This is a genomic window from Pseudarthrobacter sp. RHLT3-21, assembly GCF_059383495.1.
Genome location: NZ_JBWZCI010000023.1, coordinates 1 through 54,948, shown reverse-complemented (window position 1 = coordinate 54,948; position 54,948 = coordinate 1). Strand labels below are relative to the sequence as shown.

At 64.9% G+C, this 54,948-nt stretch carries 57 protein-coding genes, 1 tRNA gene, 1 pseudogene and 2 riboswitches (1 of these 61 only partly in view); of the genes and pseudogenes, 20 read left to right on the top strand and 39 right to left on the bottom strand.

What is annotated here, in order from left to right:
* The 15 genes and pseudogenes from AC50YA_RS18975 to AC50YA_RS18905 form a co-directional block, all read right to left on the bottom strand.
* Window positions 1-1,634, bottom strand: the 5' portion of a protein-coding gene (locus AC50YA_RS18975) for an NUDIX domain-containing protein (protein ID WP_494983765.1). Its footprint begins 472 nt before the window's first position; only the first 1,634 of its 2,106 coding nucleotides appear in the window; the start codon lies at window positions 1,632-1,634; the stop codon falls past the left edge of the window.
* A gap of 133 nt (window positions 1,635-1,767) precedes the next feature.
* Window positions 1,768-3,432, bottom strand: coding sequence for an ABC1 kinase family protein (locus AC50YA_RS18970; protein WP_494983764.1), 1,665 nt, complete (start codon window positions 3,430-3,432; stop codon window positions 1,768-1,770).
* A 98-nt stretch (window positions 3,433-3,530) separates the two neighbouring features.
* Window positions 3,531-4,391, bottom strand: a complete 861-nt coding sequence (locus tag AC50YA_RS18965) for a DMT family transporter (protein ID WP_494983763.1) — start codon at window positions 4,389-4,391, stop codon at window positions 3,531-3,533.
* Window positions 4,392-5,250: 859 nt separating this feature from the next.
* Complete coding sequence (locus tag AC50YA_RS18960; protein WP_494983762.1) at window positions 5,251-6,360, bottom strand: cytochrome b N-terminal domain-containing protein; 1,110 nt, start codon at window positions 6,358-6,360, stop codon at window positions 5,251-5,253.
* Window positions 6,361-6,367: 7 nt separating this feature from the next.
* A complete protein-coding gene (locus AC50YA_RS18955) occupies window positions 6,368-6,826 on the bottom strand; it encodes a hypothetical protein (protein WP_494983761.1) in 459 nt (152 codons plus the stop codon).
* A gap of 256 nt (window positions 6,827-7,082) precedes the next feature.
* Complete coding sequence (locus AC50YA_RS18950) at window positions 7,083-7,760, bottom strand: methyltransferase family protein (protein WP_494983760.1); 678 nt, start codon at window positions 7,758-7,760, stop codon at window positions 7,083-7,085.
* Window positions 7,757-8,041: a DUF2933 domain-containing protein gene (locus tag AC50YA_RS18945; protein ID WP_494983759.1), complete on the bottom strand. Its 285-nt coding sequence runs from the start codon at window positions 8,039-8,041 to the stop codon at window positions 7,757-7,759. The genes AC50YA_RS18950 and AC50YA_RS18945 overlap by 4 nt, the downstream gene beginning before the upstream one ends.
* The gene (locus AC50YA_RS18940) at window positions 8,038-9,102 is read right to left on the bottom strand and encodes a type II glyceraldehyde-3-phosphate dehydrogenase (RefSeq protein WP_494983758.1); all 1,065 of its coding nucleotides are present in this window, start codon (window positions 9,100-9,102) and stop codon (window positions 8,038-8,040) included. Before AC50YA_RS18940 ends, AC50YA_RS18945 begins: the two co-directional genes overlap by 4 nt.
* On the bottom strand, window positions 9,099-12,299 hold the full coding sequence (locus AC50YA_RS18935; protein WP_494983757.1) for a beta-phosphoglucomutase family hydrolase: 3,201 nt from the start codon (window positions 12,297-12,299) through the stop codon (window positions 9,099-9,101). Before AC50YA_RS18935 ends, AC50YA_RS18940 begins: the two co-directional genes overlap by 4 nt.
* Window positions 12,300-12,360: 61 nt before the next feature.
* The gene (locus AC50YA_RS18930) at window positions 12,361-14,790 is read right to left on the bottom strand and encodes a phosphoketolase family protein (RefSeq protein ID WP_494983756.1); all 2,430 of its coding nucleotides are present in this window, start codon (window positions 14,788-14,790) and stop codon (window positions 12,361-12,363) included.
* A 50-nt stretch (window positions 14,791-14,840) separates the two neighbouring features.
* The gene (locus AC50YA_RS18925) at window positions 14,841-17,315 is read right to left on the bottom strand and encodes a heavy metal translocating P-type ATPase (RefSeq protein ID WP_494983755.1); all 2,475 of its coding nucleotides are present in this window, start codon (window positions 17,313-17,315) and stop codon (window positions 14,841-14,843) included.
* Window positions 17,316-17,536: 221 nt separating this feature from the next.
* The gene (locus AC50YA_RS18920) at window positions 17,537-17,992 is read right to left on the bottom strand and encodes a hypothetical protein (RefSeq protein WP_494983754.1); all 456 of its coding nucleotides are present in this window, start codon (window positions 17,990-17,992) and stop codon (window positions 17,537-17,539) included.
* A 110-nt stretch (window positions 17,993-18,102) separates the two neighbouring features.
* Window positions 18,103-18,228: pseudogene (locus AC50YA_RS18915) on the bottom strand (prolipoprotein diacylglyceryl transferase); the annotation flags it as partial.
* Between the two features lie 4 nt (window positions 18,229-18,232).
* The gene (locus AC50YA_RS18910) at window positions 18,233-19,789 is read right to left on the bottom strand and encodes a multicopper oxidase family protein (protein ID WP_494983753.1); all 1,557 of its coding nucleotides are present in this window, start codon (window positions 19,787-19,789) and stop codon (window positions 18,233-18,235) included.
* A gap of 40 nt (window positions 19,790-19,829) precedes the next feature.
* On the bottom strand, window positions 19,830-20,564 hold the full coding sequence (locus AC50YA_RS18905) for a cytochrome c biogenesis CcdA family protein (protein WP_494983752.1): 735 nt from the start codon (window positions 20,562-20,564) through the stop codon (window positions 19,830-19,832).
* Window positions 20,565-20,618: 54 nt separating this feature from the next.
* On the opposite strand from AC50YA_RS18905, the gene AC50YA_RS18900 reads away from it, so the two are divergent.
* The gene (locus tag AC50YA_RS18900) at window positions 20,619-21,065 is read left to right on the top strand and encodes a universal stress protein (RefSeq protein ID WP_494983751.1); all 447 of its coding nucleotides are present in this window, start codon (window positions 20,619-20,621) and stop codon (window positions 21,063-21,065) included.
* Window positions 21,066-21,113: 48 nt separating this feature from the next.
* Window positions 21,114-21,554, top strand: coding sequence for a hypothetical protein (locus tag AC50YA_RS18895; protein ID WP_494983750.1), 441 nt, complete (start codon window positions 21,114-21,116; stop codon window positions 21,552-21,554).
* Window positions 21,555-21,627: 73 nt separating this feature from the next.
* On the opposite strand, the gene AC50YA_RS18890 is transcribed toward AC50YA_RS18895, so the two are convergent.
* Window positions 21,628-21,864, bottom strand: coding sequence for a heavy-metal-associated domain-containing protein (locus tag AC50YA_RS18890; protein ID WP_494983749.1), 237 nt, complete (start codon window positions 21,862-21,864; stop codon window positions 21,628-21,630).
* 334 nt (window positions 21,865-22,198) lie between these two features.
* Between AC50YA_RS18890 and AC50YA_RS18885 the strand changes: the two genes are divergently transcribed.
* From AC50YA_RS18885 to AC50YA_RS18860, 6 genes are read left to right on the top strand one after another with little or no spacing between them, the layout of a single operon-like run.
* Window positions 22,199-22,510, top strand: coding sequence for a DUF2933 domain-containing protein (locus AC50YA_RS18885; protein WP_494983748.1), 312 nt, complete (start codon window positions 22,199-22,201; stop codon window positions 22,508-22,510).
* Window positions 22,416-23,171: a methyltransferase family protein gene (locus tag AC50YA_RS18880; RefSeq protein ID WP_494983747.1), complete on the top strand. Its 756-nt coding sequence runs from the start codon at window positions 22,416-22,418 to the stop codon at window positions 23,169-23,171. Before AC50YA_RS18885 ends, AC50YA_RS18880 begins: the two co-directional genes overlap by 95 nt.
* A gap of 43 nt (window positions 23,172-23,214) precedes the next feature.
* A complete protein-coding gene (locus tag AC50YA_RS18875; protein WP_494983746.1) occupies window positions 23,215-24,321 on the top strand; it encodes an ABC transporter permease in 1,107 nt (368 codons plus the stop codon).
* A complete protein-coding gene (locus AC50YA_RS18870; protein WP_494983745.1) occupies window positions 24,318-25,046 on the top strand; it encodes an ABC transporter ATP-binding protein in 729 nt (242 codons plus the stop codon). Before AC50YA_RS18875 ends, AC50YA_RS18870 begins: the two co-directional genes overlap by 4 nt.
* A gap of 2 nt (window positions 25,047-25,048) precedes the next feature.
* Window positions 25,049-25,333, top strand: a complete 285-nt coding sequence (locus tag AC50YA_RS18865) for an SLOG cluster 4 domain-containing protein (RefSeq protein WP_494983744.1) — start codon at window positions 25,049-25,051, stop codon at window positions 25,331-25,333.
* Window positions 25,300-25,674 (top strand): LOG family protein, encoded by a 375-nt coding sequence (locus AC50YA_RS18860; protein WP_494983781.1) that lies wholly within the window; start codon window positions 25,300-25,302, stop codon window positions 25,672-25,674. Before AC50YA_RS18865 ends, AC50YA_RS18860 begins: the two co-directional genes overlap by 34 nt.
* Here AC50YA_RS18860 and AC50YA_RS18855 read toward each other — a convergent pair.
* Window positions 25,659-26,126 (bottom strand): hypothetical protein, encoded by a 468-nt coding sequence (locus tag AC50YA_RS18855; protein ID WP_494983743.1) that lies wholly within the window; start codon window positions 26,124-26,126, stop codon window positions 25,659-25,661. The two genes, AC50YA_RS18860 and AC50YA_RS18855, sit on opposite strands and share 16 nt — an antisense overlap.
* A 156-nt stretch (window positions 26,127-26,282) precedes the next feature.
* Here AC50YA_RS18855 and AC50YA_RS18850 point away from each other — a divergent pair, with 156 nt between their 5' ends.
* The 3 genes from AC50YA_RS18850 to AC50YA_RS18840 all read left to right on the top strand — a co-directional run bounded on the left by AC50YA_RS18850 (window position 26,283) and on the right by AC50YA_RS18840 (window position 28,576).
* A complete protein-coding gene (locus AC50YA_RS18850) occupies window positions 26,283-26,543 on the top strand; it encodes an SHOCT domain-containing protein (RefSeq protein WP_494983742.1) in 261 nt (86 codons plus the stop codon).
* 318 nt (window positions 26,544-26,861) lie between these two features.
* Window positions 26,862-28,223 carry a phenylacetate--CoA ligase family protein gene (locus AC50YA_RS18845; RefSeq protein WP_494983741.1) on the top strand — a complete coding sequence of 454 codons (1,362 nt, stop codon included), beginning with the start codon at window positions 26,862-26,864 and terminating at the stop codon, window positions 28,221-28,223.
* The gene (locus AC50YA_RS18840; protein ID WP_494983740.1) at window positions 28,220-28,576 is read left to right on the top strand and encodes an HAD family hydrolase; all 357 of its coding nucleotides are present in this window, start codon (window positions 28,220-28,222) and stop codon (window positions 28,574-28,576) included. The genes AC50YA_RS18845 and AC50YA_RS18840 overlap by 4 nt, the downstream gene beginning before the upstream one ends.
* Before the next feature lie 405 nt (window positions 28,577-28,981).
* Here AC50YA_RS18840 and AC50YA_RS18835 read toward each other — a convergent pair whose 3' ends face one another.
* Window positions 28,982-29,530, bottom strand: coding sequence for a DUF2269 domain-containing protein (locus tag AC50YA_RS18835; protein ID WP_494983739.1), 549 nt, complete (start codon window positions 29,528-29,530; stop codon window positions 28,982-28,984).
* Window positions 29,527-29,703, bottom strand: a complete 177-nt coding sequence (locus AC50YA_RS18830; RefSeq protein WP_494983738.1) for a hypothetical protein — start codon at window positions 29,701-29,703, stop codon at window positions 29,527-29,529. The genes AC50YA_RS18835 and AC50YA_RS18830 overlap by 4 nt, the downstream gene beginning before the upstream one ends.
* A gap of 98 nt (window positions 29,704-29,801) precedes the next feature.
* On the opposite strand from AC50YA_RS18830, the gene AC50YA_RS18825 reads away from it, so the two are divergent.
* Complete coding sequence (locus AC50YA_RS18825; protein WP_494983737.1) at window positions 29,802-30,371, top strand: TetR/AcrR family transcriptional regulator; 570 nt, start codon at window positions 29,802-29,804, stop codon at window positions 30,369-30,371.
* A gap of 596 nt (window positions 30,372-30,967) precedes the next feature.
* On the opposite strand, the gene AC50YA_RS18820 is transcribed toward AC50YA_RS18825, so the two are convergent.
* Window positions 30,968-31,381: a four-helix bundle copper-binding protein gene (locus AC50YA_RS18820; RefSeq protein WP_494983736.1), complete on the bottom strand. Its 414-nt coding sequence runs from the start codon at window positions 31,379-31,381 to the stop codon at window positions 30,968-30,970.
* Window positions 31,382-32,302: 921 nt separating this feature from the next.
* Window positions 32,303-32,478, top strand: a riboswitch (cyclic di-AMP (ydaO/yuaA leader).
* A 5-nt stretch (window positions 32,479-32,483) separates the two neighbouring features.
* Here AC50YA_RS18820 and AC50YA_RS18815 point away from each other — a divergent pair.
* Both AC50YA_RS18815 and AC50YA_RS18810 read left to right on the top strand, forming a co-directional pair.
* Window positions 32,484-33,260, top strand: coding sequence for a M23 family metallopeptidase (locus AC50YA_RS18815; protein ID WP_494983735.1), 777 nt, complete (start codon window positions 32,484-32,486; stop codon window positions 33,258-33,260).
* Between the two features lie 222 nt (window positions 33,261-33,482).
* Window positions 33,483-33,818 (top strand): hypothetical protein, encoded by a 336-nt coding sequence (locus tag AC50YA_RS18810; RefSeq protein ID WP_494983734.1) that lies wholly within the window; start codon window positions 33,483-33,485, stop codon window positions 33,816-33,818.
* Here AC50YA_RS18810 and AC50YA_RS18805 read toward each other — a convergent pair.
* From AC50YA_RS18805 to AC50YA_RS18755, 11 genes are all read right to left on the bottom strand, one after another.
* Window positions 33,757-34,035: an anti-sigma factor family protein gene (locus tag AC50YA_RS18805; protein WP_494983733.1), complete on the bottom strand. Its 279-nt coding sequence runs from the start codon at window positions 34,033-34,035 to the stop codon at window positions 33,757-33,759. The two genes, AC50YA_RS18810 and AC50YA_RS18805, sit on opposite strands and share 62 nt — an antisense overlap.
* Before the next feature lie 141 nt (window positions 34,036-34,176).
* Window positions 34,177-34,836 carry a TlpA family protein disulfide reductase gene (locus AC50YA_RS18800; RefSeq protein WP_494983732.1) on the bottom strand — a complete coding sequence of 220 codons (660 nt, stop codon included), beginning with the start codon at window positions 34,834-34,836 and terminating at the stop codon, window positions 34,177-34,179.
* A 208-nt stretch (window positions 34,837-35,044) separates the two neighbouring features.
* Window positions 35,045-35,302 carry a hypothetical protein gene (locus AC50YA_RS18795; RefSeq protein WP_494983731.1) on the bottom strand — a complete coding sequence of 86 codons (258 nt, stop codon included), beginning with the start codon at window positions 35,300-35,302 and terminating at the stop codon, window positions 35,045-35,047.
* A 21-nt stretch (window positions 35,303-35,323) separates the two neighbouring features.
* Window positions 35,324-35,947 (bottom strand): thioredoxin-like domain-containing protein, encoded by a 624-nt coding sequence (locus AC50YA_RS18790; protein WP_494983730.1) that lies wholly within the window; start codon window positions 35,945-35,947, stop codon window positions 35,324-35,326.
* A complete protein-coding gene (lgt, locus tag AC50YA_RS18785) occupies window positions 35,944-36,852 on the bottom strand; it encodes a prolipoprotein diacylglyceryl transferase (protein ID WP_494983729.1) in 909 nt (302 codons plus the stop codon). The genes AC50YA_RS18790 and lgt overlap by 4 nt, the downstream gene beginning before the upstream one ends.
* Window positions 36,853-36,860: 8 nt before the next feature.
* On the bottom strand, window positions 36,861-38,408 hold the full coding sequence (locus AC50YA_RS18780; RefSeq protein WP_494983728.1) for a multicopper oxidase family protein: 1,548 nt from the start codon (window positions 38,406-38,408) through the stop codon (window positions 36,861-36,863).
* A gap of 50 nt (window positions 38,409-38,458) precedes the next feature.
* Window positions 38,459-39,208: a cytochrome c biogenesis CcdA family protein gene (locus AC50YA_RS18775; RefSeq protein WP_494983727.1), complete on the bottom strand. Its 750-nt coding sequence runs from the start codon at window positions 39,206-39,208 to the stop codon at window positions 38,459-38,461.
* Between the two features lie 4 nt (window positions 39,209-39,212).
* Entirely contained in the window at window positions 39,213-40,097 is an 885-nt protein-coding gene (locus AC50YA_RS18770) for a F510_1955 family glycosylhydrolase (RefSeq protein WP_494983726.1), read from the bottom strand.
* Between the two features lie 85 nt (window positions 40,098-40,182).
* Entirely contained in the window at window positions 40,183-40,794 is a 612-nt protein-coding gene (locus AC50YA_RS18765; protein ID WP_494983725.1) for a DUF305 domain-containing protein, read from the bottom strand.
* 153 nt (window positions 40,795-40,947) lie between these two features.
* Window positions 40,948-41,415, bottom strand: coding sequence for a hypothetical protein (locus AC50YA_RS18760; RefSeq protein WP_494983724.1), 468 nt, complete (start codon window positions 41,413-41,415; stop codon window positions 40,948-40,950).
* A 223-nt stretch (window positions 41,416-41,638) separates the two neighbouring features.
* Window positions 41,639-41,884 (bottom strand): heavy-metal-associated domain-containing protein, encoded by a 246-nt coding sequence (locus tag AC50YA_RS18755; protein WP_494983723.1) that lies wholly within the window; start codon window positions 41,882-41,884, stop codon window positions 41,639-41,641.
* 412 nt (window positions 41,885-42,296) lie between these two features.
* Window positions 42,297-42,489, top strand: a riboswitch (cyclic di-AMP (ydaO/yuaA leader).
* 3 nt (window positions 42,490-42,492) lie between these two features.
* Between AC50YA_RS18755 and AC50YA_RS18750 the strand changes: the two genes are divergently transcribed.
* Window positions 42,493-43,230, top strand: coding sequence for an NlpC/P60 family protein (locus tag AC50YA_RS18750; RefSeq protein WP_494983722.1), 738 nt, complete (start codon window positions 42,493-42,495; stop codon window positions 43,228-43,230).
* Between the two features lie 107 nt (window positions 43,231-43,337).
* Here AC50YA_RS18750 and AC50YA_RS18745 read toward each other — a convergent pair whose 3' ends face one another.
* The 3 genes from AC50YA_RS18745 to AC50YA_RS18735 are packed head-to-tail and all read right to left on the bottom strand — an operon-like array spanning window position 43,338 to window position 46,243.
* The gene (locus AC50YA_RS18745) at window positions 43,338-45,653 is read right to left on the bottom strand and encodes a heavy metal translocating P-type ATPase (protein ID WP_494983721.1); all 2,316 of its coding nucleotides are present in this window, start codon (window positions 45,651-45,653) and stop codon (window positions 43,338-43,340) included.
* 2 nt (window positions 45,654-45,655) lie between these two features.
* On the bottom strand, window positions 45,656-45,883 hold the full coding sequence (locus AC50YA_RS18740) for a heavy-metal-associated domain-containing protein (protein WP_494983720.1): 228 nt from the start codon (window positions 45,881-45,883) through the stop codon (window positions 45,656-45,658).
* Between the two features lie 18 nt (window positions 45,884-45,901).
* Window positions 45,902-46,243 carry a metal-sensitive transcriptional regulator gene (locus tag AC50YA_RS18735; protein WP_494983719.1) on the bottom strand — a complete coding sequence of 114 codons (342 nt, stop codon included), beginning with the start codon at window positions 46,241-46,243 and terminating at the stop codon, window positions 45,902-45,904.
* A 236-nt stretch (window positions 46,244-46,479) separates the two neighbouring features.
* Here AC50YA_RS18735 and AC50YA_RS18730 point away from each other — a divergent pair, with 236 nt between their 5' ends.
* The 3 genes from AC50YA_RS18730 to AC50YA_RS18720 all read left to right on the top strand — a co-directional run bounded on the left by AC50YA_RS18730 (window position 46,480) and on the right by AC50YA_RS18720 (window position 48,993).
* Window positions 46,480-47,001: a hypothetical protein gene (locus AC50YA_RS18730; protein WP_494983718.1), complete on the top strand. Its 522-nt coding sequence runs from the start codon at window positions 46,480-46,482 to the stop codon at window positions 46,999-47,001.
* A gap of 179 nt (window positions 47,002-47,180) precedes the next feature.
* Complete coding sequence (locus tag AC50YA_RS18725) at window positions 47,181-48,497, top strand: YibE/F family protein (protein WP_494983717.1); 1,317 nt, start codon at window positions 47,181-47,183, stop codon at window positions 48,495-48,497.
* A gap of 91 nt (window positions 48,498-48,588) precedes the next feature.
* Entirely contained in the window at window positions 48,589-48,993 is a 405-nt protein-coding gene (locus AC50YA_RS18720; RefSeq protein ID WP_494983716.1) for a hypothetical protein, read from the top strand.
* A gap of 151 nt (window positions 48,994-49,144) precedes the next feature.
* Here the strand turns inward: AC50YA_RS18720 and AC50YA_RS18715 are convergent, their stop codons facing one another.
* The 5 genes from AC50YA_RS18715 to tmk all read right to left on the bottom strand — a co-directional run bounded on the left by AC50YA_RS18715 (window position 49,145) and on the right by tmk (window position 53,232).
* A complete protein-coding gene (locus AC50YA_RS18715; protein WP_494983715.1) occupies window positions 49,145-49,339 on the bottom strand; it encodes a hypothetical protein in 195 nt (64 codons plus the stop codon).
* 341 nt (window positions 49,340-49,680) lie between these two features.
* Window positions 49,681-49,753, bottom strand: a tRNA-Thr gene (locus AC50YA_RS18710).
* A 96-nt stretch (window positions 49,754-49,849) separates the two neighbouring features.
* Window positions 49,850-51,415: an alpha/beta hydrolase gene (locus AC50YA_RS18705; protein ID WP_494983714.1), complete on the bottom strand. Its 1,566-nt coding sequence runs from the start codon at window positions 51,413-51,415 to the stop codon at window positions 49,850-49,852.
* Window positions 51,416-51,436: 21 nt separating this feature from the next.
* A complete protein-coding gene (locus tag AC50YA_RS18700) occupies window positions 51,437-52,579 on the bottom strand; it encodes a DNA polymerase III subunit delta' (protein ID WP_494983713.1) in 1,143 nt (380 codons plus the stop codon).
* Window positions 52,576-53,232, bottom strand: a complete 657-nt coding sequence (gene tmk, locus AC50YA_RS18695) for a dTMP kinase (RefSeq protein WP_494983712.1) — start codon at window positions 53,230-53,232, stop codon at window positions 52,576-52,578. The genes AC50YA_RS18700 and tmk overlap by 4 nt, the downstream gene beginning before the upstream one ends.
* Window positions 53,233-53,285: 53 nt before the next feature.
* Between tmk and AC50YA_RS18690 the strand changes: the two genes are divergently transcribed.
* Window positions 53,286-54,476, top strand: a complete 1,191-nt coding sequence (locus AC50YA_RS18690) for a trans-sulfuration enzyme family protein (protein ID WP_494983711.1) — start codon at window positions 53,286-53,288, stop codon at window positions 54,474-54,476.
* Window positions 54,477-54,485: 9 nt separating this feature from the next.
* The gene (locus tag AC50YA_RS18685; RefSeq protein WP_494983710.1) at window positions 54,486-54,836 is read left to right on the top strand and encodes a DUF2516 family protein; all 351 of its coding nucleotides are present in this window, start codon (window positions 54,486-54,488) and stop codon (window positions 54,834-54,836) included.
* Window positions 54,837-54,948 lie beyond the last annotated feature (112 nt).

The following is a 54,948-nucleotide window of genomic DNA, read 5'->3' as shown; positions in this document are numbered from 1 at the left end:
GCCGCCTGGTTAAGTGTGACCGGGGTCGGCTGGCGGTTCGGTTCTGGACGGTCAGGTCCGGTCAGCCGGGCCAACGTGTCGGCCCATGGCGGCCGTACGGACGTTCCGCGGGTCAGCCTAGTCCGGTCAGCCTCGGAGTCCAGCCATTGAAGTTGGCCGGTTTGTACACGCAGCAGCCCCACTCCGGGAGCGGAGTTGGCCGGTTGCACCAGCCGGGTCAACTGCCCAAAACCCGGATGACCGAACAACGCCCGGGCAGGACGGTGGACCGTCAGGTCAGTCGTCTCTGAGAAATCTGCGGGGTTGTTTGCTACCGCCACGAAGGCCTGGCCGGATCCCACGAGGTTCGCCACCGGGCCGCCAAAGGCAACGAGGGTCTCGCTCATCGCCGGTACCAGCAGGAGGTTGGCGCCCGACTCGGCCAGAGCATGCACCGCGTGGGGATTGAGCAGGTCACGGCAGATTGCCAGTACCAGATGCCATCCGTCGTCACTGACATGGACCCGCAGCTGGGGCCAACCCTGAGGCTGGATACCTTCTTTGACCGGCCGATCGGCTGGCGAGTGCTTGTCCTGGGTCAACGGGGCAGGGGTGCCGCGCAAATACGCGACTGCCGTGTTACGCCGCCGCGGCGACCCAAGATGCTCGTCGTCGTGGTGGTAGCTTCCGGCAACGAGCATCTTGGGCCCGTCGCTCCGGCAGGTCCAGCTCTGCAGGCGGGCGGCGAGTGACTCGGTGACGCAGAGCTCGGGAAGTACGACAACGCTCGCGCCGTTTGCGACCGCCGCATTGATCAGCCGGTCGATCTCCTCGTGCTGTTTCTCTTCATCTTTCGGGCGGACCGGGAATGTCCGCCCGCTGGCGTCGGCCGGAAAGTGGAAATCAGCCAGGGTGCGGTTGGGATGGCAGGTTGCCACGACGGTGTTGCGATCTATGATCCCGGTGAGCTCGCGGGCAAGGCTGTAGTCGAAGATGACCTGGAACTGTGTGGCCCATTCTCCGGCGAGCCGGACGTGACGGGTCTCATCCAGGCGATTGGCCAGCCGCCACGGCGGGGAGGTCGCGGTCAGCGCGGTCACATGCCGGAGGTCTGGACTGTCCAGGGGGATAGGATCACCAACGCCTGGCTGGTAAGGGCTCCGTCGGCGAAAGGACTCGCGGAAGCTGTGGCAGTACTGTTCATCCAAAAGTTCAGCCAGTAGCCGTGCGACAGCGACGGCGGGAAGGCCGTCGTCTGCGGTCAGTGCCGCCGCCACTGCAGCGGCAACCTGAGGGCTCAGTTCGGGTCCGGTCGATGTGGTGGGCAGTAGGGCCCTGACGCCGGCTGTGACCTGCTCCGCCTTAGCGCGGCAGCCGGCATCCTGGATCCGCTCCTGCAGTATGGGGTGCTCGTCCCGGCACAGCTGCAGCAGATGCGTGAGGGCGACCAGTGGTTCTCTCTCGGCGGCGATGGCCGTTTGGATGGACGCGACCCGTTGTGGCAGCGGTGATGGCCGGGCAACGCAGGCGGCACAGTCCGTCATGGATGCCGGCGTGATACCCCCTTGGACGTTGGCCGCCCCGGGATCGCCGTCCGGGGCAAGGGCTGCCCTTTCGGTGTCTTTCGAGTCCGCATCGCAGCCTGGATCCTTCACAATGCATCCTTCGCTGTTGCAATTTCATCGCGCTGAGCCTGACCGTGCCGGATTGGCGGCGGAAACAGTCGGGCCGAGCCCGCCGGGGGTAAGGGGGCGCAGGATCCGGTCCGGCGGGCGGAATCTTGACTCCTCATCGAAGTGATCCCCCCGCGCGCCGTGAAGTCCAGACCAGATAAGCGCCAAGCGCACCGCCCGCGCCCAGCCCGGCGCGCATTAATGGTTTCTCCCAACTGCCCCAGCGTTCCTTGTCCCCCGACGTCAGAGCCCCGACACCTCCGATCAGCGCCGCAGCAATCATGCCAGCTACCAGACGGTTGCCGATGCGTTCCACCCGCCCGACCAGGGGTTCCAGCTCCGCGGCCCGTAAATGGACTTCCAACCCCGTGTCGAGGGTATCCACGACTCGACGGAGTAATTCCGGCAGGTCCTCGGCTAGTTCCGCTGCGTCAGTACCGGCTGCGGCCATGCGGCTGGCAAGTGCCTGCGGCGCAAAGCGGCCCAACATCAGCTTCCTGGCATAGGGGGCAAGCATCACGCCCAAATTAAAGCCGGGGTCCAGTTCAACTCCGATGCCTTCGGCCATGATCATCATTTTCAAGAGCTTCGCCAGTTCCTGCGGCATCTGCAGGTGGTAAGTGCGCATCAGCGCGACCGCTTGGGTGATCAGCGGCCCGATTTCGATCTGATTTAGTGGGCGGCCTTCGTAGAGGGCAATAAACCGGGTGACGTCCGCGCGCAGCCGGCTGCGGTCCACAGGCTGGCGGGTTACGGAAAGTTCCAGCAAAGCGGAGCCGACACGGCCCGGGTCGCTGCGGGCCAATTCAGTCAGCAGGACGCCGAGTTGGCTGCGGAGCTTCTCGTTCACCTCGCCGACCATGCCGAAGTCGATGAGACCTATGCGACCGTCGGATTCGATGAACAGGTTGCCCGGATGAGGATCGGCATGGAAGAACCCGTCCTCAAAGACCATTTTGAGGGCTGTGCCGGCGGACCGGACAGCCAGCGCAGCACGGTCGATCCCTGCACGGTCCAGGGCCGCAAGATCATTGACCTTCATCCCCACGATCCGCTCCAGCGTCAGCACACGGGACGTGGTCGTCTCCCAAAAGACGCGGGGAATGTGGACGCCGGGGTTCGAGGCAAAGTTCTCGGCGAATCGCTCCGCGTTCCGCCCTTCCTGAAGATAGTCGAGTTCTGCCCTCAGGGTCTGTGCAAACTCCGCGGCTATGCCGGGGAGGTTGTAGTCGCCCGCTGCCTCCCACCGGTTGCTGATCTGGACCGCGAGGTTCTGCAGAATATCCAGGTCTGCCTCGATCGTGGGAATGACGTCGGGCCGGCGGACTTTGACTACGACGGGTGTTCCGTCGTGGAGAGTTGCTGCATGGGCCTGGCCGATAGAGGCACTCGCGAGGGGTTCGAGGGTGAAGTCCGCAAACGCCTCGTCCGGTCCGGACCCGAGTTCTTCGCGGATTACCTGTCGGATCGTTGCGCCTGGCACCGGCGGGGCAGCGTCCTGGAGTTTAGCCAACTCCGTCTGGTATTGGAGCGGCAAGAGGTCAGGCCGGGTGGAGAGGAGTTGGCCGAGCTTGATGAACGTCGGTCCCAGTTCTTCGAGGGCCAACCGCAAGTGGTCCGGATTCGTGTAGGGCTCGGCCCTTCGTTCGTGGCCCATGAGCCCCTGATGGAACGGGACCCACCGCTCAAGTCCGGTGATGCCCACGAGGAAGCCCAGCCCGTGCCGGGCCAGAACCTCGCTGATTTCCTGATAGCGGTGTACACGTATGTTGGTTGTCATTGTCCGTTCTGATTTCCGTGTGATGTGGGGGTCTTCGAAGTGGAAGGGCGTGCCTCACGTTCCTGCATGTCTTGCCTTTCCATGCGGCGGGGCGCGGTCTATTGTCCAGGGGAGTTTTCAGGTCTTTGCAGGGTGGGCTGTCTTCGCGGCAGCACAAGGACAACCATGGACACCAGAACCAGGCCCATGCCGGCCAAGCTCCAACTGCTCTGGCGTTCGCCCAAGACAACCATGGACAACAGGATGCCGAACACCGGAACCAGGAAGGTCCATGCCGTGACCGCGTCCAGGCGGCACTGTTGGACTTCTGTGAACCAGCCGAGAAAGGCCGCAGCGGTGCCCACGAGGGAAACATACAGGAGAATGCCGATGAAGCGCACACCCCAGTTGATGGCCGGTGCCCCTTCGGTGAGCCCGGCGATGACGGCAAGAATTGCGCCCCCGATCAGGAAATGCCATGCAATCACCTGCAGGACATCGGCTTTTATCTGCCTTGAAATCAAAGTCCCGGCAGTGACCGCGAGAGCCGCGGTGATTGACAGCCACGCACCGGTGCCAGTGCCGCTGGGCAGGGCGACTGCCAATAGCCCTGCGAAGCCTGTCCCCATCGCTGCCAGCGTTCGCGCGGACACGCGCTCCTTGTATATCCACCAGGCCGGAAGCACTATGAGCAGGGGCTGCGCGTTGGCCAGGACGGAGGCGGCCCCTGTTGAGAGGCCAGCCAGACCGCCGAACATGGCACTGAATGCCAGTGTGACGTTGACAATTCCCATCACTGCTATCAGAGTCCAGGTCCGTGCCCCGCGCGGCGTCGGTTCCCGCCGGAATCCCGCAACTGCGAGAAGCACTCCGCCGGCTATGAGCGCGCGCAACGCGGCAAACCACAGCAGCGGGGCATCCGCCAGACCGATGCTGATCGCCAGAAAGCACGAGCCCCAGGCGAACGTGATCAATAACATACGCACCGGTTTGGGCCGACGCAGGTCTCCTTCCTGTCCGGCATTGATTACTGCCTGGGGTAGGCGCACACTAACCCCTTCGAGGGCAGGATACCGGAGCGGCGTTCGGCCGGCACGGCGGACGGCCTAGTGATTCTCTTGTTCATAGGGGAAGGGGTACCCAGCGGTGTATTCGGTCCTTCACTTGCCGGCTCTGCCCCGCACCGTGAGCGGGCGCGCCCCACGCTCACGGGCATTTTCGCCTGCCGGTCATCGCGGGAGGCCATGCGTTCCCGGTCCGGGGCCGCGATGACGGAGCCGGCTGCCTCCACTGCCGTTTTCCCGTCGCCGGGCGGCCTACAAGCCAGATATGCCAGGCGCTGTTGAACCATCAGAATTCCTCTCCTTTAGGGGCCTGCCCCGACTTAGGGGGAGGCCGGTGGCGCCGAAATTTTCAGCCCCAGCCACGATCGGTGCTTGTTGCGCACGGACTTGGATACCGGGCACCTCTGACCAGGTGACCGGGGCTGTTGGATCGGCCGGGCAATCGCGGGGCACGCCGTCGTTCACGGTCTGAGCGGGCGGGCAATCACTGTCGGCTCTCATAAGTTGTCCTGAACGGCACCGGCAGAAGGCCTCTCGGGCGGCTGGTCCGGTGCCCTGTGTGCCCGGTCCTGGAAGTTGAGAATACGCACAGCGAGGCTCAGCGAAACGGCCAGGACCGTTCCGCTGGCGGCCGTCCATAAGCCCGTGGCAAGTGCAGGGGCCGCGGCGAGAGCACCCGTCAGTGAACCTGCCGCCAGCACTGAAGCCGCGACGAGTATCCAAAATGCCCGTCGTGCGCGCCGGTCTCGCGGAAATGTTGGTGACGTTCGCATGCTCACGCCCCCAGATGCTCTTTGACCGGAATGAAAAAAATCAGAAGTGTAAGCGTCACAATGCTCAGCAGCAGCACAAGGCCGGCGGCGATCGAAACGGGGCGCCGTCGCCACAGCCGGTTCCGGCTCCGGTCCGCAAAGGGAACCGCGGTCAGGATGATGAAAAACGCGACCTCGGCAAAAAGGATGGCGGGCAGACCAAACCAGTCTTCCAGCGTGTAGAGCCACCAAAAATTCCAGGGGGGCCGGGTCACTTCGATTCCGGCGACCGGGGTCGCACCTACCGGGGGTGGAAGGAACACCGCCAGGATCCCAAGCACGCCGGCAAGCACCAGGCCGAACGCGCCGATGCGGCGCAGGTGATGGGTGAAGGGCTCGGTCGGTTCCGCAGCCGAAGCCTGTTCGCCTGAGGTATCGGCCGGCAGCGAAGGGTGGGGAGAGATTTTGTGGCGTTTTACCAGGAGCCCGTGCAGAGTCACGAGAACCAGGATGGTTCCTGGAAGGATCACCACATGCGCGCCGTAGATTCGCACGAGGATTGACACTTGATTCGCGAACTCGGCGGAAAACCAGAACCCGGCCCCGCCGAGAAGATCCCCGATCTCCACGTTGTGCCCCAGCGCTTCAAAGCCCTCCTGATCCCACTTCAGGACCGTTCCCGTGAACAGGGCGAGGGTGATCAGTGCGAAAAGTGCCACGCCGATGAGCCAGTTTCCTTCGCGCGGGCGTTTGAATGAGCCGGTAACGAATACCCTGATCAGGTGCAGGGCAGCGGTGACATACATTGCCTGGGACGCCCAAAAGTGCACGCCCCGCAGAACGCTTCCGCCCCAGACGTCCGTGACGATGCCGCGGACCGACTGGTTAGCCGTTTCCGGGGTGGGACTGTAGAACTGGACCAGCAGAATTCCGCTCCCCACCAGAATTCCGAAAGCGACTGCCGTGACGCCCCCCAGGCTCCAGGCCAGGGAGTTTGCGTGTTCCGGGACGGCGTATCCCAGGGCGCCGATGCCCAGCCGCTCATCGATCACATCCACTAGGCGCCGGAAACGGCCGCGGCGCGGCGCCTGTGCCGGGGTTTGGCCGCCGATGCTTGCCGATTCATCGTTCATGTCAGTGTCACCGCTCCTTTCGCCGTGACCGCTCATGTTTCGGTGGCAGATCCTGGCGTCTGTGCTTCCAGGCCAGCAACAATCGCAGCTCCCGGACATTTTCGTGTGGACGGAACACATATGCCAGCACCAGTCCCGTGAGAATCACCAGCATGGAAACAGTCAGAAACCCCCAGTCCGCTCCCGTTAGCCCCTCGCGGGGCGGGATCGGGTCAAGGACGACTGTTGTCCCGGTCTGACCGCCGGTCGCGGGCTTCAACGTGCTGAGGGCCACCGTGATGGACCCCTGCAGCAAGGTACGTCCTTGGGTTGAATTTCCGGCCTGGAGGGCAGCCTTGGCTCGTTGGAGATCAGCCACGGATACCCCGTCCTGGTCCGGCGCGGCGAGTGCCGCATCGATTTTCTCCAAGGCGCTGCCGACGTTGCCCGGATCGTGGACGAGGTGCCCCAGCGCCTGTTGAACCAATAGATACCCCTCTGACGAAGGATCTCCCTCATCGGCAGATGCCGATGCGGCCGATCCAACCCCGCCGACGAGGAAGAAACAGGCCAGCAGGACAGCCGCGCATGTTCTTCTGGCACAGAACGGCCACGACACTGGACGTCTCATGCCGTGTCTGCCGGATACTCCAGATCCGGGTTTCGTTCGCATGGATGGCTCCCAACATGGATGATTCCTGCATGGAGTGGCTGGCCGACGGCGCCCGCAGGCCGGAGCATGGCTAGTGATGGTGCTCAGGGCCCTGAACGTGCGGTACACCTTTGTTCTTTCCGAACCGGGGGATGAAGCCTGGAACCTGGCGGGCGTAGGTGAGGTAGTCCTCACCGAATTCGGCCACCATTGTTTTTTCCTCCCGGCGGGCGAGCCGATGGTAAACAACTACCAGAACCGGGAACATGATCAGGGTCAGGAGGGTGGGCCACTGCAGCAGGAACCCAAACATAATCGTCAGGAACCCCAGGTACTGCGGGTGGCGGAGCCGGGCATAAATACCAGTGACCGCCAGCCGGTGTTCATGTTGGGCGGCATAGAGAACCTGCCAGGCGCGGTAAAGCAGGATGAAGCCGGCAGCTATGAGCACGTTACTCAGCAGGTGCAGGGGGTTCAGATGCGGATCTCCTTGCCAGCCCATCAGGTCCTGCCATAGATGCCCTGAATTATGGGTCAGCAGACTCAGATTCGGGAACTGGCTGCCCAGCCAGCCGGAGAGGAAGTAGATGGTCAGCGGAAAACCGTACATCTCTGTGAACAACGCGACGATGAACGCGGCGAACCCGCCGAAGGCCCGCCAGTCGAGTTTCGTTTTGGGTTTGACGAAGCTGAACGCGAAAACAATGAATATGGCGGAGTTCAGAATCACCAGGAACCACAGGTTGTACCCGGAGTCATCACTTGTCATGATTTAGCACCCCCGCCTCCGTGGCCTCCGTGACCGAACAGATGCATGCCAAGCATCCCCACGACGAAAATGTAGGGCAATGCATCGAGCACATGCACCCAGTGGTTGGTCAGCAGGTAGATCACGGCGGCGGCGACGGTCAGGACGGTCAGTGTGCGGCGCAGAGCGCTTCCCGCGGGGCCGGGTCCGAAGTTCAGCGGGGAGGATCGCCGGGCCGGTGGCTGGCCCTCCGGGACGGAAGTCCCGGCTGACTGGTCGGGGTGCTGGTGGTCGTGGTTCATGGCTGGCCTCCCGGCAGGACGGGCAGATGCTCGGCGAGGAAGTCCTGCCGCATGCCCAGCGTTGAGTCGGTCATCGTCATCGATGTCACTGCGTCCGGGGCGGACCCGGTCAGGGCGCGGATAGCATCGATGGTTTCAGGCACAACGATGGCCTCGTTGTAGACCTGGTAGGTCAGGTAGGCCTCATCTCCTTCAACGGTGACCAGTTCCTCCCAGACTGCGACTTCCCACATGTCCCCGCGGGGCCGGCCGAGATCCTTCATCAGTTCGATGGTCGAGTTGAGCGCGACCAGTCCGTCAGCCATCCGGATGAAGGCTATCCGCGGTGCGGCCCGCAGCGCTGCAAGGACCTCCTCCCGGCTGGCGGCTCGGGTGAGCTGGAGAGTCCAGTAGTGGTTATGGGTCTGGGTGTGGGCGCCCTTGGCCGCGATCGTGACAACGTCCAGATCGGGCAGGACGGTCCGGGCGTCCGGACCCTGGTGGGAAGGAATTTTCGGTTCCGGGACCATGGTGTTCATGATCCCTCCCAGATGTGATTCCCAGGGGTCGGTGGCACGGCGGATGAGGACTCCGCGGGCCTTGGCCAGCAGGCCCGCTTCCTGCAGGGCACCGAGTACCCTGACGATGCTGGTCGTGTTGCATGAAACGACGCGGGTCATGTCCCGGCCCACTGCGCTGTCGTAGTTGGCCTGCGCCACGAAGGAATGCCCGGTGGTGTCGTGGGATTCACCGCCCTGCAGGACGACTTTCACCCCTGCCGCCCGGTAGCGGGGCAGATTGCCGGCCGCCACATGTTTGGGGGTCGCATCGACGACAACGTCCGCCTGGGCCAGCAGGTCATCCAGGCCTCCGGAAATGGTCAGGCCTGCCTGACTCATGGCGTCCCGTGCTTCGGCGGTGGATGCGAACAGGGGAAACCGTCCCGCGGCGGAGCGGATCCGCCAGTCGGTGATGATATCGGCGACGCCGACCAATTCCATGTCCGGCTGCAACAGGACCGCGTCGGCTACCCGCTTGCCGATGACTCCGTATCCGTTGACGGCCACTCTGGTCTTACTCATTGGTATGCCTTCCCACTTGCGGTTGCGGTGTTTTGTTGATGGCGGTTTTCCGGCCCTGCGGATCTTGCGTTCTTTAGTGTCAGGGGGAAGTTCATGTCTTCCCCGCCGGCGAGCTGTGCATAGGTTCCTTCGACGCCTATCCGCACAGCGGGTGCACTGCAGGGCTGCAGTCGGATCCGGAGGTTTTCCGCGCTCAGGGACACATCGATGCGGTGGCCCCGGTACCGGATCTGGAACCCGGCACTTCCCAGCCGGGCCGGGAGCCGGGGAGAAAAGGTCAACGCACCGGCTTCTGTCTGGAGGCCGGCGAAAGCCCGGGCGACGATATCGACCGTTCCGGACATGGCGCCGAGATGGATACCTTCCCGGGTCGTGCCGCCCTGGGTGTCGTCCAGATCGGCGACCAGGGCTTCACGGAAGACCTGCCAGGCCCGGGATTCATCAATCCGTGCCAGTACCGAGGCGTGCACCACCCGGCTGAGCGTTGATCCGTTGGCGGTCCGGGCCAGGTAGTACTCCACGGTGCGTACCAGATCGGGCTCCGCGAAAGGATAGCCGAGCCGGTGCAGCTGCCTGATCACCCCTGCGGGCCCCAGCAGGTAGATCAGCATCAGGACGTCAGCCTGCTTGGCGAGTTTGTACCGGTTGGTGGCATCGTTTTCGGCTTCGAGGATCAAATCGAGCCGCCCGATATTGCCGTACGTGGCACGGTAGCCGGACCAGTCCAGTTCTGCCAGGTCTTCGTAACCGTCGAACTGGCTGAGGATTCCGTCGGCATGGAACGGCACGGTGAGCCGGCGGCTGATCCTGGACCAGTGGCTGATTTCCTCCGCGGTGACGTGCAGCCGCTCGGTGAGGTCATCGCCGGGGTGGCCCGCGAGTTCTGCCAGCACATCGGCGGCGCGTTCGCAGAGCCAGGAGAGAAGCACGTTGGTGTACGTGTTGTCGCGCAGGCCGGTCCCGGGCGTATCCGGGTACCCGTCGTGGTATTCGTCGGGTCCCATCACCCCCGAAATGTGGAACCTGTCCTCTTCCGGATCATAGTCGGCCAGCGAGGCGAACATTCTGGTCACTTCGATGATCAGTTCCCCGCCGCGGGCCGTCAACCAGTCCCGGTCCCCGGTGGCCTGGAAATGCTGCCAGGCGTTGTACGCGACGGCGAGTCCGACGTGCCGCTGGCGGCTGGAGTTGTCCGGCATCCAGCGGGCGGACCGGGCGTTGTAGAGCTGGCGGGGCGTCTCCTCCCGTCCGTCGCTGCCGCTCTGCCACGGGAAAAGCGCCCCCCGGAGGCCCTGCGCGCGTGCGGCGGCCCGCGCAGCATCCAGCCGGCGCCAGCGGTACTCCAGCAGGGCCCGGCTGACGTCAGGGAGCCGGAGCCCAATCACGGGGAAGACGAACAGTTCGTCCCAGAAGACGTGACCGCGGTAGCCCTCCCCGTGCAGGCCCCGGGCCGGCACGCCGGCATCGAGGGCTGCGGTATGCACGGAGATTGTCTGCAGCAGGTGGAACACATGCAGGTTGAGGACCAGCTGGGACTGCAGGTCGCCGTCGAGGCTGATCCCGAACTGCTTCCACAGGCGCCGCCAGGCCGCTTCGTGGTCCTTGAGCAGTGCGGTGAAGCCCGTGTCAACGCGGGAAAGCCCGGCGAGGGCCGCGGCCTCAGGAGAGAAGATGGCGCCGTCGCGGGAGGTTGCCAGCGACGCGGTCCTGGTTATGGTGGCCGGTTCTCCGTCGGTCAACTGGAGGTCGAACTGCCGCTGGTACCGTCCGCCGTCGCTCTCGGCGTCCCGGGGCGTTGCCGCCGGGGCGCCGTCGAACACCGTCCGGACGGCCAGTGCGATGCGTATCCTGCTCTGGCTGGTCTGGACGGCGCACAGGAGAACGCCCGCATCCACTTCCGTGAACTCAGGATCGGTCAGGTGCCGTTGCCCGGTGCCTGCATAGTCGCGGACATTCGTGTTGGCCACCCGGGCATCGATGCCTTCCCGGATGCCCACGGTCCCGTTGAAGGCGTGGGCCGTCAGGGTCGTCTCCAGCGCGGCCAGGTGCGGGTTGTGCATGGAGACCAGCCGCCGCTGCACGAGGCTGAGCTGTTCCCCGTCCGGGCCCGCGAGGGTTGCGCGGCGGGTCGACAGGCCCCGGCGCAGATCGAGCTCGCTTCGTTCCTCGGCGACGGGTATGTCTCCCGTTGACCACCACGGGCCTGCGCCGATGCGCACATCCACCGGCAGCCAGTTAGGGACGTTGACCAGATGTTCTTCTTCCAGGTCACGGCCGTGAATGGTGCTCGTTGTCCGGTTGTAGACACCGGCCAGGTAGGTGCCGGGATAATGGACGCCGTCGTCACTGTGCTCCGGCTGGGTTCCGCGTGTTGCCATGTACCCGTTGCCCAGGGCGGTCAGGACCTCCCGGTGGCCTTCGTGGGCAGGATCGAACCCTTCGTAGGCCAGCGTCCACGGATCGGTGCGTGAAACCCCCAGGTCCAGCTCAGCGACGTCGCCGAGGACAATGTCGGCGCCGGCCAGTTCCAGCTGTTCCCGATGCCCCGCGCGGTCGATGCCGACGACCAGACCGAATCCGCCGCGGCGTCCTGCCTGGACACCGGCAGCGGCGTCCTCGACAACCGCGGCATGCCGGGGTGCCACGCCGAGCCGGCGGGCCGCCTCGAGGAACATGGCCGGGTCGGGCTTGCCCGGCAGGCCGTGTTCGGCGGCGGTCTGCCCGTCGATGATGACGTCGAATCCGGTGTCGAGGCCGGCCGCCGTCAGCAGGGCGCGGGCGTTGCGGCTCGCTGTGACCAGGCCCACGGGGATGCGTGCGGCCCGCAGTCGGGCCAGCAGGGCGGTGGTCCCGGGGTAGGCCTTGATGCCATTGCGCGTCACTGCCTCGAGGAACAGGTCGTTTTTGCGGGCGCCGAGTCCGTGGACGGACCAGATGTCCGGCCCGTCATCGGGGCTGCCGGCGGGAAGCCGGGCGCCGCGGGAGTCCAGGAAGGCGGTGACTCCGTCCTCGCGCTGCCGGCCGTCGACGTACTGCCGGTAATCCGCGTCCTCGTCAAACGGATCCCTCCTTGGGCGCCCGGTGAGCCGGGGGTCCTGAAGGACGGCGTCGAAGAGCTGCTTCCAGGCTGCCGCGTGCACGGCGGCGGTCTGTGTGACGACTCCATCCATATCGAACAGCACTGCCTGATACGGCAAGGCAGCGCCATGCCGGGAATCACTGGAGGGACGGCCGCCGCCCGCATGGACCTGCGCCATGCTACGCCGGTTCCGCTGCTTCATCAGCCGGGTTGTTGGCGGGACCCGGTGCGGACGTCCACTCCCAGTTCCGGATTTCGGGCATGTCTTCTCCATGTGTGCGGATGTACTGCCGGTGCTCGATGAGCTTGTTCTTGAGCTCCTCGCGCACATGCGCCGAAACGTCCTTCAGCCTGGGCACCCGGTCGATGACGTCGATGGCCAGGTTGAACCGGTCGAGCTGGTTGAGAACGCACATATCGAACGGGGTCGTGGTGGTGCCTTCTTCCTTGTAGCCGCGGACGTGGATGTTGCCGTGGTTGGTTCGGCGGTACGTGAGCCGGTGGATCAGCCACGGGTAGCCGTGGTACGCGAAGATCACCGGTTTATCCGTGGTGAACAGGGCATCGAAGTCCCGCCCGGACAGGCCATGGGGATGTTCCGTGTCATCCTGCAGGCGCATGAGGTCAACAACGTTGACCACCCGGATCTTCAGATCCGGGAACCGCCCGCGGAGGATGTCGACGGCGGCGAGAGTCTCCATAATTGGCACATCACCGGCGCAGCCCATGACGACGTCGGGTTCCCCGTCCGCATCTGAACTGGCCCAGTCCCAGATGCCGATGCCTTTGGTGCAGTGCACGATGGCCTGCTGCATGTCCAGGTACTGCAGTTGCGGCTGCTTGCCGGCGACGATGACGTTGACGTACTGGCGGCTGCGCAGGCAGTGGTCGGCCACGGACAGGAGCGTGTTGGCGTCCGGTGGCAGGTAGACGCGGATGACGTCGGTCTTCTTGTTGATCACATGGTCAATGAACCCCGGGTCCTGGTGGGAGAACCCGTTGTTGTCCTGCCGCCACACGTGGGAGGTCAACAAGTAGTTCAGGGAAGCGACCGGCCGGCGCCACGGGATGTCGTTGGTCGTGGTCAGCCACTTGGCGTGCTGGTTGAACATCGAGTCAACAATGTGGATGAACGCCTCGTAGCAGGAAAAGAAGCCATGCCGCCCCGAGAGCAGGTACCCTTCCAGCCAGCCCTGGCAGGTGTGTTCAGAAAGGATTTCCATGACCCGTCCGTCGCGGGCCAGATGGTCATCCTCCGGAACAGTCCGGGCATTCCAGGCCCGCTCGGTCGCGTCGAATATGGCCCCCAGCCGGTTGGAGTTGTTTTCGTCAGGGGCGAAGACCCGGAAATTGTCCATGTTCGCCGCCATGATGTCCCGCAGGAACGTGCCCAGCACCCGGGTGGATTCCACGGCCCCGGTGCCGGGATCCGCCACCGGCACGGCATAGTCGGCGAACTCTGGCATGCGCAGGTCGCGCAGCAACAGCCCTCCGTTTGCGTGCGGGTTGGCGCTCATGCGCCGCTCCCCGACCGGATGCAACCCGCCGACCGCCGCCACCGGAGCACCCGCGTCGTCGAAGAGTTCCTCGGGGCGGTAGCTGCGCAGCCACTGCTCCAGAACGGCACGATGGCTGTCGTTTTCGCGGGCCTGGGTGAAGGGCACCTGGTGCGAACGCCAGCTTCCCTCCACCTTCAGCCCGTCCACTTCGGCCGGTCCGGTCCAGCCCTTGGGAGAGCGCAGGACGATCATGGGCCAGCGGGGCCGTTGCGTCCGGCCGTCCTCACGGGCGGCGCGCTTGATCTCAAGAATCTCGTCCAGGCAGGCATCCAGGGTCCGGGCGAAGTCCTGGTGCATCTGTTCCGGGTCGGAACCTTCCACGTAATACGGTGTGTGGCCGTACCCGCGCAGCAGCGAGTCCAGTTCCTCATGGCTGATCCGGTCCAGGACCGTGGGGTTGGCGATTTTGTAGCCGTTCAGGTGCAGGATCGGCAGGACGGTGCCGTCCCGGCCGGGGTTTACGAACTTGTTGGAGTGCCAGCTCGCGGCCAGCGGGCCCGTCTCGGCTTCCCCGTCACCGATGACAGCCGCCACGATGAGGTCCGGGTTATCGAACGCTGCGCCGTAAGCGTGCGAGAGCGCGTATCCGAGTTCCCCGCCCTCATGGATGGACCCCGGTGTCTCCGGGGCCACATGGCTGGGGATGCCGCCGGGAAAGGAGAACTGGCGGAACAGCCGCTTCATCCCTGCGGTGTCCAGCGAAATATCCGGGTACGTTTCGCTGTAGGTGCCTTCCAGCCAGGCCGATGCCACCGGGCCGGGTCCGCCGTGCCCGGGACCCATGATGTAGATCATGTCCAGGTCGCGTTCCATGATGGCCCGGTTCAGATGGGCGTAAATGAAATTCAGGCCCGGGGTGGTGCCCCAGTGCCCCAGCAGTCGGGGTTTGATGTGCTCCGGGCGCAGCGGTTCGCGCAGCAGCGGGTTGTCCATGAGGTAGATCTGTCCCACGGACAGATAGTTCGCTGCCCGCCACCAGGCATGAATGCGGTCCAGCTGGTCCGGGCTGAGAGCGGGTACCAGGGTTTGCGGCTGCTGATGGTCTGTCATGGCAGGTCCTATCTGTCTATGAGAGTAACGGGGACGGGCGCAGGGGCGGCTTAACGGACGCCGCTTGGCTCCGGGGCAGGTTCTGTCTTGATCGTGCTGCCGGTGGCCTCTCCCTGCTCCGGCAGGCGCAGGCGCTTGAGCAACAAGGCGTTCACGGCGACAATGACGCTGGAGCCGGACATCGAGATCGCAGCGATCTCCGGACTGAGCCTGATGCCCAGTGAGGCGAAGAAGACGCCGGCAGCGATGGGCAGGGCGATGACGTTGTAACCGATGGCCCAGCCCAGGTTCTGCCGCATCTTGCGCAGCGTTCCCTTGCCGATGCGCAGGGCGACGGGAACATCCAGCGGATCCGAGCGCATCAGGACCACGTCGGCGGTTTCGATCGCCACATCCGTTCCCGCCCCGATCGCGATGCCCAGGTCAGCCTGTGCCAGGGCCGGGGCGTCGTTGACGCCGTCCCCGACCATGGCGACCCGCTTGCCCGCGGCCTGCAGTTCTGCGATCTTTGCTGTCTTGTCCCCGGGCAGCACTTCGGCGATGACCGTGTCGATGTTCAATTGCGAGGCGATCCTCCGGGCGGTTGCCTCATTGTCCCCGGTGAGCATGATGACTTCGATGCCGGCTTCGTGCATCGCCGCGACAGCCGCAGCTGCCGTCGCGCGGACTGCGTCGGCAAGGGCGATGACCCCTGCCGCGCGGCCGTCCACCGCGACGAGGACCGCCGTTCGCCCCGTTGACGCCAGTTCCTGGCGTTGGTCGGCCACAGGGCCGATGTCAATGCCCTGGGCGGCCATAAGCTTGCGGTTGCCCACGAACACCTGGCGTCCCCGGACCGTCGCTCCGGCGCCGTGGCCGGGAACATTGCGGAACTCCGTGGCATCCAGTGTGGGCACGCCCCTGCCCTTCGCATAGTTGACGACGGCGCCGGCGAGGGGATGCTCGGACTCCCGTTCCACGGCGGCCACGAGGGCCAGCAGTTCATCCTCGTCAATGCCGACGGAGATGAAGTCGGTGACTTCCGGCTTGCCCTGGGTCAGCGTCCCGGTCTTGTCCATGACAACGGCTTCGATACGGGCAGCCGTTTCCAGGGCCGTGGCGTTCTTGAACAAAATGCCCCGCTTAGCCCCCAGACCGGTGCCGACCATGATCGCCGTGGGAGTGGCCAGGCCCAGCGCGTCGGGGCAAGTGACGACCACCACGGTGATGGCAAAGAGCAGCGCCGTCTGGAAGCTTGCGCCGGTCAGCAGCCACACGGCGAAGGTGGCACTGCCACCGATGAGCGCGACAAAGACGAGCCAGAACGCTGCCCGGTCCGCCAGCCGCTGCCCCGGAGCCTTGGAGTTCTGGGCTTCCTGGACCAGCGCGACGATCTGTGCCAGGGCCGTGTCCGCACCAACTTTGGTGGCGCGGACCCTCAGGGTTCCGGTGGTGTTGACGGTGGCGCCGATGACTTTAGAGCCAACGGTCTTGGCCACCGGCAGGCTTTCTCCGGTGACCATGGATTCATCAATATCGGATTCGCCGTCTTCAACGGTCCCGTCCGTGGGAATCTTTGACCCCGGGCGTACCAGCAGGAGGTCCCCGGGCACGACATCGGAGGTGGGGACCTCCACCGGTTCCCCGTCACGGATCACCAGCGCCTTTGCCGGCGCCAGTTCCAGCAGCGTCCGGATGGCGTCGTTGGCCCCGCCCCGCGCCCGCATTTCAAACCAGTGCCCCAGCAGTACGAAGCTGGCCAGAACGGTGGCGGCCTCGTAGAAGACGTCCCCGCCGCCGGTCACGGTGACGACCAGGCTGTAGACCCAGCCGGCCCCGACACCGACGGCGACAAGGACCATCATGTCCAGTGTCCGGGCACGCAACGCCCGGTAGGCGCCGTCGAAGAAGATCCAGCCCGCATAGAAGATGACCGGCACGGACAGAACCAAGGCAAAGATGTCGTCCCGCAACCCGAAGGGGGCCGGGACCGTGAACCCGAAGACATCCCTGCCGATCGGTGACCAAAGAGTAATCGGCACCGAGAGTGTAGCTGCCACAACGAACCGGTTGCGCATGTCACGCACCATCGAGGCCATCGACATGCCGCCGTGGCCGCCGCCATGACCCATGACCTCCTGCGCATTCCTGGTGACCGGCCCGGTGTGCCCGGCGTGGGCCTGGGGTTTCTTGGCGGTTGTGGTGCCGTGCCCGGGATGACCGGCGTGGGACATGGCGGTGTGGTCGTCGTGAGTATGGCCCTGATCCTTCGACGGGGCCGGGCTGACGCCGGCCATTGGATCGCAGATGTGGTCCGGGACGGAGAGCCCGGCGCAGTGGTAGCCGCATTTCCGTACCCAGCTGGCCAGCTCGGCGATGGAGGTCTTGTCTGGGTCGAACGTGACGTTCGCGGTCTGCGAGACCGGATTCGCTTCCACGCTGAGCACGCCCGGCCGGCGGGAGAGCGTGGCTTCGGCGATGCTCTTGGACGAGGCCCAGTGGACACCTCGCACCTCCATGACCGCGGTTTGTGTCGTACTACTCATGACAGAAATTCCTCTCAGGGCTCGATAAAGCGGTTGAAGAAGTGTCCAGCCGTCGCTCTCGTGGCGCGCAGGCCAGGTATTAGAGCGGTGGTGACAGGCCTGGAAATGAGGTTTCCTGATCTGACGGCCTGGTTAGTTCCGGAGTACGTCCGCTCCAGATGCGTGGACACAGTGGCGGGACGTCGATGCCCCCGATCAAAAGTCCGGAGGGCAGAGGTCTCCTATACGCGGCTGATGGACAGCCGGATGAGCGATACAGGGTGCAGGGGTGCCCCGGGGACCTCGGGCAGCGCCCCGGCTGGCTGTGCTGTCGTATCGGCAGCCGGGGTGCTGCCGGGAGATCCCGGGACTGATGCGGCAAGGATGGCAGGCGACAGCACATCAGGACAGGCCACCGACAAGCCCAGGTTCATGGGGCAGTGTCCAGTACGGGACGGAACTGGTTGGTTCCCCGGACCGTTATCCGCAGCGACAACTGTGTCACGGGAAGGGGTGTAGCGGAGGCTCACGACTTCAGCGGCTTCCGTGCGGACCGACGCGATGGTGTGCGATACAGCGCCAGGTCCGGTTGCTGGCGAAGACGTCATCGGCAGGTCAAGAATGCCCGTTACGGCGAGGAGGAACGACAGGACCGCGGTGATTGTGGCCACGTTGGAAAAGGCCTGGTGCTGTCGCATCGAATGACGCACTTCTGCCCACCCCGTGTTCATCGCGAAAAAGAACTAGTAGGTTTCGCCCTCTGCAGCGATCCTACCCGGCCGGTTGCGCGGAACCTCAAATCCTTGTCACGCAGGGCGGTCAGCCAGACGCCGACGACAATACCTGCCAGTGTAGCGAGGGCATAGAAACGTATGGTCAGCGGACCGAGTTGGAAGGCGCTGACGGTCGGGGAGGGAATGAACAGGTCTGTCATGGCCCTATTTGATGTAGGAGAAGACGCCCATCATGCCGCGTTCGGCATGGTAGGCGTTGTGGCAGTGGGTAAGCCACTGGCCCGGGTTGTCGGCGTCGAAGATCACCGTGACGGTCTGTTTGGGCCGGACGATGACGGTGTCTTTGCGGGCTCCGCCGCCGGATACCTGGAAGGTGTGTCCGTGCAGGTGCATGGGATGCCACATGTCAGTGTCGTTGACGAAATTCACCTGCACCCTTTCACCGGCCTTGACGTCGAAGGCGTTCTCCAATGGCTTGGTCAGGTCGAAGCGTTTGCCGTTGATGCCCCAGTCGTATTTTTCCATTCCGCCGGTGAGACGAACTTCGTGGGTCCGGTCCGGGGTTTTGTCCGTCAGAGTGACGGTGGGGTCGGCCTTGAGTTGGCCACCATCGACGACGGTGCCTTCCAGTTTGTTCGGCAGCACTGCCGGCAGCGGTTGCTTGCCGGTGCCGGTGCTGATGAAGCCCAGGGCCTGGCCGATTTTACCTTCGGCCAGCGCCATCACGGGGGTGAAGCCTTCTGCCACGGTGAGCAGGGCATCGATGCGTTCGCCCATGCCGAGAACGACGGCGGTGACATCCTGGTGTTGGACCGGGAATCCGTCCGTGTGGGTGAGGGTGAGTTTTTGGCCGGGGATTCCGACCCGGTAGGCGGTGTCCCCGGCGGCGTTGATGATCCTCAGCCGGATGACCTGTCCCGTTGTGGCGGTCAGGATTTCTGCCTGGTCCGGGGCTTTGGAGTTGAAGAGGTGGAAGGGGTAGTTGACGTCTCCGGCGTCGCCGCCGAGGAAGTCGCTGCGGGAGCCCATGAGCATGTGTTTCATGCCTGTTGATCGGCCCGAGGGGGAGGGCGTGGAACCCATGGATCCATGGTCCATGCCGGGCATGGAACCGGACATGGACATGCCGCCGGAGAGTTCTTTCACGACGTCCTCGGGGGTGCCGGTGATGCCGTCCATCCAGTCGTCGAGAACGATGACCCAATCCCGGTCGTACACGAGTTTTTCGGCCGGATCTTCGATGATCAGCGCTCCGTAGAGGGCACGTTCGCGCTGCATTTCAACATGGGAGTGGTACCAGTAGGTGCCGGGGTGGGTGAGCCGGAAATCGTAGGTGAATTCGGTCCCTGCGGCCACCGGGTCCTGGGTGAGGCCCGGGACGCCGTCCTGGTCATTGCGCAGGGCCAGTCCGTGCCAGTGGATGCTGGTTGCGTCCTTCAAGTCGTTGACCAGATTTACGTTCAGCTGATCACCGGCCTTGGTGCGGATGGTGGGTGCGGTGAGGCTGCCGTTATAGCCCCAGGTAGTTACCGGCTTGCCAGCCACCGCTGGAGTGAAAGCCGCGGCGTTTAGAGGCTGGGTCACGGTGTTCCCTGAGGAGGGCCGCTGGGTTTCATGTTCGGCGACCACAGGGTCGGTAGGCATGACCCGTTCGGACGCCGCGGTTGTCGGTTCGGGGGTTTGGGTGCAGGCTGTCAGCGCCGCGGCGGCGGTGGCCACTGATAAGCCCAGGAAGTGGCGTCTGTTTAGGTCGGTGTACATAGGAACTCCTTCAATAGGCGAAGCATGGGCTTCGCGGGTGTCAGATGGGGGTAAGGAAGGTTCCGGAGAGGTTTTGCAGTTCGTAGATCCAGCGGCCCCAGACTCCGGTGACCATGAGGAGCCCCAGGATGATGAGCATGGAGGCTCCTGCGATATTCATGATCCGGATGTGGCGGCGGACGAGGGCCAAGACCGAACTGACCCACCCCAGGCCCATTGCCCTCAACGCGAACGGGATGCCCAAGCCAAGGCAGTAGGCGAAGGCCAGAAGTGCGCCGCGTCCGGCGCTGCCGGTCGTGACACTTAGAGACAGCGCGCTCAGCGTCGGGCCCATGCAGGGAGTCCAGCCGAGCCCAAAAACGATGCCCAGCAGCGGGGCGCCGCCCAGGCCGGTCCGCCGGCACAGGGCAAGTTTGCGGGTCTGCTGCAGCCACGGCGCCAGACCCAGGAGCGCCAGCCCCATTAGAATCACGACCACGCCGAGGCCGCGCATGAGCCGGTCCTGCCAACGCAACAGCCAGGAACCGATCGCGCCGAACGCGGCCCCATAGAGGGTGAAGACCGTCGCGGAGCCCAGCACGAACAGCCCGACCCCGGCCAGGACACGGCACCGGTTGCGCGGCTGGCCCGGGTCAGTGAGCCCGGACAGGTACCCATTGTTCCAAGTGTGCCAGGCACTTACCGCGACGACGATCCCGCACAGCGTTCTGTTTCGGCCGCAAAGCGGGGGCCAATGATCAGGGTCGGGAACTTCGGCCCTTGCGGTGAGAATCATGTGGAGGACACACTGAGGGCAACATTGTAAAGAACCTGGTGGAAGGCGGTGCTCATGGGCGGCGATGAGGTATTCAGGATCGTGGTGGGGGTGGACGGTTCGGCCCCCTCGCGCCTCGCCTTGGAATGGGCAGTCGCTGAAGCGCGGCTGCGCCACGGAGAAGTAAAGGCCGTGACTGCTTGGCAGTTCCCGCCCGTGACGGTCGGGATGGAAGGCCTGGTCCATGACCCGGAGATCTTTCCCCAGGCCGCCCGCCGCCTCCAGGACGAGGCCTTGAGGCGGGTGGACAGCGGGGGAGTGACAGTAACTGGTGATGTTGTCCAGGGCAACACGGCCGGCGTGCTCCTGAAGGCGGCCGAGAACGCCGACCTGGTGGTGGTGGGTTCCCGCGGCCTCGGAGGATTCACCGGATTGCTGCTCGGCTCGGTATCCACCCAACTTGTTCATCATTCGCCCTCCCCGGTGCTCGTAGTCCGGTCCCGCACCGGCGGTGAGGAATGAGCAATCCGGTGACCAGCCGGATGCCTCACACCGCCGGGAGCAGAGACCGTGACAGCTGACCATTCCTCCCACCTGCATCCGGCCGCCGGCACCAGTCACGGAGAGGCGGTTCCGGCAGCGCGTACCTTTAGGGGCAGGCTCCACGCACTGTGGCACACGTTGGTCGGCGCGGTCGGCCTGATCATGGGGCTCCTGCCGCACGTCCTGCATCACATCGGGCTGCTCGCCGGGACCGCGCTGGTCGCGGGATCCGGCGGCACCGTACTGTTCGGGGCACTGGGGCTTCTGGCGTCCATTCCCATGCTAATCCGCCTCTACCGGCGGTTCGGCAGCTGGATTGCACCGGCGCTGGGACTGCTGGTCTTCGTGGCCATGTTCTCCCTGTCCGCGTTCGTTATAGGCCCGGCCATCAGCGGCACCGGAGGGGATGTGAACCCCGGCCCGGTACCCACCGTGGACCACACCAGCGAGCACACCGCGGGCCACTGACAACCAACAGGTAAGCCAGGAGAAGGGAGGCCCGGGAAAGCCGGGCCTCCCTTTGCCCGTAACCGTTGGAAGGCTACTTCGCGCCGGCCATGGCATAGCCGGAGGACCGGATTGCCTCAGCCAGGGCATCCGGGGCGGCAGTGCCAGTGACGATCAGCCGGGACGTGCCGCCCGGGACGAGATCGACGGTTGCGGTCTGGACCCCTGATACGCCGGACACAGCCTTCTCAACGGTCTGGACGCAATGTCCGCAGGTCAACCCGTCCACGCCGTACTGCGCGCCGGAAGCCTGGACCTCCGGCTTTTCCATTACCGAAGCCTTGGCCCGGGTGTCTGCGGCGGGGGAGCAGCAGCTGCAGCCGTGCTGTGCAGCGGAGGCCAGGGGGAGTTCAGTTCGTGATTCGCTGGTTCCACACATGTAAGTTTTCCTTCGAGAGGGTGGATGCAAAGGGGGGCTGTTGGGGATGAACGGCTGTAACGGCCGGGGGCCTGGACAAACCACGTCACTGACAACACCCATAGAATACCCCCTCGGGGTATGCAATGCAAGAGTCACGCAGTACCTGGCCGACCTTCTCCCGCGGGTTGGTGCGGGGGCCGTTGGGCCCTATGCCGAGAGGGTCTGATGGGTCGAGACTCAGGGTATGAGCAGTCTTCCTGATCCGCGTCTTCCTGAAGCACCGGGGCCCTCCAGCGGCCCATATCAGCCCTGGACACAGACGCTGCTGATAGTCCTTATCGCCGCGGCGGCTGTCTACCTCATCACCAACCACTGGCTCCATATTCTGGATGCGCTGCCCTATCTGGGTGTGGTGCTCGTGATGAGCTTTTGTATGTTCGGGCATGGAAGCCACGGCGGACATGGCAGCTCCACCCATCAGGGGCATCGCGGGCTGGAAGCCCGGGGAGGGCCTGGACGCCCCGGGCCCGGGGGAGGTGCCGGACATGTCCACTGACTACGGGTATGACCTGTGGGGGCTGGTGATCATCAATTCGGCTGTGTTCATCATTTTCGCGTTCAGTTTTGTCCGGCCCAAGACGAAACTGGACTGGCGGGCGCTGGGCGGTTTTTCGGCGTTCATCGTGGCGCTGTTCACTGAGATGTATGGTTTCCCGCTGACGATCTACCTGCTCTCGGGATGGCTGGGGAACCAGATACCGGGCGTGGATCTCCTAAACCACAACTCGGGTCATTTGTGGCAGGACCTTACCGGCTGGCAAGGGGACCCGCACCTGAGCCCGCTGCACCTTCTGAGCAACGTGCTGATCGCGGCCGGGTTCATCCTGCTTTACTTGTCCTGGCAGGTCCTGTTCGCGGCCCAGCGGGACCGCCGTCTGGCGATCACGGGACCCTACGGCAGGGTGCGACATCCGCAGTACGTGGGGTTCCTGATCATCATGGCCGGGTTCCTGCTGCAATGGCCCACCCTGCTGACCCTGCTGATGTTCCCGGTCCTGTTCATCGTCTACCTGCGCCTGGCCCGGAAGGAGGAACACCTGATGGACGCCGAGTTCGGCGAAGCCTACGCCGCCTACCGCCGGCAGGTACCCGGATTCGTTCCCCGCTTCGGACACCGCCCCGCTGTCACGGGGCGGAAGTTGCAGAAGGGCCCGTGATGGACCGGCAGCAGGGCAGGGACGGGGAGGCCGGGTTACCGCCATGCTGTTCCTGGCGGTAAAGAACCTTGTCCAGGAAAAAACCCGGCTGCTGATCAGCGTCGGCGGGGTCGCGTTCAGCGTGCTGCTGATCATGAGCATCCAAGGCCTGTACCAGGGCTGGAGCAACAAGATCGGCGAATACATCCGCACCGTGCCGGCCGACTACTGGATCACCCAGACCGGCGCGACGGACATGTTCCACACTCCCTCCGTGCTGCCTTTGACCGTCCGGGATTTCCTCACCGGCGTCCCCGGGGTCGCCAGCGCCAAACCCTTCAGCGGCCGCCGCGTCGCGTTCGCGCACAACGGCAAGGACATCAACCTCTACGTCATCGCCGACGACACGGAGAACAACGTCGGGGCCCCCGCGCGGGTGGTCGAAGGCAAAGCCGCCCCGGACAAGGGCGAGATCATCATCGACCGGGTGGTCGGACGCAGCGAAAACATCAGGATCGGAGACACCATCCCTGTCGCCGGCAGGACGCTGAAAGTCGCCGGCTACTCCGAGGGCGGATACATCCTCAGCTTCTCCTTCGCGTTCGCAACCAAGGAAGACGCCGAAAGCATCCTGCAGCTTCCCGGCGCCACCAACTTCTTCCTCGTCACGGTCAACGAGAGCACCGGCGCGGGCGAGGTCGCGTCCCGGATCGAAGCCAATCCGGCGGTGGATGCCATCACCAAGGACAGGTTCGTGGATAACAACACGAACATCGTCCGGGACACCTTCCTGCCCATCATCCTGGTCCTGCTGTTCATCGGGATCGCCGTGGGCATGACCGTCATCGGCCTGACCATCTTCACCTCAACCATCGAAAAAGCCCGAGAATACGGCGTGCTGAAGGCCATCGGGGTGAGCAATCGCCAGCTCTACACCGTCGTAGTGGAGCAGGCCATCACCGCAGCCGTGCTCGGATACCTCGTCGGGGCGGGCCTGACCCTTGCAGTCAGCGCCGCCGCGGGAAACTATGTCCCGGAGTTCATCACGGAAATCCGCTGGCTCGATGCGGCCTGGATTTTCGCCGTCACCCTGGCCATGGCCGTGGTGTCCTCGCTGCTGCCCGTCCGCCGGCTGGCCCGCATCGACCCGGCGGAAGTGTTCCGCGCATGAGCATCGTCTCCGTCGAGGACGTGTCCAAGACCTTCGGGACCGGGCACACCGCCGTGACCGCCGTGGACCACGTATCCCTCAGCGTTGACGCCGGGGACATTGTGCTCGTGATGGGACCCTCCGGGTCCGGAAAAACAACCCTGCTATCCATGATCGGCACCCTCATGTCCCCCACGACGGGCCGCATCCTCATCTCCGGGCACGACACCTCCACCCTTGAACCGGCACAACTGTCCAGGCTGCGGCTGCGCGAATTCGGCTTCGTGTTCCAGACCTTTAACCTGCTTTCGGCACTGACCGCGGAGGAAAACGTCATGATGCCCCTGCTCACAGCCGGAGTGCCCCGGAAAGTGGCCCGAGCTAAAGCCCGGACGGCGCTGGAGCAACTTCAGCTCGGACACCGTCTGCGGAACCTGCCCCGGGACCTCTCCGGCGGGGAGAAACAGCGGGTGGCCATCGCGCGGTCCCTGGCGAACGATCCCCGCCTGATCCTCGCCGACGAGCCCACCGCCAACCTGGACGCGAAGACCGGCCAGGACGTGACACTGCTGCTGTGTGAGACGGCCTGCATGGAAAACCGGGCCGTCATAATTGTCAGCCATGACCAACGGCTCCGGACCGCCGCCAAACGGGTCATCACCATCGAGGACGGACGCCTCACAGCCGAAGAAGCCGGAGAACACGACCGGCACTGCCGCATGCACCCCGGAGCAGCACCGTCATGAAAATGACTGATGAAGAACTGCTCGCAGCACTGGAAATCGGCGCCGGATTCCACCTGCTCTCGGGCCAGCTGGGCAGGGCAGTTGCTGTCTTCGGATCCGCACGCTCAGGCCAGGACGATCCCCGCTACACAACAGCCCGGACCATGGGGGCACGGTTTGCAGCCGCCGGGTTCGCGGTCATCACCGGCGGAGGCCCCGGCTTGATGGAGGCGGCCAACCGCGGCGCCGTCGAGCCGGCGGCACCTCTGTTGGTCTGGGCATCGAACTCCCGCATGAACAGTCACTGAACCCCTACCTGGATGTGTCCATGACATTCCGGTACTTCTTCGCCCGGAAACTCATGTTCGTCAGGTACGCCTCCGCATTCGTCGTCCTTCCTGGCGGATTCGGCACGCTGGATGAGCTCTTTGAAGCCCTGACACTCGTCCAGACCGGAAAGATCCACGAATTCCCCGTCGTCCTGATCGGAACCGAGCACTGGTCCGGGCTCATGGTCTGGATCCGTGAGCGGCTCCAGAGCCCGGGTTTCATCACGCCCGAGGATATCGGGCTCCTGCGGGTCACCGATGACATCGACGAAGCCATCGAGCTGATCCAGCACTGCCACCTGCGTCAACTCGCCCTCTGATCCGGAAAAGGGATGAGGAACGGGCGGGCGACGGACATGTGCGGAGAGCCCCCGGCAAGGAAACGCCAGACGCTGGCCGCGACCAGGTCCACGTCGCCGAGGCCGGGGGAGAGCATGGTCCCGTTGCGTCCTGCAGGCCAAGCCTGAAGGCCAGAAAACACGGGCCCCGCGGCGGCGATCCAGAGTATCGTTCGTCGCCGGTTCCTGGAGTGCGGCCATCCCGCCAGCAGGGCCCCGCCGATCATGAGCCAGGCCAGGAACGCCGCGGCAGTCCCGGCCAAGGACAGGAACAGCGGGACCGCGATGAACTGCGGGGTCCAACTTATCGCCGGCAGGGAAACCACGCGCGCCCTATTGGATCTCCTGACTGGACAATGCTCGTGCCCGTCATCGGCGTCGGTGTCTCGCTGTTCCTTCCCGGGGAACGCCCGCCGCCGGGCGGTGGTCGGCATCGGACTGATTTTGGCCTCGCTCTGGCTAGTGCTCCGGCGACCCTGCAGGGGGACCGGCCAGGGCAAGGGGACTAAGACTCTTGACGGCGGAAGCCCGCGGGAACGAGAGTGGACACCAGGGCACCAATGGGTCCAGGTGGCAGCGAGGAAGCAGAGATGATGTTTTGGGGCGGGGACATGGGCGTCTGGGGGTACATCCTGATGGGCGTGAGCTTTGTGCTGTTCTGGGGTGCCATCATCACCGCCATCATCCTCTTCGCCCGATCCATGGGAGCCGGGAACAGCCGGTATGAAGATGGCGGGCCCCGTGCAGGCGTCGCAGAGAATCTGCTCGCAGAACGTTTTGCCCGCGGTGAAATCGACGAGAGCGAATACACAGCCCGTCTCACAGTGCTCCGCCGCGGTCGCGGAGCTTAACCGCCGAAGTGCCCGACCGGTCCGGCCGCAGACCTTGACAGATACAGTAGGGGCTACATGTTGTGGGCGTAGCCGGAAAACGACGAACGCGCGGAAGCCCTCACGCAATGAAGTTCCGGCAACGGGTGGATAGCGCCCGATGCCCCGCCCCGGACCCCTCTGCGGAAGGACACACCATGCCTGCTGACCCGAATCCCTCACCCGGACCCGCTTACCGACCGGCACAGGCCTGGCTGCCGCGACCGGAAACACCCGAAGCGACCACCGCCCGCGCTGCCCGGCCGTTGGCCCCGGCCGGGAACCGCTAGGCACGCCGCCATGGACCTCCGGCTCATCTCCCGCGTACTGTTCCTGCGCGCTGCGTGGCGGAGAAGGGACCACTGGGACGCCGCACGAATCACCGCCCATCAGGACCACGCCCTGCAGGAACTGCGCAGCGCCGCCTACGCCGGCTCGGAGTTCTACCGCCGCCACCATGCCGGACTCCACGATGCGCCCCTGAACCAGCTGCCGCACATGACGAAGGCGGACCTGATGGACCACTTCGACGAGGCCGTCACCACACCGGACCTGAGGCTGGCGGATCTGGAAACCCATCTGCGGTCCCTGACCGAGCACGGTGGAGACCCGGGGGTGCCGTGGAAGGGCCGGTGGCGGGCCGCGGCGACAGCAGGCACCACGGGCCGGCGCGGAACCTTTATCTGGAACCGCTCCGAGTGGGGCACAATCCTGGCGTCCTACGCCCGCGCGAACGACTGGGCCGGGATCTCAGCCGGACTGACCCGGCCCCTGAAAATGGCCCTCGTGAGCTCCCGCGTCCCCACACACCAGTCCGCCGTCGTCGGCGCCTCACTGCGCTCCAAGCTCGTCCCCACCCTCCGCCTGGACGTCACCGCACCCATGGAAGAGACGGTCTCCGCGCTGAACCAATTTCAGCCCAGGGTCCTGGTCGGCTACGCTTCGGCACTCAAACCCCTGGCCGCCGAGCAGCGCGCCGGACGGCTGCACATCTCACCCCAGGGCGTGATGTCCGCCTCCGAAGTGCTCAGCCCACACACCGCCTCCGAAATGGAAGCGGCCTGGGGAAGCGCCCCCTTCGATGTCTACGCCGCCACCGAAACGGCCGGGATCGCCTCCCCGTGTACCTACAGGGACCGCCATGTCTACGAGGACCTGCTGATCATCGAACCCGTGGACCAGGACGGGAACCCGGTGCCGCAAGGGACAACCGGGGCAAAGCTTCTCGTCTCCGTCCTGTTTTCGCGGACCCTTCCACTGATCCGCTACGAAATGTCCGACACCGTGCGGCTGGGCGGACGAGGCTGCCCCTGCGGACGCTCCTTCACTCTAATGGAGGACATCGAAGGCCGGATCGAAGACGTACTCCACCTGCCAGGCAAGGCCGGAAGCGTAGATGTCCACCCGATCGTGTTCCACCACGTTCTGGACCAAGCCGCCCTTGCCGGCTGGCAGATCATCCAGGAACCCTCCGGGCTGCGGGTACTCCTCGCGGGCCTCGCGCCCGGAGCTTCCATACAGGGAGTCCGGACCGCAGTAGGCGACGCCCTCACCGCGGCAGGAGTTGTGCAGACTGGTGTGGATGTACACTTGGTGGAACACCTTGAACGGACAGCACTGGGCAAGGCGCCCTTCGTGCGCGGGTTGAAGGGCCCGCGATGACAGAGTCACCCACCGCCGCTGCTGCTTTTCCGCCTTTTGACGCCGTTATATTTGATCTGGATGGCGTCGTCACGGACACGGCGGCTGTGCATGAGGCAGCATGGACCGAGCTCTACGAGGTGCACAAAGATCCGCGGGTCCCACCAACGGCACGCAGGAGCCCGTTCAACACCAGGGACTACCAGAAGTATGTCGACGGCAGAGGCCGCAACTCCGCCGCTGTTCTAGCAGCCGGGGGCCTGTCCCGAGCCTTTGACCTGGTCATCGATGGCGAGATTGCCCGCGAAGCGGGGCTAGCCGGGAAACCAGACCCCGCATTGTTCCTTGAAGTGGTGCACCGGCTGCGCAGATAATGGTCTCGGGCACGATGACCGGCTTTGTCGCAGCCCCTTCGAGGCGGTCATCGATGGATTTCATGGACCGGTAGGGCAAGGCGGAGGCGGCCATTGACGCGGCCTCGGCCCAGCCCGGCCGCATGGTTTCCGGGGTCAGGCACCGGGCCAACGGTGTTGCCGCATCCACAGCCTTCGTCGCGGGTCGTATGACCGCAGCGGGTCTCCCGGGACGGTCAGGTCTTATGCCTTCAATCTGCGCGGGACTTCTTCACCTTTCTCGCACCGCGGCGGTGTTCACAGCAAATTGATTGCTGCCGGATAGGCCACCGGGAAGTGCATACCGGGCAGTGTCCGGTCCTGCGCCGGGCATCGTCTGTGGCATCTGACCTGTGGCAGGACCTGTGACGGAAGCTTTGCGTCTGGCTACGCCGTTTGCCGTCGCGCCATTGCCTGCTGTTTTTCAGTTTTTCCCTGCCCGTATCGCGTGAGCCCACGAGGTTTATAGATTGACAGCACCGTGGTGACAAGCAGCGCCAGCAGCGCCAGCAGCGCAGCACCGGCATCAAACACGAGCTGGACCCGCATGCCGGTCATGTCCGCCGAACCCAGGGATGAAGATGCTGCGATTTCCGCCATTGCGGTAACGGGCTGCAGATGAACCAGCAGCAAGGCGCTGGCCACGGTGGTAATCATGAGCTTGATCAGCACCCAGTAGTGACGGAACAGACCCCAGACGGTGCCCAGGCCCTGGACGATGCCGGAAATCAGGGAGGCCAGGCTGAGCGGGAAGATCACAGTCCAGCCGATGAGGTTCATTCCCAGATACGCAGCCTGGACCAGTCCTGGGTCCGTGGAGGACAGTCCGGTGATGGCCAGAACAAGGAACGTTGTGACGGCACCCAGCCATCCGACCGAGCAGATCACATGCACCATCAGGGTGGCTTTACGGAGCCCAGGGGTCATCACTTTCACGGGGTGTGGTTCATCATTCCGCCGCCGCTGAGATGGATGACCGCGAAAGTCACCACAATCAAGGTAGCGGCGACGAGGAAGGCCTTGACCCAGAGGGGCGTTCGGTGCCTGGGGGCTGGGCCGCGCTCCTGCCCTAGTGTGGGCTGGGGTTTGGGTATTGGGCGCTCTGCCATGAGGCTCCTTGTCGGTCGGGGGCGAACATCCTTTTGTAAGACAGTATGTTCTCAGTGTGCCATGTTGTTCAAGGCGTGGCGTGTTGTACGATGCGAGAATGCCAAAGTTATGGGATGAGACTATCGAGACTCATCGCGGCGCCGTCCGGACCGCCATCCTGGACGCCGCAGCGACCCTGGTCGCTGGCCATTCGGCGGCTGCTGTGACGATGTCCGGAATCGCCCAGATGGCCGGTATCGGCCGCGCAACGCTCTATAAGTACTACCCGGATGTCGAGACGATCCTGGCGGCCTGGCATGAGCGTCAGGTCCATGCGCACCTGGAAGTCCTGACCCGGATTAGGGACAGGACGCGGGGCGCCCGCGAGCAGCTTGAAGCCGTGCTGGAGGCCTACGCCTTCCTCTCACACTCCGGGCTCGGAGCAGCCGACGCCGTCGCCCTGCACCAAGGCGCACATATGGGCCCCGCCGAGCGCCACTTGTCCGGATTTCTGACAGAGCTCCTGCGCCAGGGTGCGGAAGCCGGGGTATTCCGGGGGGACGTAGCCGCGGATGAACTCGCCGCGTTCTGCCTTCACGCCCTCGAAGCGTCCGCCGGTCTGACATCGCCGGAGGCCGTTCACCGGCTGGTCAAAGTCACCTTGGCCGGGCTCCACCCGGTGCCCTGAGCAGGCCAACGCTTCCCTGGGACCTGCGCCTGCAGGCAGCCCAGGACCGGCCGCCGCGGTCACCCCGGGCCGTCAGTCTGGGCTTCGATCAAAGGTGAAGCCACAGGCGCACCGGTACATCAGCACGCCCCCGGATGGCTCCGGGGGGTGACTGACCAATGCCTCCGGGAAGAGAAGTACAGGCATTTTGTCGGCCGGGACCAGACGCATAGGCTCACCGCAATGCATGTGGGTGGCCAGCATTCGCCGCAGCTGCGGGTCGTCGACCGGGCTCCCGGACGCGGCACCTATCCCGGCCAAGGTGCCGCCGGCAGGTGGGATGGACCCCTGACGCGGGCCTGAGGGCTGCCTGGGTTTCATTTATTCCTTTCGACGGAAGATGGCGCCACGGTCGCCGAGCGATCCGTGGCGCTGGTCGCGTCCCCACACGGATTAACGATTCGACTGGCACTTTCATCCCCCTGGATGCTCCTGTGGCAGAGCTCAGGGACGCATTGGGGGTGCCTTAAGGCCGGGATGACGCAGGGCAGGCCTTCCCGCGGGTGCCGGAAGGTGTTGGATCTCCGGTCACCGTTGGGTAGGGCCCTGGGGCAGGGTCAGCCGAGCGAGCCGAGAAGGTCGTTGCATGCCTTTTCGCAACGGCGGCAGGCCTCGGCGCAGAGCCGGCAGTGTTCATGCATGCCTGCGTGTTGCTCGCATTCCTCGGCGCAGGCCTTGCAGATGGTGGCGCAGGCCTGCAGCACCGCGCGGGTGACGTTGGCGTCATAGCCGGTGTGGCGGGAGAGGACGTTTGCCGTGGCCGCGCAGATGTCCGCACAGTCAAGATCGGTGCGGATGCATTTGGTCAACTCGGCGACCATGTCTTCGCCGAGACAGGCATCAGCGCAGGCGGTACACACCTGTGAGCAGTCAAAGCAAGCCGCAATGCATTCGGCGAGCATGTGCTGATCGATGCCGCCGAGATCCTTCGGGTACGCATCGAGCATCTTGTGGGTGCTTCCGTGTGTCATTTCTTTCTCTCTTTCCAATACTGAACGGCAGGAACCTGGTGCGGAGACCGGCTGATGTTTTCTGAGGTGCCGGCTGTTTGGCTGATGTTCTTTCTCGGGCCTCCTTCTGATCGCTGAAGGCAGGACCCAAAGGGCGGCCCGCACGCGGTGTTTACGCCAGCCAGGTCGAAGGGTGCCACTTGCAGGCCGTATGGCCTGGCGTTTGCGCGGCCGGACGGGGAGCGTGCGCTTTTATGTCCGACTGACAGACAGTTGAGTTATGGTTAGCGCCTGCCAGCTCAGCGGTGCTTGGGGCCTGTTGGCGATGTGGGGTGCCGGGTGCCGGGCGCGCGGGCCCGTGGAATCAGGTATGAGCGGTCCTGGCCTTGGCTGCGCCGCGTCGGTCACAGCAACGGGCCACGACCGTGGACTGACTGCCCGGGTGCCTCCGGTCTCGTGGCACCCGCTGCGCGGGACCCCGCTGAGCACGTCGGAGGCGGAGTGGGCTCCGACCGGGCTCACTCTGTTCGAACGTCCCCGAGGGTTCTCCTGTCCCCCGGGGATCGCAGTCTCGCGCTGGTGCTGTGCGGCGGCGGAAGGGCTGCGGTCGGACACCCCCACCACGTGGTCTTGTCCATTACAAAAGGCAACTGGCCCGGCCACCAGGAGGACGATCACGAGGCAGGAAAGAACAGCCCGCAGCGCCGCAAGCCTGCGGACCAGCAGTGGAAGCGTGGAACGTTGAAGGGCCATCTGGTCTCTCCTGGGGCAAGTCCCGCCCAGCGTAACCTTCCGGTGCCCCGCCAGTCACCATCCCTTTCCCCTTAATTCCGGAGCGCCTTTGATAACGGATTTGTAACTTAAGCCGACGCTTCGCTAAAGTTGAATAAACACATACCCCCAACGGGTATGGATGTGACCGCTTCGCCAAACCCCGCCGGCGGTCCGTGAACCTGATCTTTCTCAGGCGGGGGCGGAGGACCCACTTTTGGTGCGTAATGATGCACCTTGGGGTGAAGCCGACCTGTGACTGCGCGTCCTGATCGCGTCCTGCAGGGCAGCCGGACAGTCCACTCGTCCGAATCCGACAGCTAACTTCGCCGGCGCCGAGAGGACCACTATCTTGCCTGCCCAGTCAAAACACGGCCGTCGCCGCGCCCTTCCGGCCGCTGCCTCACCACGCCGCCGTCCGTTCTTCCAGGAATCAACGTTCCGGCTACGCGGCCAGCAGTTCGGGGTGACGGCCGCCGTCACGGGAATGATTGCCCTCACTGCTCTGTCCGCGGCGCAGGCTGACTCCGGCAGCCGCGCTACGGCCCAGGACCGGCCAGTGGCCGTGGCAGCCCCGGCTCCGGAAGCGGCGGTCACGGCAGCAGCTGACACTGTTCTCACCTTTGACCGCCCGGAGGTGACCTCCCAGCCTGCGCCTGCGCCCGCTGCCCCGGCGCAGCCCGCTGGGGCGGTCAAGGCACCCGAGGCCGCCCCCGCGCCCGTCCCGGCATCCCCATCCACGGGGTTGCGTGCCCCGCTCGCGTCGATTAACGTCAGTTCCCCCTTCGGCTTCAGAATCAGCCCGATCACCGGGGCCGCAGCTGAAATGCACACCGGGGTCGACCTGACCGGGGCGTGCTCGACGGCGGTCTTCGCCGCCGGTTCCGGCACCGTCACCGAGGCCGGCTGGAGCCCGTACGGCGGCGGCAACCGGATCGTCGTTGATCACGGCAACGGCCTGAAGACCACCTACAACCACCTGGCCAGCATCGGCGTCTCCCTCGGACAGACCGTGGCTCAGGGCCAGCAGATTGCAGGGGTAGGCACAACCGGTGCCTCCACCGGCTGCCACCTTCACTTCGAGGTCATGGTCAACGGCCAGACCGTTGACCCGGCTGCCTTCATCTAAGAGGCCCGGCCCGCAGCCCCTTAGATGGCTGCGCTGACTGCTTGCGCGTGAAAAGCGGCAGCCGGGCGACGAAGCGGTACAGTTGCGGGTGCGTCTGCACCCTGTTTCTCTGCGGTCCTGACGGACCACACTCAGTGCCAGTCATGGTTCCTGGCTCGGGCGGATGACGCACGAGGGCCATCTGCGGGCGCCCACACAACGAGCCGGACAAAGGACTAGACAGTGCAAATCTCAATGGCTGCCGCGGGTCTTTACGCCCTGGCCACGACGCCGGCCCCGGGTCCAGGCAACGAAGGTCTGAGGCCAGGACTGGACGCGGATCAGGTAACTCCCGGATTTCTGGGTTTCGCGATGACGGCGTTCATGGTCATCGCAGTTGTCCTGCTCATGGTTTCCATGACCAGACGAATCCGGCGTGTGCGTTACCGGGCGCAGTTCGAGCAAGGAAGCGAACCCGTTTCGGAAGAAACGGATGATGCCCGCAGCCAGGCTGGGATCAATGAAACCGAGGCGACCAACGGAAGCGGACCGGGCGGCGAGGGCCCCGGACGGGGATGAGCCCGCGGCTCCCGCGGCAGGCCGCCGCGTGGAGTTTATTAGTGAAGCCGTGCTGCATGTGGCCGGACAATGCTGGATCTACGCTCCTGTCGGGGGTCAGCAGGTTCAGCATTGCCGGCAGCCCGGAATACTGGGCGACGGATGCCGCACATTCGGCGCAACCGCCGAGGTGTCTATGGAACTCGCGCCGTTCAGAGGGACTCAGGGCGCCCAGCACTTATGCTCCGGTCCAATCCCCGGTACCTGTCCTCTCCGGTCGGGCTCAAGTTCCTGCTCCTTTCTGAAGGCCATTGTTTTGTCCGCCATGGGACGCCTCCTGGACTTCCGCCGCATGTCTGGAAGGCCCTGCCGCCAGGACCTAATCCCGCGCCATGGCCCCTGTAATGAGGGATTTGAGGATGCTTTGGTCGGCTAGGCCCAGGATCCGCGCCGCGACTCTGCCTTCCCTGTCCAGGACGAGTGTCGAGGGGACGGCCTGGGGTGGAACGTACTGGGCCATGGCCAGCAGGATGCTCCCGTCCTTGTCGTCCATGCTGGGATAGCTGACGCCGAAGGTCCGTTCGAAGGCTGCTGCGGTAGGTTCCTCATCGCGGATGTTTACGCCGAAGAAGGAGACGCCTTGTGCTTTGAACTCATTCGAGAGTGCCTCCAGCCGTGGAGCTTCGAGCCTGCAGGGGGCGCACGCGGCGTACCAAAAGTTCAGGACGATCACTTTTCCGGCCCAGTCACGGGAGTTTACGGCTGTCCCGTCGTACAGTTCGCCGCTCAACACTACAGGGGGCTCCCGCTCGGCTGCAGCGTATTCGGTGACGGAGCCGTCCCCGGCGATGTAGTTTTTGTTGTCCCCGGCTTTGGCCTGCCGGGCCAGGGCGTCGCTGGAGGCGCAGCCGGCAAGGACGCTGATGCCCACGGTGCCCAGAAGTGCCGAGGAGAGGAGGCGCCGCCGAGAAAAGCCCGGCAATCTCTCCGCTGGCCCGGGGGCTACGGTTCGGGGTGTCATGGAGACGTGCTCATACATGGCTGTCCTTTGATAACGGCAACTTCGCGGCTCGGTTGGAACTGGAGGAATACATACCCAACGGGTGTGGGTGCGGCCATTTCGGCGAACCCTGACGGCGATGCCGTAGCGCGCCCCAGGTAGAGAGGACACCCGCGGCGGCCAGAATTGGCCGGGCCGTCCAGCTCAGGGCCCGGGAGGGCAGGATCACGTCGCGGGGCCGGCATGCTCAGGGCTTCTTCGTGTCAGTGCGTCCGGCGAGAATTGCACCGATAAGGATCAGCACGCCACCGGTGGGGTAGCCGATGAAAATATCTTCGGTGAGGCTCGGTCCTTGCCCCGTGGCTGCAAGGTGGGCGATCCAGTGGCTGATGGCGACCAGCGTTCCGGCGACCATGAGGGCCTGTCCGATCCGGACGAACCGCCGGTGCCGGCGGTAGCGTGATTCGGGGTCGGTTGCTTGTTTGGGCTTGTGGAACTTTTTCATGGTTTTCCTCGGGGGTCTTAGCTAGCCGTTGGTTCCGCCAGTGCAGGCGGCGCCGGGTTCGGGTGCGTTCGGGGATTGGGCGTAAGCCCGGATGAAAGCGGGGATGCGCGGGTCTCCGGCGTCCTGCACGCTTAGCTGGGCGCCCCATGCGGTGGCGGTGACCGGGCCGGTCTGGTCTTTGTCCGGGCTGAGAACGACGTAGGGCTTTCCGTCGGCGAGTTCGGTGAGCTTGGTTAGCTCTGCCGTTGGCACGTCGGGGTTGTAGCTGAGCCACACGGCGCCGTGTTCGAGGGAGTGCACCGCGCGTTGTTCGTTGACCGGATCGGTGTAGACCCCGCAGTTGATCCAGACCGGCGCATGATCGCCTCCTGCGCCCGGTTTCTGCGGGTAGTCGACGGCGTCCTGGACGTGGTTGCGGGAGAGGCCGGCGAAGGTCTGGATCCCCTCGATGGGTCTTTTCGCAGCCTCCGCGGCTGCGTTCTTTTCCTGGACCGAGGTGGTGACGGTGAAGGCAACGGCGGTAATGATGAGCGCCAGGACCAGCCCGAAACTGCCGTAGACCAAGAGGTTCCATTTGCGTTGCTTGGCCTTCTGCTGTGCCCGGACGGCGGCCAGGTCGGCGCGTCGCTTTCCGGCGTTACTCATATGTGTGTCCTTTCGGTGGGTGCATCAGGATTCTGCCGCAGATCGGGCGAGCGGGTTTCGACTTCGGAGCGCGGCCGGGACCGCAGGCGATGGAAGAGGGCCATTCCGGCAATAAAGAGCAGGCCGGAGACCCAGGTGTTCACGCGCAGACCCAGGATGGTGTTGGCAGGATCAGAGCGCAACAGTTCGAAAGCGAACCGGCCGGCGGTGTAAAGGACGATGTAGAGGGCAAAGACTGCACCGGCACCAAGCCTGTACTTGCGGTCCAGGGCCATCAGCAGGGAGGCGGCGGCCAGGCACCAGAGGGATTCGTAGAGGAAGGTGGGTTGGAAGTAGCCCAGGACTTCCGGGGTGCCGTCGCCCGAGAGGACGGCCTGGCCGGTGGCCTGGTTCATGTTGTAGATCTGGAGTTTCCAGGGCAGGTCCGTGGGGCCGCCGTAGAGTTCGTTGTTGAACCAGTTCCCCCACCGTCCCAGGCCTTGGGCGATGAGCAGGCCGGGGGCGGCTGCGTCAGCGAACGCCAGGAAGGGGATCCCGGCGCGTCGGGCGCCGATCGCGGCGCCGACAAGTCCCAGGGCGACGGCGCCCCAGATGCCGAGGCCGCCCTCCCAGATTCTCAGCGCCCCCCAGGGGTCCCTGCCTGGGCCGAAGTAGAGCTGGTTGTCGGTGATGACGTGGTAGAGCCTGCCGCCGATGATGCCGAACGGTACGGCCCACATCACGGTGTCCAGGGTCTGGGCGGTCGTCCCGCCCCGCTCCCGGAGGCGCCGGGCTGTCAGCCACGTGCCAAAGACGATGCCTGCCAGGATGCACAGCGCGTAGAAACGCACGGTCAGGGGCCCCAGCTCCAGGGCGCTGACCGTCGGGGACGGGATGAAGTAATCCGTTATTGCTGAAGGCTGCATGGCTGCGCTCACTTGATGTAGGAGAAGAGGGCCATCATGCCGCGCTCGGCGTGATAGGCGTTGTGGCAGTGGACGAGCCATTGGCCCGGATTGTCGGCGTCGAAAATCACTGTGACGGTTTCTTTTGGCCGGACGATCACGGTGTCTTTACGCGCCCCTGTGGAACCGACCTGGAAGGTGTGGCCGTGCAGGTGCATGGGGTGCCACATGTCCGTGTCGTTGATAAAGCTCACTTGGACCCGTTCGCCTTCTTTGATGTCGAAGGTGTGCTCGAACGGGTTGACCATTTCGAAGCGGTGGCCGTTGATGCCCCAGTCGTATTTCTCCATGCTGCCGGTGAGTCTGAGCTCGTGGGACCGGTCCGGGGTCCGCGGGGGCAGGTTGACTGCCGGGTCGGCTTTGAGCTGGCCGCCGTCCAGGACGGTCCCTTCCAGCTTGCCGGGCAACACCGCCGGGAGCGGCTGTTTTCCCGAGCCGGTGCTGATGAATCCGAGGGCCTTGCCGGTCTTCCCTTCGGGCAGTGCCAGCAGGGGGGTGAAGCCTTCCGCGACGGTGAGCAGCGCATCGATGCGTTCGCCCATGCCGAGCACGACCGCGTCAACGTCCTGATGGACGGCGGGAAACCCGTCGGTGTGGGTCAGAGTGATCTTCTGCCCGGGGATCCCGACGCGGTAGGCGGTGTCCCCGGCGGCGTTGATGAGCCGGAGGCGGATGACCTGCCCTGCAACGGCGGGCAGGATCTGTGCCTGGTCCGGTGCTTTGGAGTTGAACAGGTGGTACGGGTAGCCGACGTCCCCGGCGTCCCCGCCGAGGAAGTCGCTGCGGGATCCCATGAGCATGTGCTTCATTGCTGACGGAGCGGGGCGGGCGTCGGCGGAGGGCGAAGCCGAGCGGTCGATACCGGCGGTATACATACCTTGTGAGAGTTCGGCCAGGACATCATCGGGGGTGCCGGTGATGCCATCCATCCAGTCGTCCAGGATGATGACCCAGTCCTTGTCGTATTTCAGTGGCTCGGCCGGGTCTTCGATGATCAGTGCCCCGTACAGTGCGCGTTCGCGCTGCATGTCCATGTGGGAGTGGTACCAGTAGGTGCCGGGCTGGGCGAGCCTGAAGTCGTAGCTGTAGCCGGCTCCGGCGGCAACGGGTTCCTGGGTGATGTGCTGGACGCCGTCCTGGTCGTTGCGCAGGGCCAGGCCGTGCCAGTGGATGCTGGTCTGGTCTTTGAGCTGGTTGGTCAGCGCCACGCTGAGCCGGTCACCGGCCCGGGCGCGGATTTCGGGGGCCGTGAGGTTGCCGTTGTACCCCCAGGTCGTGAACGTTTTTCCGGCCACATTCGTTTCGAACGGTCCGGCCTTGAGTGTCTGGGCCACTGTAGTGCCGGCCAGGGGCCGCTGCGCTTCGTATTGGGCGACCAGCGGGTCATCGGGCATGACACGGGTTGGTGCAGCGGCGCTGCGCGGGGAGGTACAGGATGCCAGGGCCGCTGCTGCGGCGCCGGCGGCCGACAGCGCAAGGAACTGCCGCCGGTCCAGTTGGGAAGAGGTTGGGTTCATGTCAGTTTCGAATCCTTGGGAAGAAGGCCGGGCAGTGCGCAAGGCAGCCATCAGATCGGGGTGAGGAAGGTGCCGGAGAGGTTCTGCAGTTTGTAGATCCACTGCACCCACACTCCGGTGATCATCAGGATGCCCAGGATGATCAGCATCGAGGCGCCGGCGATGTTGACGGTGCGGATGTGTCTGCGGACCAGGGCAAGTGTGTTGCTGACCCAGCCGAAGCCCATGGCGGCCAGGGCGAACGGGATGCCCAGGCCCAGGCAGTAGGCGAAGGCCAGCAGAGCCCCGCGTCCGGCGCTGCCGGTGGTCACGCTCAGGGACAGCACCGCGCTCAGTGTCGGGCCCATGCAGGGTGTCCAGCCCAGGCCGAAGACGATCCCGAGCAGCGGTGCGCCGCCGAGTCCTGTGCGGCGGCCGAGGGTGATTTTGCGGGTCTGCTGCAGCCAGGGCACCAGGCCGAGCAGGGCCACGCCCATCAGGACCACGACGATTCCCAGGCCGCGCATCAGTGTGTCCTGCCAGCGCAGCAGCCAGGAACCGATCGCCCCGAATGCTGCCCCGTAGAGGGTGAATACGGCGGCGAACCCCAGCACGAAAAGGCCCACGCCGGCCAGCACCCGGGTGCGGTTCCGCGGCTGCGTAGGGTCGGTCAGGCCGGAGACGAAGCCGAGGTAGCCGGGGACGAGGGGCAGGATGCAGGGGGAGAGGAAGGAGACGAGCCCGGCGGTCATGGCCAGGGGGATCGCGATGAGCAGCGCCCCGGAGGTGACCGTGGAGGCGAAAAACCCGCCGATGTCCATCGGCTCAGGCCGCGTCGGAGGGCCGGAAAACCGCCCCGCCGTCCGTGGACACGACCAGGCCGGTTGAGGTAGCGGCCCAGATCCAGGGTTTACCCTCCGATCCTTCCGTCGCAGCGATGGCTTTGACCTGTCCCTGGATCTGCCCGGTCCGGGACCAGGTGGCGCCGGCGTCGGAGGAGTAGTGCACCGTGCCGTCAGGTGCGACACCGATGGCTTCTGTGGCGCTGGCGAACGCGGCGAACTGCACCACCGGGGCAGCCTTGTCCAGGACCCAGGTGGCGCCGCTGTCGGTCGAGCGTTGCACACCGTCGACGGTGGTGGCCAGCACGGTGTCGCTGTAGGGATTCCCGGCCAGGGCTGCCGGTGCGAAGTCCGCGGCGATTGTTGTCCAGGTCTTCCCGTCAGGGCTCGCGCGTAAGGCCCCGTCGAAGGCGACGATCCCGGACTTGGTGGCGGTCAGGGCATGGAAATCGGACTCTCCCTGGCGCGAAACCTGCTCCCACGTCGCACCGCCGTCGCTGGTCTTGACCAGACCCAGCGGGTTGGGAAGATCCGAACCCGGGCCAGGGTGGCCCGACGCGTAGAAGACACCCTGCTCCATGGCAGCGGTGAAACCCATCAGGTCGTTCGTGGGTCCGATCCTGACGGCGGGTTTTTTGGACACGTCGAACAGGCCCTCGTGCGTGGCCAGGAGTACCTGGCCGGTTTCACCGTTGACGTTCAGGCCATGGATGTGGGCGCTGGGCAGACCTGTGGCGGCGCCGGCTGATGACGGGGTGTCGGCCGTCGGGGCGGTGGACGGGGCGCAGGCAGCCAGGGACAGCGCCAGGGACAGGGCCGCGGCTGAGACGGCGATGATACGGGGACGTTTAAGAGAGCGCGCAGGCACGATGAATCTCCAGGTGACGGAACGAAAAAAGAGGTGTGGAGGGGGAGGCGCCGGCCCGTGGCCGGGCCGGCGCCGGGTCTGCCAGCTAGAGGGTGGCCAGCAGGTCCTTCATTGCCTGCATTTCAGCTTCCTGGGAGGTGGCAATGTCTTTGCTGAGCTGGACTGCCCTGGCGTTCTTACCGTCCGTAGTTTCAGTTTTGGCCATCATGATCGCGCCCTCGTGGTGGGCGATCATCTGGGTCAGGAACAGTTTGGCCGCCTCGGTTCCCTGAGCGGCTTCAAGCTTGGCCATGTCTTCATCGCCCATCATGCCGGACATGCTATGGCCGGAGGGCGTGCCGGTGGGGATCTCGGTGGGCTGGTTCCAGCTGGTCAGCCAGCCGGTCATCTTCTCGATTTCCGGTGCCTGGGCCGCCTTGATCTTGGTGGCCAGATCCGTCACCGGGGCCGGGATTCCTTCTTTGGCGAGGACCATGTCGGACATTTCCACGGCCTGGGTGTGGTGCGGGATCATCATCTGGGCGAACATGGTGTCCGCGTCGTTGAAGTCCGCGGCAGCGGGCGCGGAGCTGGAGGACGTCCCGGAGCTGCCGTGGTTCATTCCGGGCATGCTCCCTCCGCCCGAACCCGCGGAACAACCGGCCAGGGCGATCGCCGCGGCGATGGTGACAGCGGAAATGGTCAGTGTTTTCTTCATCAAAATCAGGTCCTTCAAATTATCAACCGGCGTCAGACGCCGCTGCGGATAGCGTGGCTGCAAGGCCCGCCGGAGCTCAGGCGGGGGTATGCAGGGTGGGTACGCAAGCGTGGCGTGGAGGGTGCGCCGGGCAGGACACGGCGCAGCGCAGCTTTACGTCCGGCTGATGCAGAGGTCGCCGGGGGAAGGACCCTCCGGCAGGAAGGAGTAGCTGATCGTTGACCCGGCGAGGGCATTCGTGTCCGGGGTCTGGAGCGGTGCGGTGCCGGGCAGCGGCGCCGACAGGGAGGTGTTCGCCGGGGAGAGGACGCAGACCGCATCCATCGCCGACATACTCTGGCAGCCGGCGGCATCGGCGCACGAGGAAGCTGATCCGGCAAGCATCCCGGGCCCGGCCGCGGAGGCCGTCTGGGAAGACTGTGCCGGGGCGTGGCCTGGATGGTTGACCGGGTTCTGTTTCTGCTGAACGGACGTATCCATGCTTGGGGTGGCCGTCGGCATCGCGTGGGCCCCGGTCATGATGTGCATACCGAGGATCCCAGCCACAATGGCCAGGAATCCCGTCAGCAGCGCGGCACGGGTCAGGAACGCCGTCACGCGGCCGGATCCGGTTGCTGCCATGGTGTTCCTCCTTCCGTAGCCGTTCATGGGTTTAAGGGTACGGCAGGGATCTTACCCTGCCGGGCTTAGGGTTCAACGAACCTGGGAGGGATTCAGTTTCACACTTCGCAGCAACTGAGCGTTCAGGGCCGTGATGATTATGATTTTCCATTGTTGCCCTCTCCTGGGTGGGAAGTCTGCCCTGACGGAGGCAGCGGCGCTGTCCGTCAGGGTGGGCGTTGGACTACCTGCTGGTGAGGCTGTACCCGGCGTCCCGGACATCAGTTTCGGTATGGGTGCCGGAGACGGTGAGCCGGGATGCCCCTCCGGGCACCAACTCGACGGTGACGGCCTTCACTCCGGCGAGGGAGGACACTGCCTTTTCAACGCTCTGGACGCAATGCCCGCAGGTCAGTCCTTCGACGGAGTAGTCGCTGCCTTGAATTGCCGGCGACGCCAGGTCCGGGAAGAGGTGGAGCAGCAGCTGCATCCGGACGGTTCAGCGGCCACGAGGGGCAGCCCGGTCCGGGTTTCGGGTGCACACATGTCAGTTCGGTCCTTTGCAAGAGAAATCATGGGGAGGCGCTGGGGTTGAACGGCTGTAACGGCCGGAAAGCGCATCGGCCTGGACAAACCACTTCACTGACAACACCTGAATAATACCCCCATGGGGTATTATTGGCAAGGTGGATGCCGGCGTCCCCTCGCGGAGATTGAACAGCTGGCGTGAGCGGCCGGGCCCGGCGCACCCCTTGTTTAGACCGGCAGGCCGGGTTCGGGTTGCATCACCGGGCCGGGGTCCTCTGCCCTCGAGTGGCCCCGTTATTCAAATGTGACAATGGGTCAGCTCTTCCTGTACGGTCGAATTCGTGCCGGTTTTCTCCGAGGGCGGCACTCCCGCGTTGATTGCCTAACTCTGCCGCTGCCCGGGATCCGATCGCATATTTCGTCCGGCAGAGACGGGGAACCCAATTAGTGGCCTGCTTCGGGCAGGCCTTGGGGTGAAGCCGCTGTACTGCACTTTGTGCAGAACCGCGGCCGGGTGTCTCCCATCCGAATCCGACAGCTCACCTCGCAGGCATTGGGAGAGGCCACTTCATGTCCATTCGCAGAACTCACGGCCGCCACCGCGCGGTCACCGTCCAGACGAGCCCGCTCACGGCCCTGTCCAGGACCGTCGCCGACAATGCCGGAGGTGTAGGTCGTCAGGCGGCCGTTATCGCTGCAGCCTCCGGCCTGGTCCTGACCAGCGGCATCGCCGCGCAGGCCGCAGACGCCCCCGCGCAGCGCGATGCTGAACCGGCTTCAAACCTTGAGGTCACCAGTCAGGCCCCGGCGCCGCTCAGCGCCGACGCGACGGTCAGGATCTCGTACGAGCGTCCCGACGTCAGCACCACGCCGGCCCCGGTCGTGGAGGCACCCAAGCCTGCTGCCGCGCCGGCAGCTTCCGCCGCCCCGGCGAAAGCCACGATCACCGTAGCCCCTGCTGCTGCGCCAGTGGCCGCTCCGGCCGCTGGCGGCGTGAACGCGACCATGGTTTCTGCCGCTTACGCCCAGATCGGCATGATCCAGGACTGCACCAGGCTGGTTGAACAGGCACTTGGCGCCGCAGGGATTCCCGTCGGGGACCTTGGACCGATGCAGTTCATGAACTACGGCACCGTCGTCACGGACCCCCAGCCCGGGGACATGGTCATGCAGCCCGGACACGTGGGTATCTACGTCGGCAACGGCCAGGTCCTCAGCTCCGGACTGAACGGCAAGAACGAAACCGCAGTCCACCCCCTGACGTGGATGACAGCCAAAGGCTCAGTCACCTTCGTCCGCGCCGGGTAACCAACAACGAGAAGGCCGGTGATTCGCTGCCTTGGGGGCAGCGTATCACCGGCCTTCTCCATGCCCACCTAAGGATCGGGCATCCCGCGGCAGGCACCCTGACGAGATCAGAGGACTGGTACCAGTGCGGGCGTGGTCGGGGCCGCGGACGCCTTCTGAGCGGTGAAGCGGCGCAGCCGCAGGGAGTTGGTGACAACCAGGACGGAGCTGGCTGCCATTGCGGCTCCTGCGATCATCGGATTGAGCAGACCCAGGGCCGCGACCGGGATGCCGACGGCGTTGTAGAAAAACGCCCAGAACAGGTTGGTCTTGATCGTGGCCAGCGTCCGCCGGGAGAGCTCGATGGCGTCCGCGACTTGGCCCAGGTCGCTTCCCATCACTGTCAGGTCCGCGGCGGCAATCGCAACGTCGGTGCCGCTGCCCATCGCGATGCCCAGGTCAGCCTGGGCCAAGGCGGCTGCATCATTCACGCCATCACCGGCCATCGCCACGATAGCTCCGCCGGCCTGCAGCCGGCGGACGGCCTCTACCTTGCCCTCGGGCAGGACTCCGGCCATCACATCTTCCGCCGGGATGCCCACCTGTGCGGCTACGGTGGAGGCGACCGAGGCGTTATCCCCGGTCAGCAGGACGGGCCGCAACCCCAGAGCTTTCAGCCGTCCGATCGCGGCCGCAGATCCTTCTTTGACCGTGTCGGTGAGGCTGATGATTCCCTCGGGTTCACCATCAATGCCGACCCAGATGACGGTCGCGCCGGCTCCCTCCTGTGACCGCAGCTCCGTGTAGTTGTCCGCGGAGGGAGTGATGCCGTTATCCTCCAGCCAGCCGGCCCGGCCGGCAACCACCCGCCGGCCGTCCACAGTCCCGCGCACGCCCCCACCCGGTGCGCTGTCGAAAGCTGTGACGGGCAGCAGCGGGGCGTTGGCCTTGGCTGCACGGGCGATTGCGTGGGCGATCGGGTGTTCGCTGGCGGCTTCGACGGCTCCTGCCAGGGCAAGGATCTCCTCCCCGGTCGTCGAGGTGAAGGACTGCACGGCGGAAACGGAAAGTTGTCCGCTGGTTACCGTTCCGGTCTTATCCAGCACGATGGTGTCCACGGTCCGGGTGTCTTCGAGGACCTGCGGGCCCTTGATGAGTATGCCCAGCTGCGCGCCGCGTCCGGTCCCAGTCAGCAGTGCCGTGGGCGTGGCCAGGCCCAGGGCGCAGGGGCAGGCGATCACCAGGACCGCGACCGCGGGGGTAAAGGAGGACTGCAGGTCACCGGTGGAGAAGAACCATACCGCGAAGGTCGCGGCTGCTATGACGAGGACGACGGGGACGAAGACTGAGCTGATCCGGTCAGCGAGCCGGGCAATCGGGGCCTTGCCGCTCTGGGCCTGGCTGACCAGCTTTCCCATCTGCGCGAGCGTGGTTTCGCTGCCCACACGGGTTGCCTTAACCAGCAGCCGCCCGTTCGTGTTGATCGTCGCCCCGATGACGGTGTCATCGACGCCGACTTCCACCGGAAGTGATTCACCGGTGATCAGGGAAGTGTCCACGGCGCTTTGGCCTTCGATGACGTATCCGTCAGTGGGGACTTTTTCGCCCGGGCGGACGACGAAGACATCGCCGGGCCGTAACTGGTCGGCAGGGATCCGGGTCTCGACCCCGCTGCTGAGAACTGTTGCTTCCTTCGCCCCCAGGTTCAGCAGCGCCCGCAGCGCGTTGCCCGCACGCTGTTTCGCGCTGGCTTCCAGGTACCGGCCCAGCAGCAGGAATGTCGTGACGACGGCGGCGACCTCGAAGTACAGGGCATGGGCGCTCATGTCCATGCCCGGGTGCTCGGTCAGGGCAGGGTCCGCGAAGAGTTGCCAGGCCGAAAACAGGAAGGCGGCACTCACGCCGATCGATACCAGGGTGTCCATGGTGGATGCCAGATGCCGGGCATTGACCGCCGCGGCACGGTGGAAGGGCCATGCGGACCAGCTGACCACGGGCAGGCTCAGCGCGAAGGCCACCCAGCCCCAGTTCGGGAACTGCGCTGCCGGGACCATGGAAATGATCACTACCGGCAGGGTTAAAATAGCAGCGAGCAACAGCCGCGGACGCAGGGCGGCGGCTGCTGCAGAGGCGGGCTGAGCCTCATCGTTCAGGCCAGTCAGGGCCGGGTCATCCTCAGGCCCCAGGCCGCGTCCTTCGCCCGTCCCGGGGGTTACTTTGAGTCGTGCCGAGTAGCCGGTGGCTGTGACCGTATCGATGATCTGTTGGTCCGTGATGGAGTCCGGAACGGTGACCTGTGCGGATTCCAGCGGAAGGTTCACGCTGGCCTCGACTCCGTCGAGTTTGCCAAGTTTGCGTTCGACCCGGGCGACGCACGAGGCGCAGGTCATGCCTTCGATGTCGAGTTCGATGATGCGGGTCTTGGTAAAGGTTTCGGCGGCCATCCTTAGGTCCCGCTGCTGACCAGGGCGTAGCCGGCTTCCGTGATGGCTTCGCTGATCTGTTCAGGCTCCAGTTCGGACGCCGAGGTGATGGTGGCAACCGAAAGTCCGTCCGTGTTCAGCTGGACGGCTACCTCCTTAACGCCGTCGAGTTTCTGAAGCTCTTCGGTGACTGAGGCAACGCAGTGGCTGCAGTCCATGCCCGAGATGTTGACCGTTGTGTTGATGCTCATGGCGATTTCCCTTCGTTGCTAGCGCAGCAGACGCCCGATGGCCTCTGTTGCTTCCTTGACTTTCGCCCCGCCGGCTGCGTCGGATTCCGCCGCGGCGTTGACGACGCAGTGGCCAATATGTTCTTCCAGCAGGCCCAAACTGACCGCGTGCAGAGCTTTGTTCACGGCCGCGACCTGGGTCAGGATGTCGATGCAGTACGAATCCTCATCGACCATCCGGGCGATGCCGCGCACCTGCCCCTCAATGCGTTTAAGCCGGCGCAGATACGCGTCCTTCTCGCTGGTGTACCCGTGGTCGGCCGCCACGACGGCGGCGGTGGTCTCAGCAGCGTCCTGGCTGATGGGAATTCCTTCATGCATACAAATACTTTATACCCCTAGGGGGTATACTTGCAACTACCCTTTCGGGGTATACGCGTCTGCACGTTTTGCGCCTGCAGAGAGGTGCTATGACTGACCCGAAAGCTAAAGTCTCCTGTGACAGACGGCAATGCCGGTGACGCCGGTGTGTCAGCATGGGGAGACGCTGAGCAAACCGCCAGCCTGATGCGATCATGCCAAGCATTGTCGCCAACCCGTGAGGATTACAGAACCGTATGCCCAGCGATAACCACGAAGTTTCCCTCACCACGCCTCCTGGAGTGGTGCCAGCTGGCAGCACGAGGATGCCGCTTCCGGCCCGACGGCTTGTCCTGATCGGCGCAGCCTGCCTGCTGGTGGGGATTCTGGCAGGCCGGTTCATCTTTGGCGGCCTTGTCCTGGCTTCGGCAGGAACCGGGGCCCTGGCCGTGGCGCTCTCCTACAGTGCCGGCCCCAGATGGTTCTCTCCATTGTCCTGGCTCGTCAGCAGCGCCGGTGCGATCTGGACAGCAGCAACAGCCGGGTACTGGTGGGTCATTACCGCGGCCGCTGACGCCTCTGCGGCCGCACCGGCCATCGCGCCGGCCTTGTTCTACATCGGCCTCGGGGCACTCATCACCATGGCGGCCGGCCTGCTTGCAGCCATGATCCTGCGGACAGTCCGGAGCCGGGGAGTCAGTCCGGGCGTGGAGCTGACAGAGGAACCCGGGAAAGGACAAGGCTCCGCCGCTCAGCCGCAGCCTCACCAGGGCGAATGACAGTGGGCAGGACGTGCGACACGCTTGCTTAACAGGGCTGGGCACAACAGAGCCCCGGCAGCCGGCGCCTCCCTTCGGCCCAGGATTCTCCTGACATCATGACCGGCGCCCCGACAACTGTCAGGGCGGGAAAGGAATCCCTTGAGCCGTAGAGTTCACTGCGTGAGGTTGAACCACTGATGGGCCACGGACACACCCACTCTCTTACCGAGCCGGATCCGTCACCGGGGGCGGTGGCCCTGAGGCGTCGGGCAAACCGGCTGCTTTTCGCCGTCCTGGTGCCACTGGCTCTGCTGACGCTGGCCGCCATGATCCTGATGTGGCCCTCCGGGGGCAGGGAAGGTCTCACCCTTGCCAACCCGTACGCCGGTGCGCCCGGCGCTACCTTTGAAACCGGCAAGATCCAACGCGTGGTTCAGGAAAGCTGTACGCAGGAAGCAAACCCGGATGCCGGCGGACAGGGCGCCTCCGAATGTGTGTTTGCGTTTACCGAGCCGGATAAAGGCGGCAGCCCGGTCAAGGTGATTATCAACCCTGACGTCGCGAAGTCCCACGGGGTAAAGGCCGGAGACAACATCAGCTACGTGGATTTGACGGCATCCGTAGGCGCCGGCGCCGGGCAGCAGGCCACACCCCGGTTCATTTTTGTCGACTTCGTCCGTACCGTGCCGATTTTTCTGTTGGCCGTCCTGTATTCCGTTGTGGTGGTCGCCGTGGCTCGCTGGCGCGGGCTCCGGGCTCTGGTTGGACTGGTGGGCGCATTCGCTGTTCTGGCCGGTTTCATGCTCCCCGGCCTGGTGGAAGGAAAACCACCGCTGCTGCTCGCAGTCGTAGGGTCGACCGTGATCATGATCGGTATGCTGTACTTCGCGCACGGGTTCTCCGCGCGAACGTCCACCGCACTTCTGGGCACAATGTTCGGGTTGGGCATCACCGCGCTGCTGGCGGCCTGGACAACGGACGCGGCGAATCTGTCAGGTAGCGGAAGCTTCGAGGCCGCCACCTTGGCCAATATATCGGGCGACATCTCGATCTCCGGCATCGTTCTGTGCGGACTGATCATTTCCGGGCTTGGCGTGCTCAACGACGTCACAATCACCCAATCGTCCGCGGTATGGGAACTCTACGAACTGGCTCCGGAAACCTCCGCCCGCAAGCTCTTCAGCTCCGCAATGCGGATCGGACGCGATCACATTGCCTCAACCGTCTATACGATTGCGTTCGCCTACGCAGGTGCCGCCCTTCCCATCATGATCATAGTGATGCTCTACAGCCGACCCCTGGGCGAGGCGCTGACCAGCACCGAGATGTCGGAGGAGGTGGTCAGAACCCTGGTCGGCTCCGTGGGGCTGGTGCTCGCCATCCCTGTCACGAGCTTCATCGCCGTCCTGGTGGTCAAAGCAACAGGGCCCCGGAGCTCCTTCCCTTGGGCCCGTTCCGCAGGTGCGAACGGTTCCCGGAACCACTCGGCGGGAAAGGACCGAACGCTTATCTGATCAGACCACGGTTTTGGCTATCTTTTCCGGGGTTCCCCCTCTACGTCAGGCTGGTTGTGAGTCATTCATGTCTTGATAGAAGGAGCCGACCGTGACATTCGTTAGCCAAGGTTTTACCCGTGATGAGATTCGGGAATTGGTGCATGAGTATCATCTGCAGCCGTATGGGACCAAGAAGACCTGGCTTGCCAATCAGTCGATGACGGAATGGACGTTTCGGCGGTGGCGGAAGCTGGTGTTCGAGGGTGATCTCGACCGGAATCTCATTCCGCGAGAGCATGGGGGTATGACCTGTACGAATGGCGAGTGGTCCGCGTTTGAGAAAGCGCGCGCCCGGGAGATCGCTGAACACCAGTCCGAAGTTGAACAGCTCCAGGGCCGGATCCGTGAGCTTGAGGGTACGAATTCAGCGTTGGGAAAAGCTATCGGGCTCTTGCACGAGTTGAGCGTGCCAGAGCCCGATACGGCGCAGACGAAAGATCCGAAAGGTTCATAGCCGCTGAGAACCTTCTTGTCCGGTCTCTGACGAAGCTCACGGGCTCGCAGCGGCAAGCTCTCGAGTCTGCCGGCGTCTCGCGCTCGACGTGGCATTACCGGCAGAACCCCCGCGAGCCGGTGCGGGACCCGCTGCGGCAGTCTGAGCGCGCTTACCAGTCACGGATCAGCACACAGGATCGTGACCGGATCTCGGAATACATCATGGACGGCTGGGCCAACCAGGTCTCCGTTGACCATTCCTTCGCAGGGATGGTGGGGCGCAGCATCTGGTCCTCGACCTGCGTCGCGATACGCCACCACGTGCGGCGGGAAGCGAGCATCACCCCGGTGTCCCAGGCCACCATCCTGCGACCCCCGCGATGCGTCGGGCAATCTCCAAGATGCGTTTAGAACCTGCTTCGTCTTCAGCCGAAGCCAAAGTGATCTGTTCTGGTCCATGCCCGGAGTTTTTCAACGTATAGGCAAGGCCCTCTGCCCATTCAGCCGCCCTCATACGTCCACCCTAGCGGTCAGCTCAGACGATGGGACGTCTTCATCGGCCGGGCTACAATCGCTACACGCCCGATGGCTCAACAGTATTCGGAAGGAGTTCAAAGTGTGCCCTGACCTCGAAAGGCGGTCGCCGCTTAACCAGCGAAAAACCTCGTAAAGCCCTAAATACAAGGGCAATACGAGGTTTATCCCGAGCTTCCTATCAGAATCGAACTGATGACCTTTTCATTACGAGTGAAACGCTCTACCGACTGAGCTAAGGAAGCACCGCACAAATTCACCCGGCGTAACCGGGCGGTTCATGCAAGAGTCAACTGTAATAGAGTCCCTGCGCCCGGGTCAAAATGGGCGTCCCAAACTCCTCAGCAGACGGTGTTGTCGGCGGGAACCGTTCCGTCCACAAGGTACTTGTCCACCGCGTCTTCGAGGCAGCTGTTGGCGCGGCCGTAGGCGGTGTGGCCCTCTCCCTGCCAGGTCAGCAGGGAGGCGTTGCCCAGCTGTTTGCGCAGGGATGCGGCCCATTCCACGGGGGTGGCAGGGTCGCCGGTGGTTCCGACAACCACGATCGGGGCTTCACCGGTGTATTCCACCGGGGCCGGGGTGCGTACGTTTTTGTACGGCCAGTCCAGGCAGTTGGTGCCGCCGTAGGCGAAGAAGTAGCCGAGGGTGGGGGAGGCCTGCATAAGCCGCTGCTGTTCGGCATGCATGGCGGCGGTGTCGGACACCATGGGGTAGTCCAGGCAGTTGATCGCAGTAAAGGCGAAGGTGGAGTTGGACGTGTACTTCCCGTCGGCGCCGCGGTCCGCGCCGAGGTCCGCCAGGCGGAGCATCAGGCTCACGTCACCCGTCATGGCGGCCTCCAGGGCCTGGGTCAGGGCTGGCCAGCTCTGGTCGTTATACAGCGGAGTGATGAGGCCGCTGACGAACATCGTGGCATTCACCAGGCGGCCGTCCTTGGCCAATCGGGGTGTCGCCTGGACGGAGTTGATGATGTCGCGGATCTGCTGGACGCCGCTGTCCACGTTCCCGCTGAGCGGACACGAGGATTCCTGCTGGCAACTGGCCACATAGGCCCTGATGGCTTTTTCGAAAGCCACGGCCTGGCCGCTGGTCAGCTCCTCGTTGCTGATGGACGGATCCAGGGCGCCATCAAGGACCATGCGGCCCACATTGTCCGGGAACAGCGAGGCGTAGGTGGAACCAAGGAAGGTGCCGTAGGAGTACCCCAGGTAATTGAGCTTGGAGTCATTGACCACGGCCCGCAGGATGTCCAGGTCCTTGGCCGCACTGACCGTGTCCACGTGGCCCAGTACCGGACCGGTCTGTGCGGCACACTGCGCGGCGATGGCCTTGTTGTCGGCCAACGCGGCGGCAAGCCCGGCGTCGGTATCCAAGGCGTAGATTTTTGCCCGGGACGCGTCCCGTTCGGCATCCGTCAGGCACTTAACGGGGGCGGAGCGCTTGACGCCCCGCGGGTCAAAGCCCACCAGGTCGTAGTTGGCCCGGACGGACTGCGAGAAGTGCGTTCCGGCCGCATCCTTGACGAAGTCGTAGCCGGACCCGCCCGGACCGCCCGGGTTGACCAGCAGGCTCCCGGTCTTCTTGCCGGTGCTGGGAGCCCGCAGCGCAGCTATCTGGATCTTGTCGCCGTCAGGCTTCGAGTAGTCGATGGGCACGGTGACCTTGGCGCACTGGAAGCCGTTTTCGCATGGCTCCCACACGACCTCCTGGGCGTAGAAGGAATCCAGTCCAGCGGGCGCGGACGCCACGATGGCAGGGTCTGCCTTCGCCGTAGCGGGGGCCGCGTCCGGGGTGTCCCCGCCAAAGAGGCTGCACGAGGCCAGCGTCAGAGCCAGGATCAGGGCGCCGGCAGCCCGCAGCCCAATCACCAGGGATTGGGAGCGTGCGGGCAGGGGGCGTGCAGTCATCGAGCGGTCTCCTAGTAGTTGCTAGATCAGGCTGGCTGCCATCGACTCAATGGTCAATAGCGGAGCAACGTTAGTGGTGGTAATTCGTTGGCGGGCTTTGTTGATGGCGTCCATGCGGGCGAGGGTGGTCTCCGGGGCAGACCGGGCGGCGAATTCCTCCAGCTCGCCCCTGAGCTCAACGTTCACCAGCTCCACGGCGTTCCCGAGCTGGATGATCAGCACATCCCGGTAGAACGAGAGGAGGTCTGTCAGTGTCCGGTCCAGGGAGTCAGTGATGGATCGCTTGGCCCGTCGTTTCTGGTCGTCTTCAAGCTGCCTGACCTGGCTGCGCATGGATGGCGGGAGCGTCCCTGACTCCGGGGCACCCAGAGTGGCCAGCAGCGCAGCCTTCTCGGCGGCGTCGCGCTCTTCATTGGAACTGTTGGCTTCCGCGGTGGCGATCTTCACCAGCTTGTCCGCCATCATTACCGCCGCGGTGACGCCGCGCAGACCCAGCGGGAACCTCACGGTTTCCAGCCGGCGTTCCCTCGCCTCAGGGTCCCGCGCCAGCCGGCGGGCGATTCCCACATGGCTTTGCGCCGCGCGGGCCGCGCGTTCGGCGAGCACCGGGTCCACCCCGTCGCGCTTGACCAGCAAAGCGGCGACGTCGGCCGCCGGCGGCAGCCGCAGGGCCACGGCCCGGCAGCGCGACCGGATGGTCACCAGAACGTCTGCGGGCGACGGAGCACAAAGCATCCAGATGGTCCGCGGCGTGGGTTCTTCGATGGCCTTCAGCAGCACATTGGTGGTCCGCTCGGCCATACGGTCGGCGTCTTCCACCACGATGATCCGCCAGCGCCCGGACGACGGCCGGTTGCCCGCCTTGGAGACCAGGTCGCGGGCTTCATCGATGGTGATGGTGACCTTCTCGGTCCGGACGTACGTCACGTCCGAATGGGTCTCGCCAAGGATGGTCAGGCAGGCAGGACACTCGCCGCAGCCGCGCCTGGCGACGTCGTCCTGGTCGCAGTTGAGGGCGGCCGCGAAGGCCTTCGCGGCATTGGAACGCCCGGAGCCGGGCGGGCCCGTGAACAGCCAGGCATGGGTCAGTCCCTCGCCCCGCGAGGCCTGGCGGAGCTGTTCGACGACGGCGGGCTGGCCCTGAAGGTCGTCCCAGACAGTCATGCGGCGCCCCGGCCAGCAGACGCGAGCACGGCATCCACCCGGGTGAGGATCCGCGCCGCCAGTTCGTCAACGGGCAGGTCAGCCGGCAGGACCAGATACGTCTCCGGCCGGCCGGCGGCCAGGTCGAGGAACGCCCCGCGGATTGTTGAATGGAACTCATCGGCCTCTGACTCAAGGCGGTCTTCGGCGGCGTCGCCGGCTGAGCGGCGGCGGCGGCCGTCAGCGGGATGCACGTCCAACAACACCGTGAGATCGGGCTGCAGCCCCGACGTCGCCCATTCGTTGAGGGTACGCACGGCGTCGGCACCCAGATCCCGGCCGGCCCCCTGGTACGCCACGGACGAATCAATATAGCGGTCCGTCAGGACAACCTCGCCGCGTGCCAGCGCCGGGCGGATGACCTGGCTGGCATGGGCAGCGCGGGAGGCGGCGAAGATGAGGGCCTCGGTGTGGGCGTCGATGTGGCCATGGCCGTGGTCCAAGACCAGGGAACGCAGTTTTTCGCCAATGGGCGTCCCGCCGGGTTCGCGCGTCCGCAGGACCGTCAGGCCACGTGTTTCCAGGGTCTCGGCAAGCCGGGCGGCCTGGGTGGACTTGCCGGCGCCGTCGCCGCCCTCGAAGGCGATGAAAAGTCCGGGGCTGTTGGTGGTCACTGCTCAAGACTACCGACTTCGGACGCCGCCGCACGTCCAAGTACGCTTTCTCCATGAGTCTCTCGGAACAGTACGCAGCATCCCTGTCGGCCGAAACCTTGGTGGTTGCCGCCGGCCGGCCGCCGCGTGAGCGGGACGAGCCCGTCAACCCGCCCATCGTGCTGTCCTCGACGTACTTCGGCACAGGAGCGCTGGGCGACGGGGACCGGGGCTACGGCCGCTATTCCAACCCCACCTGGGATCCCTTTGAGGAGGCCCTGGGCCAGCTTGAAGGATCTGAACTGCCCGGCCTGCTTTACGCGTCCGGACTCGCAGCCGTCAGTTCCGCGCTGTCCCTGCTGCCCGCCGGAGGCGTCCTGGTGATGCCGTCGCACAGCTACGCGGGCTCGCTCGTGATGGCCACGGAGCTGGCGCAGAAGGGCTTCCTGGAACTGCGGACGGTGGATATCGCGGACACAGACGCGGTCAAAGCACAGCTGGCCCCGCAGGGCCCGGACGCCAAAGCGGCCAGGATGCTGTGGCTTGAGAGCCCCACCAACCCCATGCTGGGCATCGCCGATATTCGCGAACTCACTGCGGCCGCCCATCAGGTGGGCGCCATTGTGGTGACGGACAATACGTTCTCCACGCCATTGGTCCAGCAGCCGCTGAGCCTGGGTTCCGACGTCGTCCTTCACTCGGTGACCAAATACCTGGCCGGACATTCGGACGTCGTCCTCGGCGCCCTGGTGACCTCCAACCCGGAAATCCGGGCAGCGCTCCTGCACCACCGCACCATCCACGGCGGCATTGCCGGGCCGTTCGAGGCATGGCTGGCGCTGCGCGGCCTCCGGACCCTGGCGCTGCGCGTGGAACGGTCACAGGCATCCGCCGCGGTCCTGGCCGACCGCCTGAGCACGCACCCCCTGATCGAAAGCATCCGGTTCCCGGGACTGCCCACGGACCCCGGCCACGAACGGGCGAAGACCCAGATGACGGGTTTCGGTTCCATTGTGTGCGTGCAGATCGCGCCGGTTGCCGGCCTGAGCGGAGCGGACGCCGCGGACAAACTGGTCCGCGCGCTGCAGCTTTGGCTGCCAGCCACCTCCCTGGGCGGGGTGGAATCGCTGATCGAAAGGCGCCGCCGCCACACGGCTGAGCCGCTGAGCGTCCCGGACAACCTGGTGCGCCTGAGCGTCGGCATTGAGAATATTGAGGACCTCTGGGCCGATTTGAAGCAGGCGCTCGACTCGCTGGGCCGCTAGGCTTGGACGGTGGACGGTGAACTGATAATTCGGCCTGTAGAGCTGGCAGTGTTTTTTATCCTTGCCCTGGTGGCACTCGGACTTGAAGTGTGGGCTCTGCTGGACTGCGTCAGGCACAAGTCCGCCGCCTTTGAAGCGACGGGCAAACGAACCAAGACGTTCTGGCTTGCGCTGACCGGCGGCGCCACGCTGATCGGCGTCATCTCGCTCTTCAGCGGCGGCGGAATCTTCGGCACGCTTGGACTCTTTGGGCTCGCGGCCGTGGTGGCAGCCTCGGTGTACCTCGCCGACGTCCGGCCAGCGGTCAAGGACGCGGGCCGCGGCGGCAGCCGCAACACGGGGCCCTACGGCGGCTGGTAATCCCCACCGGCCCCCTCAGCTCGCAAGCTCGCTCAGGGAACCCTGCCAGCGTGGGCCCAACCACCGGCCCCCTCAGCTCGCAAGCTCGCTCAGGGAACCCTGCCAGCGTGGG

Coding starts and splice junctions, on each gene's coding strand:
- AC50YA_RS18705 (WP_494983714.1), bottom strand. CDS start 51,415: ATGACTGCACGCCCCCTGCCCGCACGCTCCCAATCCCTGGTGATTGGG.
- AC50YA_RS18950 (WP_494983760.1), bottom strand. CDS start 7,760: ATGACAAGTGATGACTCCGGGTACAACCTGTGGTTCCTGGTGATTCTG.
- AC50YA_RS18750 (WP_494983722.1), top strand. CDS start 42,493: ATGTCCATTCGCAGAACTCACGGCCGCCACCGCGCGGTCACCGTCCAG.
- lgt (WP_494983729.1), bottom strand. CDS start 36,852: ATGCAGCCTTCAGCAATAACGGATTACTTCATCCCGTCCCCGACGGTC.
- AC50YA_RS18775 (WP_494983727.1), bottom strand. CDS start 39,208: ATGGACATCGGCGGGTTTTTCGCCTCCACGGTCACCTCCGGGGCGCTG.
- AC50YA_RS18830 (WP_494983738.1), bottom strand. CDS start 29,703: ATGGCAGAGCGCCCAATACCCAAACCCCAGCCCACACTAGGGCAGGAG.
- AC50YA_RS18715 (WP_494983715.1), bottom strand. CDS start 49,339: ATGGTGGCCTGGGACACCGGGGTGATGCTCGCTTCCCGCCGCACGTGG.
- AC50YA_RS18690 (WP_494983711.1), top strand. CDS start 53,286: ATGAGTCTCTCGGAACAGTACGCAGCATCCCTGTCGGCCGAAACCTTG.
- AC50YA_RS18825 (WP_494983737.1), top strand. CDS start 29,802: ATGCCAAAGTTATGGGATGAGACTATCGAGACTCATCGCGGCGCCGTC.
- AC50YA_RS18850 (WP_494983742.1), top strand. CDS start 26,283: ATGATGTTTTGGGGCGGGGACATGGGCGTCTGGGGGTACATCCTGATG.
- AC50YA_RS18755 (WP_494983723.1), bottom strand. CDS start 41,884: ATGCAGCTGCTGCTCCACCTCTTCCCGGACCTGGCGTCGCCGGCAATT.
- AC50YA_RS18820 (WP_494983736.1), bottom strand. CDS start 31,381: ATGACACACGGAAGCACCCACAAGATGCTCGATGCGTACCCGAAGGAT.
- AC50YA_RS18960 (WP_494983762.1), bottom strand. CDS start 6,360: ATGAACGATGAATCGGCAAGCATCGGCGGCCAAACCCCGGCACAGGCG.
- AC50YA_RS18740 (WP_494983720.1), bottom strand. CDS start 45,883: ATGAGCATCAACACAACGGTCAACATCTCGGGCATGGACTGCAGCCAC.
- AC50YA_RS18845 (WP_494983741.1), top strand. CDS start 26,862: ATGGACCTCCGGCTCATCTCCCGCGTACTGTTCCTGCGCGCTGCGTGG.
- AC50YA_RS18800 (WP_494983732.1), bottom strand. CDS start 34,836: ATGTATGAGCACGTCTCCATGACACCCCGAACCGTAGCCCCCGGGCCA.
- AC50YA_RS18875 (WP_494983746.1), top strand. CDS start 23,215: ATGCTGTTCCTGGCGGTAAAGAACCTTGTCCAGGAAAAAACCCGGCTG.
- AC50YA_RS18870 (WP_494983745.1), top strand. CDS start 24,318: ATGAGCATCGTCTCCGTCGAGGACGTGTCCAAGACCTTCGGGACCGGG.
- AC50YA_RS18880 (WP_494983747.1), top strand. CDS start 22,416: ATGGCAGCTCCACCCATCAGGGGCATCGCGGGCTGGAAGCCCGGGGAG.
- AC50YA_RS18970 (WP_494983764.1), bottom strand. CDS start 3,432: ATGACAACCAACATACGTGTACACCGCTATCAGGAAATCAGCGAGGTT.
- AC50YA_RS18900 (WP_494983751.1), top strand. CDS start 20,619: ATGGGCGGCGATGAGGTATTCAGGATCGTGGTGGGGGTGGACGGTTCG.
- AC50YA_RS18855 (WP_494983743.1), bottom strand. CDS start 26,126: ATGCCGACCACCGCCCGGCGGCGGGCGTTCCCCGGGAAGGAACAGCGA.
- AC50YA_RS18745 (WP_494983721.1), bottom strand. CDS start 45,653: ATGGCCGCCGAAACCTTTACCAAGACCCGCATCATCGAACTCGACATC.
- AC50YA_RS18765 (WP_494983725.1), bottom strand. CDS start 40,794: ATGAAGAAAACACTGACCATTTCCGCTGTCACCATCGCCGCGGCGATC.
- AC50YA_RS18920 (WP_494983754.1), bottom strand. CDS start 17,992: ATGCGACAGCACCAGGCCTTTTCCAACGTGGCCACAATCACCGCGGTC.
- AC50YA_RS18780 (WP_494983728.1), bottom strand. CDS start 38,408: ATGAACCCAACCTCTTCCCAACTGGACCGGCGGCAGTTCCTTGCGCTG.
- AC50YA_RS18905 (WP_494983752.1), bottom strand. CDS start 20,564: ATGATTCTCACCGCAAGGGCCGAAGTTCCCGACCCTGATCATTGGCCC.
- AC50YA_RS18945 (WP_494983759.1), bottom strand. CDS start 8,041: ATGAACCACGACCACCAGCACCCCGACCAGTCAGCCGGGACTTCCGTC.
- AC50YA_RS18725 (WP_494983717.1), top strand. CDS start 47,181: ATGGGCCACGGACACACCCACTCTCTTACCGAGCCGGATCCGTCACCG.
- AC50YA_RS18700 (WP_494983713.1), bottom strand. CDS start 52,579: ATGACTGTCTGGGACGACCTTCAGGGCCAGCCCGCCGTCGTCGAACAG.
- AC50YA_RS18865 (WP_494983744.1), top strand. CDS start 25,049: ATGACTGATGAAGAACTGCTCGCAGCACTGGAAATCGGCGCCGGATTC.
- AC50YA_RS18930 (WP_494983756.1), bottom strand. CDS start 14,790: ATGACAGACCATCAGCAGCCGCAAACCCTGGTACCCGCTCTCAGCCCG.
- AC50YA_RS18730 (WP_494983718.1), top strand. CDS start 46,480: ATGCCCAGCGATAACCACGAAGTTTCCCTCACCACGCCTCCTGGAGTG.
- AC50YA_RS18885 (WP_494983748.1), top strand. CDS start 22,199: ATGAGCAGTCTTCCTGATCCGCGTCTTCCTGAAGCACCGGGGCCCTCC.
- AC50YA_RS18910 (WP_494983753.1), bottom strand. CDS start 19,789: ATGTACACCGACCTAAACAGACGCCACTTCCTGGGCTTATCAGTGGCC.
- AC50YA_RS18890 (WP_494983749.1), bottom strand. CDS start 21,864: ATGGAAAAGCCGGAGGTCCAGGCTTCCGGCGCGCAGTACGGCGTGGAC.
- AC50YA_RS18795 (WP_494983731.1), bottom strand. CDS start 35,302: ATGAAAAAGTTCCACAAGCCCAAACAAGCAACCGACCCCGAATCACGC.
- AC50YA_RS18760 (WP_494983724.1), bottom strand. CDS start 41,415: ATGGCAGCAACCGGATCCGGCCGCGTGACGGCGTTCCTGACCCGTGCC.
- AC50YA_RS18940 (WP_494983758.1), bottom strand. CDS start 9,102: ATGAGTAAGACCAGAGTGGCCGTCAACGGATACGGAGTCATCGGCAAG.
- AC50YA_RS18840 (WP_494983740.1), top strand. CDS start 28,220: ATGACAGAGTCACCCACCGCCGCTGCTGCTTTTCCGCCTTTTGACGCC.
- AC50YA_RS18735 (WP_494983719.1), bottom strand. CDS start 46,243: ATGCATGAAGGAATTCCCATCAGCCAGGACGCTGCTGAGACCACCGCC.
- AC50YA_RS18925 (WP_494983755.1), bottom strand. CDS start 17,315: ATGAGTAGTACGACACAAACCGCGGTCATGGAGGTGCGAGGTGTCCAC.
- AC50YA_RS18790 (WP_494983730.1), bottom strand. CDS start 35,947: ATGAGTAACGCCGGAAAGCGACGCGCCGACCTGGCCGCCGTCCGGGCA.
- AC50YA_RS18965 (WP_494983763.1), bottom strand. CDS start 4,391: ATGTTATTGATCACGTTCGCCTGGGGCTCGTGCTTTCTGGCGATCAGC.